This is a genomic window from Qipengyuania marisflavi (genome assembly GCF_005884405.1).
Lineage (GTDB): Bacteria > Pseudomonadota > Alphaproteobacteria > Sphingomonadales > Sphingomonadaceae > Qipengyuania > Qipengyuania marisflavi.
In genome coordinates this window covers 1-56488 of the sequence record NZ_VCAO01000007.1, presented here as the reverse complement: position 1 = coordinate 56488, position 56488 = coordinate 1, and the positions used below count along the sequence as shown (strand labels likewise).

The following is a 56488-nucleotide window of genomic DNA, read 5'->3' as shown; positions in this document are numbered from 1 at the left end:
TGCACGGCATTTGCGGCATAGAGCCCGCAGGCCAGATCGCTGATCGACACGCCCGCCTTCATCGGCGCACCCTCTGGCTCGCCGGTCAGCGCCATCAGCCCGCTCATCCCTTGGATCACAAAGTCATACCCCGGCTCCGCCGCACGCGGTCCATCCTGACCGAAGCCGGTGATTGAGCAATAGACGAGGCCGGGATTGTCCGCACGCAAGCTGGCATAATCGAGCCCGAATCTGGCGAGCGTGCCCAGTTTGAAATTCTCGATCACCACATCAGCATTTGCGGCCAGCGCCTTGACCCGTGCCAGCTGTCCGGCATCGCCGAAATCCGCCACAACGCCGCGTTTGCCGCGATTACAGGCGTGGTAATAGGCCGCCTCCCGGTCGCCATTCGCGCGCTCCACCCACGGCGGCCCCCAGCGCCGCGTGCCATCGCCATCGGGGCTTTCTACCTTGATGACATCGGCACCCAGATCAGCGAGAATTTGCCCGGTCCACGGGCCGGCGAGTACGCGGGCAAGTTCAAGGACCTTGAGCCCGGCAAGCGGGGCATCGGGATTGCGCGGTTGGTTCAGCCACATGCCAGCGCTGCTGCGCGCGGCAGGCGGACGCGTCAAGCTCTCAGGCGGTGTAGGCCGCAGGATCCTCGTCGGGCCAGGTGGTCAGGCGCGGATTGTTGCGGTTGAGAAACACCGCAGGCAGCTTGGCCAGCATCAGCGATTTGTGGATCCAGTAATCGGTCCACTTTTCACGCAGCCGCGGCTTTGGGCGGCGACCATGCGCGCGCAGCCATGCGGCATAGGGCTGCCAATGGCTCGGCTCGTCCTTTTCGACCACTTCGAAGATTTTCTTCAGCGCCTTGTCGGACCGAATATGGCTGTTCTTCAACAGCACATCTACCTGATCCATCCCGCGCTGTTCGGTGATCATGATCACCCGACACAGCTTCTCGAACGCGTCAGGGTCGGTAACGATAGCCTCGGTGTCGAGATCCTCGATCGTGCAGCCGAACACGCTTTCGATGAAATGGTCGATATGTCCGCAGGCGCGATCGACCTTCAACGGCATCACCCCGCGCAATTCGAACCAGCGGCGGAACATCCGGTAATGCTTGTGCTCGTCTGCGCGGTGTTTTTCGACGGCGGTAATAAACTCGTGATCATCGGGACACCGCGCACGCACAGCTTCCAGCACCCGGTCGAGCGAGGTGTAACCGCGATGCTCGTTATAGATATAGATCGAGCCGAGGACATCGAGGAAGCGTTGGCGGAAGGCGGTTTGCAGACCCATGTGCGCCTTATCCCACGCTTTTCGCCGCCCGCCTACAACAAATGTCTGTCGCGAATTGGGTCGGCCTCAGACCTTCCGGTAGTCGGCGGTAATGCGGCCCTTGGCGGCAAGCTCGGCCTCATGGCTCGCCTCGCGCCAGTGTTCGGACAGCGCCTCGGCCTCCCATTGCTGCATGGCCGGGTGGGCAAGGACACTGTCCGCCCATGCCTGACCGGCCCCGACATCAAGGCCATAGGTGCGGATGCGGTAAGCAACCGGCGCAAAGAAGGCGTCGAGGGCGGTGAAATCTGGCCCCGCCAGCCACGGACCGCCAAACGCGGCCAGCCCGTGCTCGAATATCTCGCGGATCCGGTGCACATCGCGGGTCAGCGCGGCGCTGGCAGGGCGCGGCTCGGCCCGGACACCGACATTCATGGTGCAATCTGCACGCAGCGCCGCAAATCCGCCATGCATTTCGGTCACGGCGCATTGGGCAAAGGCGCGGGCGGCCTCGTCCACCGGCCACACGCCTGCGTGGCGTTCGGCCAGATAAAGGACAATGCCCAGCGAGTCCCAGACGGTGCGCGCGCCGTCCATCAGGACGGGCACCTGCCCGGTCGGTGAAAACCAGCGGAATTCGTGGTAATTTGAAGGCTTGGTGAAAGGTTCGATCCGGTCGGCGAAGGCGATGTTCAGCGCCTTCATCAGCACCCACGGGCGCAGTGACCAGCTTGAATAATTGCGGTTGGCGGTGATCAGCGTGTAATCGGTCACCGCCTGTTTCCTCAGCTGGTGTAATGCGCCGTGGTCTTGCTCGCCACTTCCTCTGCCGTCACGCCCGGGGCCAGCTCGACCAGCCGGAACGGGCTGTCATGATCGGTGCGGTGGAACACGGCCAGATTGGTCACCACCATATCGACCACATTGCGGCCTGTCAGCGGCAGCGAGCATTCGGGGATGAACTTGGGACTGCCATCTTTGGCGTTATGGTCCATCACCACGATGATTTTCTTCACACCCGCGACCAGATCCATCGCGCCGCCCATACCCTTGATCATCTTGCCGGGGATCATCCAGTTGGCGATGTCGCCGCCCTCGCTGACCTCCATCGCCCCCAGCACGGTCAGATCGATGTGGCCGCCGCGGATCATGGCAAAGCTGGCGGCGCTGTCGAAATAGGCGCTGTGCGGCAATTCGCTGATGGTCTGCTTGCCGGCATTGATCAGATCGGCATCTTCCTCGCCCGCATAGGGGAAGGGGCCAATGCCCAGCATCCCGTTTTCGCTTTGCAGCGTGACATGCATGCCATCGGGAATATGGTTGGCGACCAGTGTGGGGATGCCGATACCCAGATTGACGTAATAGCCATCCTGCAATTCGCGCGCGGCGCGGGCGGCCATCTGGTTGCGGTCCCAGCCGGTCTTGGTTGCGTTATCGCTCATCTCAATTGCCTTTATCGGTATCGGTGGGGGCCATGATGTCAGGAGCCTGCCGCACAGTGGTGCCGGGCTGCCAGCGAGCGTCGGGCGGGAAGACTTCGTCCACCGTGCCTTTCTGCCAGGCGCCGTAAACGGGATTGGGAAATGCAAACCAGCCTGCGCCCCACAGCGCTGCATATTCGCCGCGCGCGGTTATGGTGCGGCGGGCCTGTATGCCCGTTTCGGCATCGTTGAAGACATCGGCAAAATCGCCAAGATTGTCGCCCGCCAGCGCAATCACGCAATATTTGCTGGCGATCGCGGCGCGGCGGCCATCCTTGCGGCTGCCCATGGCATCGTCACCGCGCAGAAACAGCGTTTCCTTGTGCACTGCCGGCCCCAGACCGGCGGCCGCGATGGCGGCGATGGTTCCGGCGGCGTTTTCGGCATTGCGATTGGTGTTGAAGATGACTGTGATCCCGGCTTCGCGCAGGCGGCGGATGCCGGTTACTGCGCCGGGAACAGGGGCGATTTGCGCAGCGCCGCCCGCTTCCCACTGCGCCCATTCCTCGCGGTCGAAACCCTTGCCAGAATAGGCCTGCCAATATTCATAGCCGCGATTGAGCAGCACCGTCTCATCAACGTCGAACACGGCGGCAAACGGCTTGAGCGTGCCATCTGCGGCCACACAGGACGGCGTGCCGATACCGCCCGCCACATCGGGCAGGCCCATCGGCACCGATTGCGGTATCCGGCGCAGCCGCGAGGTGGTCACTGCATAATCGGCCAGCATCCGCCATGCCTGAATCGATGCCCCGGCAGCCTCGCCAGAAGCATAGAGCCAGCGCATTGTATCTGGCGCGTCAGCCGCGCCGCCGGTCGCCACAGGCACAGCGGGAGCCGCAGCCTGGGGCACAGCACCAGGGGTCGCCGCACAGCCCGCCAGCGCCAGTGCGGCCAGCGCTATCGGTGCGCGCGTCATGCGTCTTCCCGCTCACGCGTGGTGACAAATTCGATCTGCTTGTCATACGGCGCGCCCACGATCATCCGCTGGACATAGACGCCGGGCAGATGGATGCAGTCGGGATCGAGCGAGCCAACCGGCACGATTTCCTCCACCTCTACCACGCAGGCCTTGCCGCAAGTTGCTGCGGGCAGGTTGAAATTGCGTGCGGTCTTGCGGAACACCAGATTGCCGGTTTCATCCGCCTTCCACGCCTTGACGATGGCGAGGTCCGCGAAGATGCCGTGTTCGAGAATATAGTCCTCGGCTGGTCCGTCTCCTGCGGCAAAAGCTTTCACTTCCTTGCCCTCGGCCACCTGCGTGCCGACGCCGGTCTTGGTGTAGAAACCGGGAATACCCGCACCGCCCGCACGCATCCGTTCGGCCAGCGTGCCTTGCGGGCAAAACTCGACCTCCAGCTCGCCCGAAAGGAACTGGCGTTCAAATTCCTTGTTCTCGCCGACGTAGGAACTGATCATCTTTTTAACTTGCTTGGTGCGCAGCAGCATGCCGATGCCTTCGCCATCGATCCCGGCATTGTTGCTGGCAAAGGTGAGGTTTTTCACCCCGCTTTCCCGAATCGCGGTGAGCAATCGTTCAGGAATGCCGCACAGGCCAAAGCCCCCGCTGGCAATCAACATGTCATCGGTCAGCAGCCCGTCAAGGGCGGCAGCGGCATCGGGATAAAGCTTGTTCATCGAACCTCCGTTACGGCATGGCTGTTATAAGCAAAGGGGAATTGTGTCACCCCTTGGTCGGAGAACGCAGCGTGGTCATGTCGCAATGGGCAAAACTGGTGATGCCTTGCCTGGCTGCGTTCGGGCTGGTGTCCTGCGAAGCGAGCATGGAAGGTGCTGAGAGCGAGGATTTACCAAGTGATGCAGCGCCGCATGATGTGCCCGCTGTGCGCGCTATCACCTCTCCCGAAAGAGCCCTGTTCGAAATGCGCGAAGCCAGCTCGGGCGATTATATTATCAATTTCGGCGAACCGTTTGTTGGCTTCGAAAGCCGCGGCGACCTGATCCAGCTGCGGGATTTTACCAGCGGAGAGCAGGTGGTGTCATGGCACCGCGCGGATCGTACCGATCAGCCGGACCGGACCAGCTTGAAGGCATCTGCGCACAGTGCAGATGGTGATGCATGGGCTTACGAAATCGTGATTGAACGAGCGGAGTGTCTCGACGAGTTTTCGGGCGAAACAACAGACTTTGTGGCATGGCTTAACTCTGGCCAGCCAGGCAGCGTTCGCGGATGTGCGCGCCCTGCGGGGGCACCGCAGCGCTGGCCTGAAGTCCTAGACGGATAGCCCTGTGTGTTGCGCACAATGCAACAAACCTTGTTCTTTTCGCACTTGCACAAAAATTGCTGCAACCGCATATGTTGCCCTGCCTTTCAGGCATCCTCTCCCAAGACTTTTTAGCCCGGTTGGTTCTTCCAACCGGGCTTTTTTCTGTCTGGAATCCTTGTAGTCACAGCCTCAACCGGACCTCTTGCGCCGCTTGTTCATTGCATCAGGCAGGGCGCATCCCCAGCTAGGGGCGGGTCGAAACAACGGACTAAGGGAGCAGATGCCAGATGGCCGATGCGGACGCAGCGACTGCGGTTGAAGAAAAAACGGTAAGGCTGCAGGTCGCAGCGGCACGGCAGGAGGAAAGCGGTCAGGGCATCGCCCGGATGCCGCGATCAGTGTTTCAGGCGCTTGGCATTACCGAAGGCGATGTGGTCGAGATTATCGGCAAACGCTCCACCGCCGCCGTAGCGATGCCGGCCTATGACGAGGACCAGACACTCGATGTCGTGCGGCTTGACGGGTTGCAGCGCGGCAATGCCGAGGTTGGCTCTGGCGAGCATGTCAAGATCACTGTCACCGAATCGCGCCCTGCCACCCGCGTGGTGTTCGCCCCGGCGCAGCGTGAAATCCGGCTGCAGGGTCCGCCCCAGGCGCTCAAACGCAATTTCTTCCGCAAGCCGCTGGTCGCGGGTGATCTGGTTGCCACCACCGGGCAACAGCCGGTGCAGGATATGCCGCCTCAGGTGCGCCGGATGTTCAACACCCCCGCCTATGCGCTGACCCAGATCCGCCTGACGGTAGTGTCCACCAGCCCCAAGGGCATCGTCCATATCGACGAGGACACCGAGGTCGAGCTGCGCGCCGAATTCGAAGAACCCCGCGATGCCCGCGCCATCATCAATTATGACGATGTCGGCGGTATGGGCGACACCATTCAGCAATTGCGCGAGATGGTCGAACTGCCGCTGCGCTATCCCGAATTGTTCACCCGGCTGGGCGTCGATCCGCCCAAGGGCGTGCTGCTGCATGGACCGCCCGGGACCGGCAAGACGCGGCTGGCCCAGGCGGTGGCGAATGAAAGCGACGCCAGATTTTTCACCATCAACGGCCCGGAAATCATGGGTTCCGGCTATGGCGAAAGCGAGAAGCGGCTGCGTGAAGTGTTCGAGGAAGCGGCCAAATCCGCGCCTGCAATCATCTTCATCGACGAGATCGATTCCATAGCGCCCAAGCGCGACCGCGTACCGGGTGAGGCCGAGAAGCGGCTGGTCGCCCAATTGCTTACGCTGATGGACGGGCTGGAGGCGCGTTCGAACCTCGTGGTCATTGCCGCCACCAACCGACCCGATGCGATGGACGAGGCGCTGCGGCGTCCGGGCCGTTTCGACCGCGAGATAGTGATCGGCGTGCCCGATGAACGCGGACGGCGCGAGATTCTGGGCATTCACATGCGGGCGATGCCGCTGGGCGACAAGGTGGAGATGAAAGAGTTGGCGCGCACCACGCATGGCTTTGTGGGTGCCGATCTGGCGGCGCTGACGCGCGAAGCGGCGATCGAGGCGGTGCGGCGGATCATGCCGCGGCTCGACCTTGACGAGCGCACCGTGCCGCAGGAAGTGCTCGACGATCTGTATGTCAGCCGCGAGGATTTCCTCGAAGCGCTCAAGCGCGTGCAACCGTCTGCCATGCGCGAAGTGATGGTGCAGGTGCCCAATGTTGGCTGGGACGATATTGGCGGTGTCGGCGATGCTGTCGACAAGTTGAAAGAGGGGATCGAGCTACCGCTCAAGAACCCCGATGCCTTCCACCGGTTGGGCATCCGTCCGGCGAAGGGCTTCTTGCTCTATGGCCCTCCGGGCACCGGCAAGACGCTGCTTGCCAAGGCTGTGGCGAAAGAGGCGGAGGCGAACTTCATCTCGATGAAAAGCTCTGACCTGCTCTCCAAATGGTATGGCGAAAGCGAGCAGCAGATTGCGCGGATGTTCCAGCGCGCCCGCTCGGTCGCGCCCTGCGTGGTCTTCATTGACGAGATCGACAGCCTGGTCCCCGCACGCGGGTCCGGGCAGGGCGAACCGCAGGTGACAGGCCGCGTAGTCAACACCATCCTGGCCGAAATGGACGGGCTGGAGGAATTGCAGTCGGTAATCGTGATCGGCGCGACCAATCGGCCGGCGCTGGTCGATCCGGCGCTGCTGCGTCCGGGCCGTTTTGACGAGCTGGTTTACGTCGGCACGCCGGACAAGGCCGGGCGCGAACAGATCCTGCGCATCCACACTGCGGATATGCCGATGGCCAAGGATGTCGATCTGGCAGAGGTGGCGGAGAAGACCGAACGCTTCACCGGTGCCGATCTGGAAGACGTGGTGCGCCGGGCCGGACTGGGCGCATTGCGCCGGGTTGGCGGCGCGGTGAAGAAGGTCGCTGCCGAGGACTTTACCGCGGCGCTGGAGGATTCACGCGCCACGGTGACTGCGGATATGGAAAAGGAATATAAGAAGATGCGCGGCGAGCTGAAAAAGCGTGCCGCCGAAGTCCATCCGATCGGTTTCCTGTCCGAAGCGCTGTTCGAACCGACCCGCGACAAGAAGCACGGCTGAACGGTCAGACGGCGCCCATCGCCCGTGCATTGGCCGCCTCGACCTCCAGCCGGTGGCGGATCAGTGCGCCGGGCTGGTTGGTGCGCAGCCACGCCACCATATGTTCGCGCACGGCGCAGCGCAGCGCGAACAGATCGCCGATGGCTTCGGAACTCATCGACAGCCGCAGCTCGATGCTTTCGGGATAGGCTTCGGTCATCAGCAGCGCCAGATTGCGCCCGTCCCACAGGGGGTGCTGTTTGACGAAGCTTTCAAACTCTTCGCGAATCGGGGCGACCTCGGCGGCGGGGTCGAGGTGGAGCATGACCGGACCGGTCAGCTTCTCGCTGACGCGTGACCAGTTCTCGAAACTCTCGTCCAGAAAGCGGATCGTCGGCACCACCAGAACGCGTTCGTCCCAGGTACGCACAGTTACAAAGCTCATGCGGATTTCTTCCACACGGCCCGCTTGCCCGTCGACCTTGACCAGATCGCCAATCCGCACCGGCTGGGTGATGGCCATCTGCATCCCGGCGATCAGTGATTTGAGCGCCGGTTGCGCAGCTGCGCCCACTGCCAGAGCGGCGAGGCCCGCCGAAGCCAGCATGGTCACCCCGATCTCGCGGACACCGGGGATGTTGAACAGGATCAGGGCGACCGTGATGATCACCACCGCCACGCGGGCTGTGCGCGAGAGGATCGCCACCCGCGTACGCTGCGCTCGCATGGCAACTACGTCGCCTGCCAATGCGCCTTTTTGTTCGATCCCGGCGGCAAAGCCGCGCACTCCGGCATAGAGCACCCAGCCCATCAGCGCGGGCTTCATAAAGCGCGCCAGGACATCCCAGCCGTCGCCCACCAGCAAATCGTGTTCAGCGGCAATTGCAATTGCAAATCCGATGAAAGCATAGCGCAGGGGCTTATAAACCTTGGTGAAGACGATATCGTCGATCGGGGTGCTGGACAGCCGCGCAATCCGGTGGACGGTGTTGAGCACAACCCAGTGTATCAATGATGCCAGCACGACTGCGCCGCCCAGCACGATAAGGGTGTGGATCAGCGCATCGTAAGAGATCGGCCAGTTGCGGGGGTCAAAGCGTTCGAACATGCCGCGCCCTCTAGGGAAGCGGGCGGGTCAATGGCAAGCGCTGTCGCGGGCAGCGATGTGCCGATTAGTCGCCCGGTGGCAGCTCGATAGTGACCTGCAGCCCGTCGGGCAGGAACTCGCGTTCGATGCTGCCGCCCAGCTGTCGCGCTGCGCTGGTCATCAGCAGGCTGCCAAAGCCCTTGCGCTCCGGCTCCTCGGTGATTGTCACGCCGGTCTCGCGCCACAGCAGGGTCAGCCCGCTATCGCTTTCCTCCCAGGTGACATGAACCGTACCGCCATGCGCCCAAGCACCGTATTTCACCGCATTGGTGGTCAGTTCGTGAAGGACGAGGCCCAACGGCGTGACGTTCTTAGCCGCCAGCAGGTGGTTTTCGCCTGCAATTTCCGCCGGGTGAGCGTCGGAGCGATAGGGGGCCAGCGTGGTTTCGACCAATGCGGAAAGCGACGCGACCGGGCGGTCTAGCTCGCCTTGGGTCACTTCATGTGCGGTCAGCAGCGCGCGGATGCGCTGGGCAATGCTGTCCGTGACCGGCTTGGCCTCAGGCTTGTCGCGGGCGCTCATCTGGACAATCGCCAGGATCACGGCGAACAGGTTCTTGACCCGGTGATTCAATTCACGCGCCAGCAGGTCCGCCCGGTCATGCGCCTCGCTCAATGCTGCTGCCTGCGATGCCTCGGCCTCGGCGCGGGCGGCGCGGCCCACCAGCCGGACGCCCGCGATCATTGCCAGCAGGATCAGTACCAGCAGGCCGCCCAGCATCGGCAGCACACGCGCTTCCGCCCGTGCGGTGTCGACCGCCGCTTCGCTGAGCAGTTGGGATTCGATCTGCTCCATTTCGCGGATGGCGCGGCGCAGGCGCTCCATCGTCTCCTGACCTTCATCGGTCAGGACAGCACGGCGCGCATCAAGCAGCCGCCCGTTCTCCAGCATGGCCACCGAATCAGCCATCTCGTCAAAACGCGCGCGGGCCAGTGCGTCGATCTGGTCGATCAGTTCGGTCTGGCGGGCACTGGCATCATCGCCGAGCATGTCCCGCAGCCGGTCGAGTGTCGGGCTGATCTGTTCGCTACCCGCACGATAGGGTTCGAGATAGCGGCGGTCGAGCGTGACCAGATAGCCGCGCTGGCCGGTCTCGCCATTGAGCACGGCGGTGCCCACATTGCGCAGTTCAACCAGAATTTCGTTGGTCTTGGCCACCTGTAGCCGCTCGTTGCGTTCAGCCTCCACGGTCTTGTAGACCAGAAACAACAGCGCCAGACTGCACGCGGCGATAACGGCCAGAAGCGCGGCGTTCATCCAGCGGCCGCGCCGGTCGGTGATTTTCATCTTCATCAATGTGCTGCTCCCCAACTGACGCCCGTGCCGATATCGATGCCCAGTGGCACGCTCAAGGATACCGAAGGCTGAGCGGCCTCAGCCATCACCCGTTCGATCACCGGCTTGGCAGCGGCGACATCGCCTTCCGGCAATTCGAACACCAATTCGTCGTGAACCTGCAACAGCATCCGCACGTCGTCCAGCCCGGCCTCTTGCAGCGCAGGCACCATGCGGACCATCGCGCGCTTGATGATGTCGGCGCTGGTGCCCTGGATCGGCGCATTGATGGCGGCGCGTTCGGACCCGGTGCGCTCGTTCTGGTTCTTCGAACTGATGCGCGGGAACCATGTCTTGCGACCAAACAGCGTTTCGGAATAGCCGCGCGCCCGCACGCTTTCGAGCGTTTCGTGGATATAACGCTGGATGCCGGGGAAGCGCTGGAAATAGGTGTCGATCATGGCTTGCGCCTCGTCCGGTTCCACCTTGAGACGGCCCGCCAGCCCCCATCGCGAGATGCCATAGAGGATGGCGAAATTGATCGTCTTGGCGCGCGCCCGCGTGTCGCGCGTTACTTCGCCGAACATTTCGGTGGCGGTGCGGCTGTGAATATCCTCGCCCGCGGCAAAGGCTTCGCGCAGCGGATCGACATCGGCCATATGCGCGGCCAGCCGCAGCTCGATCTGCGAATAATCGGCGGCCAGCAGGACATTGCCCGCATCGGCAACAAACGCTTCGCGAATTTGCCGCCCGATTTCGGTGCGGATGGGGATGTTCTGCAAATTGGGGTCGGTCGAAGACAGCCGTCCGGTCTGCGCGCCGACCAGACTGTAGCTGGTGTGGACCCGGCCGGTTTCGGGATTGATCGCCTGTTGCAGCGCGTCGGTATAGGTTGATTTCAGCTTGGTCAGCTGGCGCCATTCCAGCACCTTATCGGCTATTTCCGCGCCTTCGCCAGACAGCCGTTCCAGAATCGCCTGATCGGTTGAATATTGCCCGCTCTTGCCCTTGCGCCCGCCCTTGTACCCCAGCTTGTCGAACAGGATGTCGCCCAGCTGCTTGGGGCTGCCAACGGTAAATTGAATGCCTGCAACCGTATGGATTTCCTTTTCCAACCGGCTGGTCTCGACAGCGAATTCTTCGGACAGCTTGGCCAGCCGCGCCCGGTCAACCTTGATCCCGTGCCGTTCCATCTGCGCGACCACCGGGATCAGCGGGCGGTCGACCCGCTCATAGATTTTGGTGCCGCCTTCGCTGGCCAGGCGCGGTTTGAGATGCGCGTGCAGCCGCCATGTCACATCGGCATCTTCGGCGGCATATTCGGTGGCCTTGTCGAGCGGGACTTCGCCAAACGGGATCTGCTTTTTACCGATCCCGCAGACCTCTTTGAAAGTCAGTGTTGTATGGCCGAGATGGCGTTCGCTCAATTCGTCCATGCCGTGACCGCCGCCGATCCCGTCAAGGCTGCGGCCCGCATCCAGCGCGAAGCTGATAATCATGGTGTCATCAATCGGCGCCACCGCAATGCCATTGCGGGCCAGTATGTTGATATCGTATTTGATGTTCTGCCCGATCTTGAGCACTGCATCGCTTTCAAGCAGCGGCTTGAGCGCCGCCAGCGCCTGGGCAAAATCGACCTGATCGGGCTTTTCTGCGAACATATCGCTGCCGCCGTGGCGCAGCGGGATATAGCAGGCATCATTGGGGCCAAGCGCCAGGCTGATCCCGGTCAGATCGGCCGCCATCGCATCCAGCGCGCTGGTTTCAGTGTCTACCGCCACCAGCCGCGCGGCACGGGCGCGGTCGACCCAATGTTCCAGCCGCTCCATCGTCTGCACGCATTCATACGCGCTGCGGTCCACTGCGGGCATTTCGGGCAGCGGCTGGCGGCTGGCGGCGTGTTCGGCAGCGGTGTTGCCGGCACTCTGCTTGGCGGGATCGAGATCGGTTTTGCGCGAAGGGCTGCCTGACCCGGCCTCCAGCCTTCTGAGCAGGCTGGAGAAGCCATGCTTTTCCAAAAATGCGGCCAGCGGTTCGGGCGGCACGCCATCCAGCTTGAAATCATCGAGCGGCTGGGGAAGGTCGCAATCTTCTTTCAGCTGGACCAGCACGCGGCTGAGTTCGGCCATTTCGCGGCCTTCGAGCATCCGCTCTTTCAGCTTGGACTTCTTCATGTCCGGCGCCGCATCCAGTGCGGCGGTGAGAGAGCCATGTTCGGCGATCAGCTTGGAGGCGGTCTTGGGGCCGATGCCATAGATGCCGGGCACATTGTCTACCGAATCGCCCATCAGCGCCAGCACATCGCCCACCAGTTCAGGCACGACGCCGAACTTCTCTTCGACCTCTGCCGGGCCGATGCGGGCGCTTTTCATGGTGTCGAGCATATCGACGCGCCCGCCGCCTTCGCCAGCGGTGCCGACCAGCTGCATCAAATCCTTGTCGGATGAGACGATGGTGACGTCCCAGCCCTGACGCTGGGCCTCGCGCGCATAAGAAGCGATCAGATCGTCCGCTTCCAGCCCGGCTTCTTCGATACACGGCAGGCTGAAAGCGCGCGTTGCGTCGCGGATCAGCGGGAATTGCGGCACCAGATCTTCTGGCGGGGGCGGGCGGTTGGCTTTGTATTCGGGATAGATATCATTGCGAAAGCTGGTCGAACCCTTGTCCAGAATTACTGCCAGGTGAGTCGGACCGTCCGCCTTGTCCAGGTCATCGGCCAATTTCCACAGCATGGTGGTATAGCCATAGACCGCGCCCACCGGCGTGCCCTCCGGATCGGTCAGCGGCGGCAACCGGTGATAGGCGCGGAAGATATAGGCGGACCCATCGACGAGGTAGAGATGCTGCTTTGCGGCCATGACGCGGGGGCTTAGCAGCGCGATGAGTGCAATGGGAGCGGTTTAACCCATTCGCTTTGGCATGAGCCGGTTATCGGCAATCATGGCGAATTGAGGCAGGAATAAGGCAGAAAAGTGACGAATGCCCTTGCAATGCCACAAAGTCGCCACTATTTAGACATCGTGAGGCCTGATTTGAGGGCTCGCGCGGGAAGGTGGCCCAGGTCGTCCAACCGTTTTTAAAACTCGCTGTTCAAGGAATTTGACTATGCGCAAGATCGCTCTTTTCGCTGCTGCTTCGGCCGCTGCCCTGACCCTCGCCGCTTGCTCGGAAGCAACCGAAGACGCCGCAGAAGCGACCGTCGAAAATGCTGCTGCTGACACCGAAGCAAACATGGAAGCCGCTGGCGACAACATCGAAGGCGCTGCTGAAGCAACTGCCGACGCTGCTGACAATGCCGCTGCTGAAGTTGAAGCTGACGTTCAGGACGAATCGGTTGCCGAAGCTCAGGTTGACTAATCAGCCTGCTTCTGCACGGTTTTCCGTACGGAACAAGAAAGGGCGGTACCTTGCGGTGCCGCCCTTTTCTTATGTGCGAAATCAGTTAACCTTATTCGCCGCCGTAATCGGCTTTGGCGTAATTGCGCTGATCCTGCGCCTTGTAACCATCATGGATGGCGCGGGCGATCGCAGCGATCTTGGCCTCGCGGTTCAGCCGCGTTCCCTGTCCGGTGACATAAATCGCCAGCGCGATGGCGCGGCCATCGGGCATTTCCAGAATACCGATATCGCTGGAGGTGTTGTTGAGCGAGCCGGTCTTGTGGCTTACCCGGACACCAGCGGGCATCATCGCCGGAATGCGGCGCTTGCCCGTGCGAGTACGGCTCATCGCGCCCAGCAGTACGCGGCGGCTGTCAGCGGACAGATATTTGCCCTGATACAGCCCGCCCAGCATCTGGACCATCGCCATCGGCGTGGCGCTGTCGCGCAGATCAATGTGATTGGCAGGATTGAACTCGCCATCATCGCGCACCAGCGTGGCAATATCGCGGTCGATGCTGAATTCACTGAGGCCATTGCGGCGCGCCCAGTCATTGACCCGTTCCGGCCCGCCCACTACGCGCAGCAGCGCATCGGTGGCGTAATTGTTGGACCGCGTGATCATGATCTCGATCAGTTCGCGCGCGGGCATATATTGCCCTTCATAGACCGGCGCGACACGGCTTGAGAATCTGGCAGAACTGCGCGGCATCAGCAGCGGAAATTCGCTCGTCAGGCTCCAGCGGCCCTGCTCGACCCCTTCGAGGAAGGTGGCGGCAATGGCGATCTTGCTGGTGCTGGCCATAGGGAAGCGCTGGTCGCCCAGAACCTTGACCACCTGCCCGGTGGCCAGATCGATTGCGGCAACCCCGATCCGCCCGTTGCTGCCCTCTGCCAGCTCGGCAATGCGCCGGTCCAGCGCGGTATCATACACCGCCTGATAGCTTTGCGGGGTGCGGGTCTCTGTGCCGAGCACAGTATCGAACTGCGATTCAAAATTGACCGATTGGGCCTGTGCAGGCGCTCCCAAAGAGAGCGTCAATGCGGCCAGCGCGCTACCTAATGTTCTCAATCCCATTGTGACCCCTTACACCAAGCATGGTTGTCGTGGGATTAATGGCATTTTGAATCTGCGCGCAAGCGTTACTGCGTCAGAGGGTGGTGCGCAGGCGACGGAGCCATGAAAAGCCCGCCGCCCGCGCCAAGGGTATAGAATTGATCAGGCCGCTGAAATCGCCTGTTCGATCCGCGCAGTGGGTTCGCTGGTCATCGTCTTGTCGATTTCACCGACCAGCCGCTTTTCCAGCTCGGAGTGATAGTGGCGGCGCATTTCGCCCAGCGTCTTGGGGTCGGCAATCACTAGCAGATTATCGATCTGGCCCGCGACGGCCAGAGCATTCAGCCACTCGGCGGCTGCCGCGCCATGCGCCAGTTCGTCCAGATCGGTCCGGCCGCGCTGCTGCCCCATCGCGTCCTGATGGCGCACACCGGCGCTGTAATTGGTCGCAGTAAGATCGGGCTTCTGCGCTTTTTCCAGCTTGGGCTCGAAGGCCTGCCCGCCATTGCGCATCACGGTGAAGTTCTCGCCATCGACGATTGCGACATGGGCGTTGTGTGGCAATTTCATGAACTCGGTCTCCAGTTTTGATGTTCTGTGACCTTAACGGACAGCGGCGGTAATCGGTCCAGTCTCGGCGCTGATCGGAATATAGATTGCTTACCCGCCCCCGGCTGGTAGCCATGGCGGCAACGATATGAGGGGATAGAATTATGATCCGTGCGTTTTCGCTTGCCGCCGTCCTGCTTGCCTCCACTGCGCCGCTGGCTGCGCAAGAGGCGCCGATAGTCCTGCCGGGCGCGCCAGGTGAGGCGTCACGGACAATCGATGCGGCGAGCGCGATTGCGCTGTCCGACACCAGCTATGCGCCTGCTGACGTTGCCTTCATGCAGGGCATGATCGTCCATCACCAACAGGCGGTCGACATGGCGGCGCTGGTGAAAGATCGGACCAATAACGCAGCCATAGTCAAGATCGCGGATCGTATCGACGGCAGCCAGAAGGACGAAATGGCATTCATGCGGACCTGGCTGCAGGACCGCGGTCTGGAACTGGGCATGGCGGGCATGGGACATGCGCATCACATGATGGAGGGCATGGCCACCCCGCAGCAGATGGCGCAGCTTGCCGCAGCCAACGGGACCGCCTTCGACCGTCTGTTCCTGCAACTGATGATCCCGCACCACAAGGGCGCGATTGACATGGTCGATACGCTGCATGAACAGCCCGGCACCGCATACGAGCCGGTCCTGTTCGAATTTACCAATGACGTGGTGAGCGACCAGAAGACCGAGATCGAGCGCATGAATATCGTGCTGGCCGCGCTATCGCAGGATCCCCGCGCCACGCTGGCCGCAGGCTTCCGCGATGCGGGCGAGGCGATCAGCAATCTGCGTCTGGTGACCGCACAGCCCAAGCCTGCCGGGTTCTTTGATCCCAAAAATCCCGCGCAGCTCCAGCCGCTGATCCCGGCCAAGGAAGGCGAGGAGCCGAAAAAGGACAAGGACAAGGACAGGGACGACGAGGACGAGAAGCCCAAGTTTGGCGAGCGCGGTTCGCTGCTGTCTTTTGCCAACACCGATATCGCCTTTTCCGGCGATGTGATGGTGGCAGGCAATTATCACGGCTTCAACGCATACAGGCTGGGCGAGGACGGCGTGCCTGTGCTGATCAGCTCGACCGTGTGCCCCGGCGGGCAGGGCGATGTCTCCATCGTCGGCAAGCTGCTGGTGATGAGCGTTCAGGACAGCCGTGCGCGCAAGGATTGCGGCCTGCAGGGCGTAACCGACAAGATCAGCGATGAACGTTTTCGCGGCATCCGCATCTTCGACATTTCCGACATCAACCGCCCGCGTCAGGTCGGTCAGGTGCAGACCTGCCGGGGCAGCCATACCCATTCGGTGGTCTCCGCGGACAGCAAGCGGATCGTGCTCTACAATTCGGGCACCAGCTATGTGCGCGACGAAAAGGAGCTGGCCGGATGTTTCGATTCCCCCGGTGACAGCCGCACCGCGCTGTTCAGCATCGATGTGATCGAAATTCCCGTGGCCGATCCGGCAAAGGCGCGGATTGTCGACCGGCCCCGTGTGTTCGCCGCTGATGGCGAGATTGCGGGCCTGTGGCGCGGCGGCGATCATGGTGACGGCACTCAGGAAACCTATCGCACCGATATGTGCCACGACATCACTGTCTTCCCGGCCAAGAATCTGGCGGCGGGCGCGTGTTCGGGCAATGGCATTATCCTCGACATATCCAACCCGATGAAGCCCAGGCGGATCGACGATGTGACCGACAAGGGCTTTGCCTATTGGCATTCCGCGACCTTCAACAATGACGGCACCAAGGTGCTGTTCACCGATGAATGGGGCGGCGGCGGGCGACCGCGTTGTCAAGCGGGTGATCCGGCGACCTGGGGTGCCAATGCCTTTTACGAAATCAAGGATGGCAAGTTGGAGCAGCGCGGCACCTACAAGCTGCCCGCACCGCAAACCGACATGGAAAACTGCGTCGCGCACAATGGATCGATCATCCCGGTACCGGGCCGCGATATCTTTGTGCAGGCTTGGTATCAGGGCGGAATCAGCGTGATCGATTTCACCGACGCGTCCAACCCGTTCGAGATCGCCTATTTCGACCGCGGGCCTATCGACAAGGACCAGCTGGTGACCGGTGGTTACTGGTCAGCCTATTGGTATCAGGGCCGCATTTACGCGACCGAGATCAGCCGCGGCCTCGACGTCTTCGCGCTGGAGCCCAGCGAGTTCCTTACCGCCGAGGAAATTGCCGCCGCACAGGGCGCGCAATATCCGGGCGATGTCTTCAACCCGCAAACCCAGACGCAGGTAACATGGCCAGCTGATCTGGTCGCGGCAGCAAAGGCGAGCCGCAAGGGCGGCTAATTCGCCAGACCATTTGGCCAGAACACAAAAAGGCCCGGCAGGATCGCTCCCGCCGGGCCTCTTTTTGTACAGTCTGGAAAGCGGGGCTTAGAAGCCCATACCGCCGCCCATTCCGCCCATTCCGCCCATGTCGGGCATGCCGCCGCCAGCAGCCTTGTCTTCAGGCGCATCGGAGATGGCGGACTCGGTGGTGATCAGCAGGCCAGCAACCGATGCTGCGTCCTGCAGAGCCACGCGCACGACCTTGGTCGGGTCGATAACGCCGGCAGCTACGAGGTTCTCGTAAGTGTCGGTCGCTGCGTTGAAGCCCATGGTTTCGTCATCTTCGCGCAGCAGATTGCCCGAGATAACCGCGCCATCATGGCCAGCATTCTCGGCGATCTGACGAACGGGGCTGACAATAGCCTTGCGCACGATGTCGATACCGCGGGTCTGGTCGTCATTTTCACCCTTGAGGCCTGCGAGAGCCTTTGTGGCGTAAAGCAGCGCCGTACCGCCACCGGGGACAATGCCTTCTTCGACGGCTGCACGGGTAGCGTGGAGCGCATCGTCGACGCGGTCCTTGCGTTCCTTCACTTCGACTTCCGAAGCACCGCCGACCTTGATCACGGCAACACCGCCAGCGAGTTTCGCCAGACGTTCCTGCAGCTTTTCCTTGTCGTATTCGCTGGTGGTCGATTCCATCTGCGCCTTGATTTCACCAACGCGCGCCTTGATGTCATCAGCTTCACCGGCACCGTCGACGATGGTGGTATTGTCCTTGTCGATGGTGACGCGCTTGGCTTCGCCGAGCATGCCCAGCGTGACGTTTTCAAGCTTGATGCCGAGGTCTTCGGAAATCATCTCGCCCTTGGTCAGGATCGCGATGTCCTGCAGCATGGCCTTGCGGCGATCGCCGAAGCCCGGTGCCTTGACCGCTGCGACCTTGAGGCCGCCGCGCAGCTTGTTGACCACGAGGGTTGCCAGCGCTTCGCCTTCGATGTCCTCGGCGATGATCAGCAGCGGACGTCCGCTCTGAACAGCCGCTTCGAGCACCGGCAGCATGGCTTGCAGGTTCGACAGCTTTTTCTCGTGGATCAGGATGTACGGGTTTTCGAGTTCGACCGTCATCTTGTCGGGGTTGGTGATGAAGTAGGGGCTGAGATAACCGCGGTCGAACTGCATGCCTTCAACTACATCGAGTTCGAACTCGAGACCCTTGGCCTCCTCAACGGTGATCACGCCTTCCTTGCCGACCTTTTCCATGGCTTCGGCAATCTTTTCGCCGACTTCCTTGTCGCCATTGGCGGAAATGATGCCGACCTGCGCGATTTCCTGCGAACCGGAAACGTCCTTGGAACGGCTCACCAGATTTTCGACAACCTTCGACACGGCAAGATCGATGCCGCGCTTGAGATCCATCGGGTTCATGCCGGCTGCAACCGACTTCATGCCTTCGCGAACGATGGCCTGGCCCAGAACCGTGGCGGTCGTGGTGCCGTCACCGGCGAGGTCGTTGGTCTTGGACGCAACTTCCTTGAGCATCTGCGCGCCCATATTCTCGAACTTGTCTTTCAGTTCGATTTCCTTGGCGACGGTAACGCCGTCCTTGGTGATGCGGGGCGAGCCGAAGCTCTTGTCAATGACTACGTTGCGGCCCTTGGGGCCCAGCGTGACCTTGACGGCATTGGCGAGGATATCGACGCCGCGCAGAATGCCTTCGCGCGCATCGCGGCCGAACTTTACGTCCTTGGCAGCCATAGTGGTTTCTCCTGGAATATTGTTGGGGTAATGAAAGCGTTAAGGGGTCCCGGCAATCAGCCGATAACGCCCATGATGTCGCTTTCCTTCATGATCAGCAGGTCTTCACCGTCGACCTTAACCTCGGTGCCTGACCATTTGCCGAACAGCACGCGGTCGCCCGCCTTGACGTCGCAAGGGGTAACGGTGCCCGTTTCTGAACGGGTGCCCGTGCCAACAGCGATGACTTCGCCTTCGCTGGGCTTTTCCTGGGCGCTGTCCGGGATGATGATCCCGCCGGCGGTCTTTTCTTCTGCTTCGATGCGGCGAACCAGCACGCGGTCGTGCAGTGGACGAAATGCCATGTCGATGACCTTCCTTTCAAGAGTGGATATAGCGTCTTGGCACTCCCAGACCGAGAGTGCCAGCGGAGCGCATATGTGCATCCGCCACATGGGCGTCAACCACTGGAGAACAAGAATCTTCGCGGCGCGGCGTTGCTGGGGCAGGATGCCCTGCCGCGCGCCATGCTCAGGTGGCGAGCGGCTGCACCAGACCAAGCCGTTCGCGTCTGGCCCAGCGCCACGTCAGCAGGATCGCGGCAAACACCAGTCCGGCGGCCAGACCGATCCATACGCCGGTGCCCTGCAAGGTGGTGTGGAAACCCAGCCACCATGCTGCGCCAAAGCCGGGCACCCAATAGCTGAAGATCGCAATCAGCATCGGCACGCGGGTATCCTGCAGCCCGCGCAGTGCACCTGCGGCCACCGCCTGAACGCCGTCAAACAGCTGGAACGCTGCGGCGACCAGCATGAACTGGATGGCAAAGCCGACCATTGCCGCATTGGCGGGCAGGGCGGGATCGACATAGATGCGCAGCAGCAAATGCGGCACCGTGATCATCGCAGCGGCGGTCAGGCACATGAAGGCCGCGCTCATCGCGATGCCGACCCAGCCCGCCCGCGCAATCGCCGGTTTGTCGCGCGCGCCATAGTGATAGCCGACGCGGATCGTGGCGGCCTGCCCTACGCCGAACGGCACCTGAAAGGCCAATGCGGCGATTTGCAGCGCCACGGTGTGCCCCGCCAGCTCAGACGCGCCGATGCGGCCCATCAGCAATGCTGCGGCGCTGAACAGCCCCGCTTCGGCCAGAATGATCACCATCACTGGCGAGCCGAGCCGGACCAGTTCGCGCAGCCGCTGCCATTCGGGGCGCCACCAATTGCCAAAGATCCGGTACTGCCGCAGCCGCCGGTCGGCCAGGATGGCGATGATATAGCAGGCGAGCACGAACACCGAGGTGATGATGCTCGCCAATGCCGAGCCTTCCAGCCCCAGCGCCGGAGCACCCAGATTGCCGAAGACGAAGGCGTAATTGCCCAGCACACTGGCCACCAGCGCCAGTGCGGTGATCGCAGTGGCGAAAATCGGGCGGCCCAATGCGGACACAAAACTGCGCAGGACATTGGCCGCGATCATCGGGATCATCGCCCACATGATGATCTGCAGGAAATCGCCAGTGCGTGCGGCAATGGATTGCTCTTGCCCGCTGGCCAGCATGATCGCCTCGCCGAACCAGCACACTGCCATGCCGAATGCGCCCGATACCAGCGACAGCCACAGCGCCATGCGTACCGACCGGCGAACCTCGCGCACCGCATGACGGCGGCGTCCCAGCTCCTCAGCGATCAGCGCCGCCACAATGCCGGTCAGTCCTGAAAACGCCCACAGCAGCAAGCCGAACAGCGCGATGCCCAGCGCCGAAGCGGCCAGTTCGCGCTCGCCCAGCCGGGCCACGAAAATGACATCGACCGCATGGACCAGCATCTGCAGCAAATTGGCGAGCGCCAGCGGCCAGGCGAGCCGGTAGGTCGCGCGGATTTCATCGCGCCAGCCATCGCTGCCGATTGGCAGGGGCTTTGGGGCTGGATGGTGGGTCATGCAGCCGGCCCGGATAATCGCGGCTGGCCCGCATCTCAAACGCGCTGTGCTCAGCGCGCGGATTTCATGGCCGGGGTGCAGCGCCGGGGCAACAGGGCGGCCACGGAAAAGGGCGGCACCTTGCGGTACCGCCCTCCCATCTGCGAGCGCTTCAAGACACTCGCAAAACTGTGTTCGAAGCTTATTTGAGCTCGACGGTGCCGCCGGCTGCTTCGATCTTGCCCTTGACCTCTTCGGCCTCGGCCTTGTTCACGCCTTCCTTGACGGCCTTGGGCGCGCCTTCGACGAGAGCTTTGGCTTCGGTCAGACCCAGGCCGGTAATCGCACGGACTTCCTTAATTACCTGGATCTTCTTGCCGCCGTCTCCGGTCAGGATGACGTCGAATTCGGTCTGCTCTTCAGCAGCCGCAGCGTCGCCGCCAGCGGCGGGGCCGGCAACGGCAACAGCAGCAGCGGCGCTAACGCCCCACTCTTCTTCAAGTGCCTTGGCAAGCTCAGCGGCTTCCATGACAGTCAGCTTCGACAGTTCTTCAACAAGCTTGGCGATATCGGCCATGATGTTTTACTCCAAATAGTGGCGGGGTGGCCCTGAACAATTTCAGGTCGGCCTGCCCCAATGAATAAATCGCGGTTGTGCGATTGAACCTGTGGCTTACGCCGCGTCCTTGGCGGCATATGCGCCAAAAACCCGTGCAAGCTTCGATGCGGGTGCGTTGACGAGCTGGACAACCTTGGTTGCCGGCGCGTTGACGAGGCCCACGATCTTGCCGCGAAGTTCGTCGAGGCTGGGCATGGACGCGAGCGACCTTACCCCTGCTTCGTCGAGCTTCAGCGCGCCCATCGAGCCACCGACAATTTCAATCTTGTCGGTGCTCTTGGCGAAGTCCACCACGGCTTTCGCCGCAGCCACCGGATCCTGCGAAAACGCAAGCGCGGTGGGACCGGTCAGATAGTCATCGAGACCGGTGTAATCGGTGTCCTTCAGGGCGAGCCTGGCGAGACGGTTCTTCGCAACCTTGTAGGACGCACCTGCTTCGCGCATCTTCGAGCGCAAGTCAGTGGACTGAGCCACCGACATGCCGAGGTTGCGGGTGACAACCACCACGCCGCTCTCGTTGAAGACTTGCGTGAGCTGGGCGACCGCATCGGCTTTCTGCGAACGATCCATGCCATACTCCTTCACAAATGATCGACCGGGATGGCTCCCTGTCGACCGGCTACGTATGTCCATGTCGCAAATAGCAACATGGGCGAGTCCAGTGATGGGGAAGGAGGTGCGCCGGCCACGATGGGCAGAACGCGCATTGCAGTGCCGGAGCGACTGCGAAAATCTCTGTCCCCGTCTAGGCCGGAAATTAAGAGAGGCATATTCCCCTCACCAGCTGTCTCGGACGGATGAACGGCAGACGCAAAAGAGGCCCACCGATCGCGGCGGGCCTCTAAAGTGTTTGCAGTGCGAGTCAAGCCCGCATGCCGTTAGCGATCAGTCGATCGCGTCACGCTTTTCCTGCTTGGCCTTGGCCGATGCTTCAAGGCGGTCGGCGGCAGCTTCGTCAGTGTCTTCGATGCGGTCGGCCATTTCTTCATCGGCTTCAGCGCTGGTGTCCAGTGCCTTTGCACGCTGTTCGTCGGTCATAGCAGCGCCATCGCCCATCGAACCGTCAGTCATCGTCCCATCGGCGGCCGTGGTGTCGGTTGTCATGGTGTCGGCGGCAGTGGTGTCGGTGGTCATCGTGTCGGCCGTGTCATCGGCAGGTGTGCTGTCACAAGCAGCGAGACCCAGTGCGAACGGCAGGGCAGTGGCGGCTAGAATAATCTTCTTCATGTCGTTTCTCCAAACTGTGTCGCCTTGAAATCGCCACAGTTCGCGATGGTTCCCAATCGACGCGCTTTTGCCGAAACATTACGCTCTGCTCATCAGGTCCGAGGGGTGCACTTGCACCCATTGCGTTTTGCAGGTGCGGGGCCTAGGCCCCCGAAAAATCTGCATGATTGGAGGCGATTTTGGATCATTCGATCTACCAAAGCGGCGAATATCTGGAAAACAATCCCGAATGGCATGCCGAGGATGCGCCCTTGAAGGCGCAATGGGTGACGTCAATCCTCAAGCAGCACGGCGTCGAACCCAAGTCGATCGTCGAGATTGGCTGCGGTGTGGGTGAACTGCTGCGCCGCGTCAGCACAGAATTCCCCGCCGCCAAGGTCGATGGTTACGAAATTTCAGCGCAGGCATATCCGGTGGCAAAAGAACGCGAGCAGGGCGCGTTAGCTTACCATTTCGGCGACTATCTCGAACTTGCCGAAAATGGCAAGGTCGAGCGGCCCGATGTGGCTATGGCTATCGATGTGTTCGAGCATGTTGAGGACTACATCGGGTTCTTGAAGCGGATGCGCCCGTTGGCGGAGTGGAAGCTGTTTCACATACCTCTCGATCTGTCGGTGCAGGCTATGCTGCGGGGCGCAACCCTGAACACGCGCGAGAAGCTGGGTCACCTCCATTACTTCGAGAAGAAGACAGCGCTCGCGACTTTGGAAGATTGTGGTTACGAGGTTGTCGGCTGGAATTATACGCACGGCTCGGAACAGCAGCCGCGGACTAGCTTTAACAAGCGCATCATGAAGTTTCCGCGCCGTATCATGCGCATGATCTCGCCCGACCTGTCGGTGCGAGTACTCGGCGGCTCTTCGCTGATGGTGCTTACAAAGTAGGCTGGCGAGGTTCGCCTGTATAATGGCGACGTAAGACAACAGCGTTTGCTGTCGCTGTACCTCGTCCAATGCAGTTTTTCTGGCGAACTGGTGACACGGCAGTTTTTGCGTAATTCACCACAGGCATGTGCTGGCAGGCATGTTCGCGGTGGATTGCCTCGACAATATAGGTTCATCTGGACTTCGGCGGGCAGGTTGCAGGGATGGCGAAGCTGCCCTTTCTATTGCGATGTTCGCCGGTCAGGTCGGAGCGCTGGCTCCGTTTGACAATCGCGGGGCCAAATCCTACATGGGCCGCAACCGCCCGCTTCGAGCAGGGCCGATTCTTGCGCGGGGATCGGTTACAGGATGGAAGCGGCGTTTCCATAATCGCGACGCTTTGACGAGCTGCAGCAGCACCGCAAAATCGGTGCGTCATTCGCTGCGGCCTTTTTGCGTCCTTATGGAATTCTCACGCGCATGAGACTTGAATTGCAGGGCCGCCGCGGGCGCACACCTGACACACAACAGAAGAGGCAAGACCCCTTTATGGCTACCAAGGCGAAGGCACCACAGGGCCGTTTGAAGTCCAAGGCTTCAGGCACCGCGAAGCGGCGCATCCGCAAGATTTTCGGCGACATCCATGAAGTCGTCGAAATGCCCAATCTTATCGAGGTGCAGCGCGAGAGCTACGAACAGTTCCTGCGCTCGGACAAGGAAACAGGTTACGTTTCCGGCCTTGAAAAGACCCTGCGGTCGGTCTTCCCGGTACGTGATTTCGCGGGCACTGCCGAGCTCGACTTCGTGCATTACGAACTTGAGCCGCCGAAGTACGACACCACCGAATGCCGCCAGCGCGGGATCACTTATGCGGCGCCGATGAAGGTCACGCTGCGCCTGATCGTGTTCGAAGTCGATCAGGAAACCGAAACCCGCTCGGTCCTCGATATCAAGGAGCAGGACGTCTATATGGGCGACATGCCCTTGATGACGGACAATGGCACCTTTATCGTCAATGGCACCGAACGCGTGATCGTCTCGCAGATGCACCGTTCGCCGGGTGTGCTGTTCGATCATGACCGCGGCAAGACGCATTCCTCGGGCAAGCTGCTGTTTGCTGCCCGCATCATTCCGTATCGCGGTTCGTGGCTCGATTTCGAATTCGACGCCAAGGACATCGTTAACGTCCGTATCGACCGCAAGCGCAAGCTGCCGGTCACCGGCCTGCTCTATGCGCTGGGCCTCGACAGCGAAGCGATCCTCGATCACTTCTATGACACGGTCGTGTGGAAGCGCGCCGCCAAGAAGAGCGTCGACGGCTTTGAAATGCCGTTCGTGCCCGAGCACTGGCGTGGCCAGAAGCCGGTGTTCCCGCTGGTCAATGCCAAGACCGGTGAAGAGATTTTCGCCGCCAATCAGAAGATCAGCCCGCGTGCCGCCAACAAGGCGCTGAAGGACGGTCTGGCGACCCTGTTGCTGCCGACCGAGGAAATCATCGGGCGCTATGCCGCGCGTGACATGATCGACGAGAAAACCGGCCGCATCTATATCGAAGCTGGCGAAGAGGTTTCGATCGAGAACCTCGAGCTGCTCGATAATGCGGGCGTGTCGCAGATCGAACTGCTTGATGTCGATCACATCACCACTGGCCCCTGGATCCGCAACACGCTGCAGGTCGACAAGGCCGAGAACCGTGATGAAGGTCTGGAAGCGATCTACAAGGTCATGCGTCCGGGCGAACCGCCGACCAAGGAAACCGCAGAAGCGCTGTTCGAAGGCCTGTTCTTCGATGGCGAACGGTATGATTTGTCGGCTGTTGGCCGTGTGAAACTGAACATGCGTCTCGGCCTCGACGCCGAAGACACCGTGACTACGCTGCGCAAGGAAGACATCCTGGCCGTGGTCAAGGAACTGGTCGACCTGAAGGACGGCAAGGGCGATGTTGATGACATCGACAACCTTGGCAATCGCCGGGTGCGTTCGGTGGGCGAGCTGCTGGAAAACCAGTACCGCGTCGGCCTGCTACGCATGGAGCGTGCGGTCAAGGAACGGATGAGCTCGGTCGATGTGTCGACCGTGATGCCCAACGATCTGATCAATGCGAAGCCGGCGGTTGCTGCGGTTCGCGAATTCTTCGGCTCGTCGCAGCTGTCGCAGTTTATGGATCAGACCAATCCGTTGTCGGAGGTCACCCATAAGCGCCGTGTCTCGGCCCTCGGCCCAGGCGGTCTGACCCGTGAACGCGCAGGCTTTGAAGTCCGCGACGTTCATCCCACGCATTATGGCCGCATCTGCCCGATTGAAACGCCAGAAGGCCCGAACATCGGCCTGATCAACTCGCTCAGCACCTTTGCGCGGGTCAACAAATACGGCTTCATCGAAACCCCGTATCGCCTGATCAAGGACGGCAAGGTCACCAGCGAGGTGGTCTATCTGTCCGCGATGGAAGAGCAGAAGCACACCGTGGCCCAGGCCTCGGCTGACCTCACCGACGATGGCAATTTCGTCGAGGAACTGGTCTCTGCCCGTCAGAACGGCGATTACTTCATGGCGCCGCGTGAGCAGATCACGCTGATGGACGTCAGCCCCAAGCAGCTGGTTTCGGTTGCTGCGTCGCTGATCCCGTTCCTGGAAAACGATGACGCCAACCGCGCATTGATGGGTTCCAACATGCAGCGTCAGGCTGTGCCGCTGGTCAAGGCCGAGGCACCGTTTGTGGGCACCGGCATGGAAGAAACCGTGGCGCGCGATTCGGGCGCAGCGATTACTGCGACCCGCGGCGGCGTGGTCGATCAGGTCGACGCGACGCGTATCGTGATCCGCGCAATCGGTGATGTCGAAGCCGGCCAGTCCGGCGTGGACATCTACACGCTGCAGAAATTCCAGCGCTCGAACCAGAACACCTGCATCAACCAGCGTCCGCTGGTGAAGGTTGGCGAAACGGTCGAGCCGGGCGATGTTATCGCTGACGGTCCCTCGACCGATCTGGGTGAACTGGCGCTGGGGCGTAACAGCCTCGTCGCCTTCATGCCCTGGAATGGCTACAATTATGAGGACAGCATCCTCATTTCCGAGCGTATCGTGAAGGATGACGTCTTCACCTCGATCCATATCGAGGAATTTGAAGTCATGGCGCGCGATACCAAGCTTGGGCCAGAGGACATCACCCGCGACATTCCCAATGTCGGCGAGGAAGCGCTTCGCAACCTCGACGAAGCAGGCATTGTCTACATCGGTGCCGAAGTGCATCCGGGTGACATTCTGGCAGGCAAGATTACGCCCAAGGGTGAAAGCCCGATGACGCCGGAAGAGAAGCTGCTGCGTGCGATCTTTGGCGAAAAGGCCAGTGACGTGCGTGACACTTCGCTTCGCCTGCCGCCCGGTGTGGCCGGCACGGTGGTCGAAGTGCGCGTGTTCAACCGCCACGGTATCGAGATCGACGATCGTACCCGTGCGATCCAGAACGAGGAAATCGAACGCCTGCGCAAGGATAGCGCCGACGAACGCTCCATCCTCAACCGGGCGACGTACAACCGCCTGCGCGATATGCTGCTGGGTCAGACTGCCTCGGCAGTGCCCAAGGGCGCCAAGAAGGGCGTCGTTGTCGACACCGAGCTGCTCGAAGGCATCGAGCGTCACGAATGGTTCAAATTCGCAGTCGCGGATGATGGCCGTCAGGCGCAGATCGAAGCGGTGAAGTCGCAGTATGACGAAGCCGTCAAGATCATCGACGAGAAGTTCGACGACCGTAAGGAAAAGCTGGAGCGCGGCGACGAGCTGGCTCCCGGCGTGCTGAAGATGGTCAAGGTCTTTGTCGCGGTGAAGCGCAAGCTGCAGCCGGGCGACAAGATGGCCGGCCGACACGGTAACAAGGGCGTCATCAGCCGGATCCTTCCGGCCGAAGACATGCCGTTCCTGGAGGATGGTACCCCGGTTGACGTGGTGCTCAACCCGCTGGGTGTGCCATCGCGCATGAACGTCGGGCAGATCTTCGAAACCCACCTTGGCATGGCGGCCCGCGGATTGGGCCAACAGATTGCCGGAGCTCTGGAAGACTGGCGCATTGCCAATCCCGATCCGGCCAAGGCCAAGGCGCCCAGTGCCGTCGTCGACCGCCTCAAGGACGTTTACGGCGAGGCTTACCATGCCGAGATCGAAGCCCGTTCGACCGCTGACGTGGTCGAGCTGGCCGGCAATCTCGTCAATGGTGTGCCGATGGGTACTCCGGTGTTCGATGGCGCACGCGAAGGCGATGTGACCGCGATGCTGGAACAGGCAGGGCTCGACGGATCGGGCCAGGTGACGCTGTTCGACGGGCGCACCGGCGAGGCGTTCGACCGTAAGGTGACAGTGGGCTATATCTACATGCTCAAACTGCACCACTTGGTCGATGACAAGATCCACGCGCGTTCGATTGGTCCCTACAGCCTCGTCACCCAGCAGCCGCTGGGCGGTAAGGCGCAGTTCGGCGGCCAGCGCTTCGGCGAGATGGAGGTCTGGGCGCTCCAGGCTTACGGCGCCGCTTACACGCTGCAGGAAATCCTCACCGTGAAGTCGGACGATGTCATCGGCCGGACCAAGGTTTACGAAGCCATCGTCAAGGGTGACGACACGTTCGAGGCAGGTATTCCGGAGAGCTTCAACGTGCTCGTCAAGGAAATGCGCAGCCTCGGCCTCAATGTCGAACTCAAGTCGCTCGCCGACGAGAACGAGGATGGCTTCGGCCAGATCGCGGCGGAGTAACCGGGATGAAAGCCCCGTTACTCCACCCTGAGAAATTCACCCGTAAAGGGAATAAGTCATGAACGAACTGACCAAATTCACCAACCAGCTGGCCAAGCCGGAAACCTTTGACGAAATCCAGATCGGCATTGCTTCGCCGGAACGGATCCGTTCGTGGTCCTTCGGCGAGATCAAGAAGCCGGAAACCATCAACTACCGCACGTTCAAACCTGAACGCGACGGCCTGTTCTGCGCCCGCATTTTCGGTCCGGTGAAGGATTACGAATGCCTGTGCGGCAAGTACAAGCGCATGAAGTACAAGGGCGTCGTCTGCGAAAAATGCGGCGTTGAAGTGACCGTGACCAAGGTCCGCCGCGAGCGGATGGGTCACATCGAACTGGCCGCGCCGGTTGCGCATATCTGGTTCCTCAAGTCGCTGCCGTCGCGCATCGGCCTGCTCCTCGACATGCAGCTCAAGCAGCTTGAGCGGGTGCTGTATTTCGAAAGCTACATCGTGGTCGAACCCGGCCTGACCCCACTGGAGAAATTCCAGCTGCTGACCGAAGACGAGCTGCTCGAAGCGCAGGACGAGTATGGCGAAGACGCCTTCTCCGCCTCGATCGGTGCCGAAGCGGTCAAGACCATGCTGATGGATCTCGACCTCGAACAGGAACGCGATGACCTGCTCGAAGATCTGGCCACCACCAAGTCGAAGCTGAAGCCGGCCAAGATCATCAAGCGTTTGAAGGTCGTGGAAAGCTTCATCGATTCGGGCAACCGTCCCGAATGGATGATCCTGGAAGTGATCCCCGTGATCCCGCCAGAGCTGCGCCCGCTGGTGCCGCTGGATGGCGGCCGCTTTGCGACGTCGGATCTCAACGATCTGTACCGCCGCGTGATCAACCGTAACAACCGCCTCAAGCGCCTGATCGAACTGCGCGCGCCGGACATCATCGTCCGCAACGAGAAGCGGATGCTGCAGGAAGCTGTCGACGCCTTGTTCGACAATGGCCGCCGTGGCCGCGTGATTACCGGCGCCAACAAGCGCCCGCTGAAATCGCTGTCCGACATGCTCAAGGGCAAACAGGGCCGCTTCCGGCAGAACCTGCTCGGCAAGCGCGTCGACTATTCGGGCCGTTCGGTCATCGTGACCGGGCCGGAATTGAAGCTGCACCAGTGCGGCCTGCCCAAGAAAATGGCGCTCGAACTGTTCAAGCCGTTCATCTACGCGCGTCTCGACGCCAAGGGTCTGTCGATGACTCTGAAACAGGCGAAGAAGTGGGTTGAAAAGGAACGCAAGGAAGTCTGGGACATCCTGGACGAAGTGATCCGTGAACACCCGGTGATGCTAAACCGAGCACCGACGCTTCACCGGCTTGGCATCCAGGCGTTCGAACCCGTTCTGATCGAAGGCAAGGCGATCCAGCTTCACCCGCTGGTCTGCGCCGCGTTCAACGCCGACTTCGACGGCGATCAGATGGCCGTGCACGTCCCGCTGAGCCTTGAGGCGCAGCTGGAAGCGCGCGTGCTGATGATGAGCACGAACAACATCCTGTCGCCTGCCAATGGCAAGCCGATCATCGTGCCGTCACAGGACATGGTGCTGGGCCTCTATTATCTCGCGATGGAACGTCAGGAGAAAACGCCTGAGTTCATCGACGGTGAAAAGAAGGGCGACAAGATCGAGAAGCTGCAGATGTTTTCGGACATGGCCGAGGTCCATCAGGCACTCGAGGTCAAGGCCGTTACGCTGCACACCAAGATCATTGCCCGCGTCCCGCAGGCCAATGAAAAAGGCAAGGTTTCGATGGTCCGTTTCGAGACCACGCCGGGCCGTATGCTGATCGGTGAATGCCTGCCGAAGAACCACAAGGTTCCCTTCGACATCGTCAACCGCCTGCTGACCAAGAAGGACATCGCCGACGTCATCGACGAGGTGTATCGTCACACTGGCCAGAAGGACACGGTGCTGTTCGCCGACGCCATCATGGGTCTTGGCTTCCGCCACGCCTTCATGGCCGGTATCTCGTTCGGCAAGGATGACATGATCATCCCCGAAGAGAAGATCGAAATGGTCGAAACGACCAAGGCGCTGGTTGCCGATTACGAGCAGCAGTATCAGGACGGTCTGATCACGCAGCAGGAAAAGTACAACAAGGTGATCGACGCCTGGAGCCGTTGCGGCGACCAGGTGGCCGAGGCCATGATGGACAAGATCCGCGCCAAGCCCATCGGCAAGGATGGCAAGGAAGCACAGATCAATTCGATCTACATGATGAGCCACTCCGGCGCGCGTGGTAGCCCGGCACAGATGAAGCAGCTGGCCGGCATGCGCGGTCTGATGGCCAAGCCTTCGGGCGAAATCATCGAAACGCCGATCATCTCGAACTTCAAGGAAGGTCTGACCGTCCTTGAATACTTCAACTCCACCCACGGCGCTCGCAAGGGTCTGGCCGATACGGCGCTCAAGACGGCAAACTCGGGTTATCTGACCCGCCGTCTGGTCGATGTGTCGCAGGACTGTGTGATCGTGCAGGAAAACTGCAAGACCAAGAACGTGCTGGTGATGCGTGCCATCGTTCAGGGCGGCTCTGTCATTGCCTCGCTTGGCGAGCGTATTCTGGGCCGCACGGTGGCCGAGGACATCGTCAACGCGGCGACTGGTGAAGTGATCGTCAAGACCGGCACACTGGTCGACGAACCAATGGTCAAGGAAATCGAAGCGGCCGAAGTGCAGCAGGCGAAGATCCGTTCGCCGCTGGTTTGCGAAGCCGATCAGGGCGTCTGTGGCACCTGCTACGGCCGTGATCTGGCCCGCGGTACTCCGGTCAACATCGGCGAAGCGGTGGGCGTTATCGCCGCCCAGTCGATCGGCGAGCCGGGCACCCAGCTGACGATGCGGACGTTCCACATCGGCGGCGCGGCACAGCTCAATGAAACCAGCCATCTGGAATCGATCTCGGACGGTAAGATTGTCTATCGCGACATGCCGACCATTCTGGACAAGAAGGGCCGTATCCTCAGCCTGGCACGCAATGGCGAACTTTCGGTGATCGACGCCGAAGGGCGCGAGCGCGAAATCCATAAGGTGCCTTACGGTACCGTGCTGATGCACAAGGATGGTGCCAAGGTGAAGGAAGGCGATCGTCTGGCTGAATGGGATCCGTTCACCCTGCCGATCATCACCGAACAGTCGGGTATTGTGCGTTATCAGGACCTGATCGACGCCACGACGATGGAAGAGCGCATCGACGATGCGACGGGCATCGCACAGCGTGTGGTCACCGAACTGCGTACGTCCGGCCGGAAGGCGAAGGAAGATCTGCGTCCGCGGCTCACCCTTCTCAATGATGCCGGCGACGAGACCGAGGCTGCACGTTACATGCTGGCCCCGGGCACGACGCTGTCGGTCGAGGACGGCCAGCGGGTCGATGCAGGCGATATTCTCGCCCGTGCCAGCCGCGAAGCCGCCAAGACCCGCGACATCACCGGCGGTCTGCCTCGCGTTGCGGAACTGTTTGAAGCGCGGATGCCCAAGGACGTATCGGTCATTGCCAAGATTTCGGGCAAGATCGAATTCGTCCGCGAGTACAAGGCCAAACGCAAGATCGCGATTATCCCTGAAGAGGGTGATGCAGTCGAATATCTGATCCCCAAGACCAAGGTGATCGACGTGCAGGAGGGCGATTTCGTCAAGAAGGGCGACACGCTCATCTCTGGCTCGCCCAACCCGCACGACATCCTCGAAGTCATGGGGATCGAAGCGCTGGCCGAGTATCTGGTAAACGAAATTCAGGAAGTTTACCGGCTCCAGGGCGTGAAGATCAACGACAAGCACATCGAAGTGATTGTTCGCCAGATGCTTCAGAAGGTCGAAATCACCGATGGCGGCGACACCACGCTGCTGCCGGGTGAGCAGGTCGACAACGAGGAGATGAAGGCGATCAACGCGAAGCTGACGCGCAGCAAATCGCCTGCCGTCGGCAAGCCGATCCTGTTGGGTATCACCAAGGCTTCGCTGCAGACGCGTTCGTTCATCTCGGCGGCTTCCTTCCAGGAAACCACCCGGGTGCTGACGCAGGCCGCAGTCGAGGGCAAGAAGGACACGCTGATCGGTCTCAAGGAGAACGTGATCGTGGGCCGCCTGATCCCCGCCGGTACCGGCGCGGGTATGAACCGGATGCGCGTCACCGCCTCCAGCCGCGATGCCGCTCTGCGCGCTTCGTGGAAGAAGGCACAGGACGCGATCATCGCTGCCAACACCGCCGCGGAAGAGCGTGAGGCCGAACTGGCCCAGGGCCCTGAAGCCGCTATTGGCGACGACCCGCTGGCCGCAGTCGAGGGCGAAACCCACGGCACCGATGCCGATGCGGGCGAATACCTGAACGAGGCGGCCAAGGACGGCGAATAAGCCTTACCTGACCGCATAAAATTTGGCCCCGTCGGTGCGTCCGGCGGGGCCTTTTTCTCGCTTCGTCCAGAGCAGGCCAAAGCCTGGTTGGCGCATAGCCACAAGCCGCCCCGCAGCGAAGCGGCCTGCAAAAGACGTTGCATTTCATTCAGAACAGGCGTCCATTGCAGACAGTGCCGAAGCGCGATCCAGCCGTTTGGAGTCGTGCCGACCGCGCCAAGACACCTGGGCCTGCAACAATTGTGACGGAGCGCAATGGATACAAGTGATCCCATGCTTGATGGACCGTCGCTTGAGACGGAGTTCGAGGACGCCTTGCTGGCGCGGCGGATCTCAGAACTTGCATCAGGAAACCTGTTCGTACTGATTTCCTATCTGCTCTGCATCGCCCTGATGACAGTGACCCTCATAAATCGTGACAACGCCCTGGTGCTGCTGGTCTGGAGCGCAATAACCGCCGCCCTTCTGCTCGCGCGTCTTTATATAACGCGGGGGACTGAACAGCATTCGGTTGATCGCCATTATTTGCGGAAGCATTGGCAAATCCCCCAATTGCTGGGGGTTGCGACCAGCACCTCCTGGGCTGTTATGATCCCGTATTTTGCGGTGCAGGCAGAGGGCCGCGAACTTGCTGTGGTCGCGGTACTGGTGATGGCGGTGTTCATGGGCAGCCTGCTGTACCGCGCGCCGACAGCGGCCAGACGGTTTCACATCATCGCGCTGACGACCAGTGTTGTTTTTGGCGGGTGGTTGGTTGCCGGTCCGGCTTCGGCCGGCACTGCGGCAATGGCGTTGCTGTTGTGCGTCACGATGCTGATTGCCCTGAAAGGGCAGGACCGGGTTTTCGTGGCAAGTGTCGTATCGGAACTTAAACGTCAGGAGGCGGCCGATACAGTCGCCCTACTGCTCAATGATTATGAAGAACAATCATCCGACTGGTTGTGGACGGTAGGTCCACGCGGCAATTTGCGCGGTGTCGCGGCACGGTTTGCGGCTGCGGCGGGACGCGATGTGGATGCTTTGGAAGGCGCGCCGTTGCTGCAATTGTTCATGCCGGGTGATCAGCGCGACCGCTTGGCGCGGCATCTGGTCGAGCGCAGCGCATTTCGCGATCTCCTGGTCAAGCTGCGGGTGGATGGCGAATTGCGCTATTGGCGGCTTTCCGCCCGGCCGCGCGACGACGGGCGGCTCAGCGGGGTGGCGCGCGACGTCACGAATAACCAGCTGATCAAGGACCGCGTCGCCTTCATGGCGCATTATGACAATCTGACGGGCCTCGCCAATCGCTATCTCTTTAACGAGCGGCTGCGCAAAATGCTCGACCACCCGGACAGCGCGGGTTGTGTGGCGCTGTTCTATATCGACCTCGACGATTTCAAGGCCATCAACGATATGCGCGGGCATGGCGTTGGCGACCGGCTGCTGCGCGAGGTCGGCGCGCGGCTGGAGCATGAAATTCGTGAGGATGATCTGGTTGCCCGGCTGGGCGGCGATGAATTTGCCGTGCTGATCGAAACGCGCGCCGGGGCCGGGATGCTGATCGAACGCGCGCACCGTTTCCTTTCGGTCATTCGCGAACCCTATGAGCTGGAAGGGCAGCTCTACCGTATTTCGAGCAGTGTCGGCGTGGCGCGGTGCAGCGAAGGCGATTGCGATGCTGACGAATTGATGCGGCGCGCCGATCTCGCGCTATATTCCGCCAAGGCCAAGGGGCGCGACAATCTGGCGCTGTTCGAACCAGCGCTGGACAAGGCTGCGCGCGAGCGTCGGACTATCGAAACCGATCTTCGAGAGGCGGTCCCGCGCGGCCAATTGCGGATGCATTACCAGCCGGTGATCGACCTCGATACCGGGGCAACCACCAGCTACGAGGCATTGCTGCGCTGGTACCATCCGCAGCGCGGCATTGTGGCGCCGGGCGAATTCCTCAAGATTGCCGAGGAAACCGGACTGATTATGCTGATCGGCGATTGGGTCATTCGCCAGACATTGTCGGAAATATCCACCTGGCCTGGCGATTTTCGCATCGCCATCAATCTCTCGCCGACCCAGGTACTCAGCCCGCATCTGGTGGCGCTGGTTGCGCAGGCCATCGACGCCAATGGCATTGCGCCCGAACGCATCGAATTCGAGATTACCGAACATGTGCTGATGGCCGAAGGCGATGCCAGCTATAACGCGCTGCTACGCTTGCGCGAATTGGGCACCAAGATTGCATTGGATGACTTCGGAACAGGCTATTCCTCGCTCAGCTATCTGCGGCGCTTCCCGTTTGACCGGATCAAGATCGACCGGCATTTTGTCGAACGGATCGAAGACAACACGCATGATCAGGCGATCGTATCTTCGGTTACGCGGCTGGCCGATGCGATGGGGATGCAGACCACCGCCGAGGGTATTGAGCGGCGCGGACAACTCGATCTCTTGCGCAAGCTGGGCTGTAACGAAGCGCAGGGGTTCTTGATCTGTCACCCGCTGCCCGGTGAAGCGGTCTATCCGGGCGACCACAATGATAGCGTTGCAGCCGAGCATAGCGACGATCTGCTGGCCTATCGCAAAGCGCGCGATACAATAAACAATCACCGGGGCGGACAGGTTGCTTAAGGCAGCCATTGCGCTGTTTCTGGCTACCATGCTGGCCAGCGGATGTGATGCTCCGCAGCAGAATTCCTCTCCCGCTGCTGCCCCCGATCCCTTGACCGCTCAAGCCCCCGCAGTCGATCTGACTGGCGAATGGCGTGTGGCCGGGATCGACGGCGCGGAACTGGACGGAGCCTATGGCATCGCACTTTCCGCTGATGACGGACATATCTGGTGGGAACCGGGATGTGCAGGGCAGGGCCGGCTGTTCGCAATCAGCGGGAATGAATTTCACCGGATCGCATCGCCCGATACGGGGCCGCAAATGGTTTGCGATATCGGCTTTCCCGATGAACTCGCCCAAATCTGGCGCGCCATCGACGCTGCCGATACGATTGAGCGGACGGCTCAGAACGGCGTGCTCATCACCGGCGGTGGGCACAGCCTGCTCTTGTTCTCGCAATAGCGGCGCTGCTGGGCTATCGGCCCGCGCATGACTGTAACCCGCTTTGCTCCCTCGCCCACCGGGCGGCTCCACGTTGGCAACATTCGCACCGCGCTGCACAATTGGCTGCTGGCCCGCAAGGCTGGCGGCCGCTTCATGCTGCGGATCGACGATACCGATGCGGCGCGCAGCCGGGAGGAATATGTCACTGCAATCCGCGCGGATCTGGCGTGGCTGGGGATCGACGCCGATGGTGAAGAGCGGCAGTCCGAGCGGCTGACGCTGTATGAAGACGCCTTCGCCGCGCTCAAAACCGCTGGCCGCGTCTATGCCTGTTATGAAACCGCGCAGGAGCTGGAGCTGAAGCGCAAGATCCAGCTCGGTCGCGGCCTGCCGCCGATTTATGATCGCGGCGCACTGGCGCTGAGCGACGCGGAACGGGCGGCGAAGGAGGCAGAAGGCATTGCCCCGCATTGGCGTTTCAAGCTTGACCATGACGAACCCATCACGTGGGAAGACGGCGTGCGGGGCGCACAGAAATTCGATGCTGCAACACTGTCCGATCCCGTGATCCGCCGCGCCGATGGCAGCTGGCTGTACATGTTGCCCAGCACGGTTGACGATCTGGATATGGGCGTCACCGATGTGCTGCGCGGTGAAGACCATGTTTCGAACACTGCTGTGCAAATTCAGATGTTTACCGCACTCAATGCTGCGCGTGGCGGGGTGCAGCATTTGCCGCATTTCGCGCATGAGGCGCTGCTGGTCGGCAGTGAGGGCAAGCTGTCCAAGCGTCTCGGTTCGCTGGGCTGCGACGCGTTTCGCGAGCGTGGGGTAGAGCCATCCGCGATTGTCGCGATGCTGGCCCGGCTGGGCACTTCGCTGCCGGTCGAACCCATTGCCGAGCGCGCCGCTTTGATCGAGACTTTTGACCTGTCGACTTTCGGGCGGGCCCCCGCGCGCTTTGACGATACGGAGCTGGAACGGATCAATGCCGCCATCGTCCACCAGATGGATTTCGTCGCAGTGTCTGACCGCCTGCCTGCGGGAATGGACGAAGCGGGCTGGCACGCGATCCGCCCCAATCTGGCGCATATTGGCGAGGCGGCGGATTGGTGGCGACTGGTCACCGGCCCGGTTCAGAGCGGCGAATTTTCAGACGAGGACCGCGCGTTCCTGTCGCAGGCTGCATCCGCTTTGCAATGGTCCGAAGACCCCTGGCGCGCGCTGACGTCTGCCTTGAAAGAGGCGACGGGCCGCAAGGGCAAGGCGCTGTTCCTGCCGCTCCGCCGTGCGTTGACCGGAATGGATCACGGCCCCGACATGGGCGAACTGCTCCCGCTGATCGGCGAGAGCGAAGCGCGAGCGCGGCTGGAAAATGCTGCGGCTGACTGATATTCGCGGCACAGGAGGAATTTGCAGATGGCTTCCCCGGAAGAGTAGTTGGCCACCATGTTCAGCAATTTGCCGGAAAAGACTGGTAAAACGCTGGCCGAGTGGATTGCGTTGATCGGCAGCGAGGGTCTGGCGAAGCACGGCCAGATCGTGACTTTTCTCAAATCAGAGCACGGCGTCACTCATGGCTTTGCCAATTTGATCGCTAGTCAGGCACTGCAAGGTGACCAGCCCGACGATCCTGTGGCCATGCAATATTCTGGTCCGAAGGCGGGCTTGCGAGCAATTTATGACGAGATATTGCGCTTCTGCGAAGGTCTTGGAAGTGACGTTGAAGTGGCGCCGAAAAAATCCAGCGTCAGTTTGCGCCGCAAGAAGCAGTTTGCGCTGGTGACGCCGGCAACAAAATCACGGATCGACCTGGGGTTGGCATTGAAAGGCGATAACCCGGAAGGGCGGCTGGAAACCTATAACGCCATGTGCAGCCACCGGGTCCGTATCGAAAGCCTGTCGGACTTCGACGACGAGGTAAAAGGCTGGATCGCTGAGGCTTATTCGCGTTCTGGTTGATAGCGAGCCGCTTTCGCCGCTACCCCTCGTGCGCGTCCAGCTCGTTGCCCGTAATTGTCACCACGTGCAGCAAATTGGTGCTGCCCGGTGTTCCGAAGGGCACGCCCGCCAGTGCGATCAGCTTGCTGCCAGCGCGGCCCAGGCCGTGGCGCAGGGCCATGCGTTTGCCCTTGGCAATCATCTCTTCAAAACTGCCGATGTCCTTGGTGGCGACCGCGTGGGCACCCCATAGCAGGCCCAGCCGCCGGGCGGTTTTCATCGAAGGGGTGAGCACCATCATCGGCACCGATGGCCGTTCGCGCGCCACGCGGCGGGCGGTCGATCCCGATCCGGTAAAGACGGTAATAGCCTCCACCGCGACAGTATCGGCCACGGTCATGCAGGCGTGCGCCAGCGCATCGGCAGTGGTCCGATCGGGCGGGGTTTCGAGGAAGCGGACGCGCGCCAGATAGCCTTCGTCGCCTTCCACCTGCTGCGCAATCTTGTGCATGATGGTCACGGCTTCTTCGGGCCAGTCGCCTGCTGCGGTTTCCGCCGACAGCATCACGCAATCGGCGCCGTCATAGACCGCATTGGCGACGTCGGAGACTTCGGCGCGGGTCGGAGCGGGGCTTTCGATCATCGATTCCAGCATCTGCGTGGCGACGATCACCGGCTTGCCCGCCATACGCGTCTTGTTGACGATGCGTTTCTGCAGCGGCGGGACTTCCTGCGGCTCCAGCTCGACACCCAGATCGCCGCGCGCGACCATGATGCCGTCGCTCAGCTCGATAATTTCGTCCAGACGGTGCACCGCCATCGGTTTTTCAATCTTGGCGCACAGGGCGGGGCCGGGGCCGGTACGGCTGGACATCAGCTTGCGCGCTTCGGCCAGATCTTCGGGCCGTTGGACAAAGGACAGGCCGATCCAGTCGACGCCCTGTGCGACGGCAAAGGACAGGTCGCGGCGGTCTTTCTCGGTCAGTGCGGGGATCGGCACTTCGGCATCGGGCACGTTCACGCCCTTGCGATCGGAAATAACGCCGCCAACTTCGGCCGAACACAGGATGGCATCTGTATCCGCGCGGATCACGCGCAGGATGATCTTGCCGTCATTGATCAGCAGCCGCTGACCCTTTTCCAGCAGGCCGAACAGTTCGGGATGCGGCAATTGCACGCGGGTTTCGTCACCGGGTTCGGTATTGCGGTCCAGCGTGAAATGCCCCGAATGGCGGATTACCGCCTGTCCATCCTTGAACTTACCAACGCGCAGCTTGGGGCCTTGCAGATCAGCCAGAATGGCGATGGGGCGGTGGAACTGCTTTTCCAGCGCACGGATGGCAGAGATGGTGGCGGCATGGTCGGAATGTTCGCCATGGCTCATATTGACGCGGAAGGCATCGACTCCGGCCTTGAACAGCCGCGCCAGCATTTCGGGTGAGCTGCTGGCGGGGCCGACGGTGGCAAGGATTTTGACCTTACGGCCCCGCGGGTCGAGGCGGGGGGCGGCGAGCGGCGTGTCATCGGGCTTTTGCATGACCATCGCCTATGGCAGAGCGGCCTCGCAACTCAAGGATGAATGGCCCCATGGATACGAATACAGACCCGCTCGATACGCTGCCCGATGCCGTGGCCGCTGATGCGTTCCGCCGGTTGGTGCGCCATTTGCGCCACCGCCACGACGCGCAGAATATCGAGCTGATGGGGCTGGCGGGTTTCTGCCGCAATTGCCTGGCCGACTGGATCCGCGACGCGGGGTATGACGGTGACAAGGAAGCGGCGCGCGAATTGATCCACAATATGCCGGCGGCAGAGTGGAAAGCCACGCGCCAGACCCCTGCGACCGAGGCGCAGCTGGCCGCGATGCAGGCAAGCATTGCGAAGAATCGCGTGGAATAGCGCTGCACCGCCTTCACCCGCGCAGCCATGCTCGCTATCGAGCGGCCAACTGATTCTAATCTTACTGGAGCGAACCCCATGGCCGAAGCCACCGACGACCGCCTGCGCCTGCTGATCGAGCGTATCGAACGTCTTGAAGAAGAAAAGAAGGGCATCGCCGACGACATCCGCGATGTTTATGCCGAAGCCAAGGCGGTCGGCTATGACAGCAAGATCATGCGCCAGATCGTCCGCCTGCGGAAAATGAAGCCTGATGACCGCGCCGAAATGGAAATGGTGCTGGATACCTACAAGGCGGCGCTCGGACTGGGCTGATCACGCATTATAACGTCGCAAAACTCTTGAATTGAACGGAGAAGATAATGGCAGGCCCTTGGAAAGATGCCCGCGGCATCATCGTCACCACCACCCCCACGATCGAGGGTAAGCCGATCCAGGATTATCTGGGCATCGTAACCGGCGAGGTGATCGTCGGCGCGAATATCTTCCGCGATCTGTTCGCCAATATCCGCGATATCGTGGGTGGCCGCTCAGGCAGTTACGAACGGATCCTGTCCGAAGCGCGCGAGCAGGCAATTCAGGAATTGCAGGCCGAATGCGCCGGTCGCGGCGGCAATGCCGTTGTGGGCGTTGATCTGGATTACGAGGTGATCGGTGATACCGGATCGATGCTGATGGTTTCGGCCAGCGGGACTGCGGTCAAGGTCTGAAGCATGCCTATCCGGCAATCGGCGCTGTTTCGGCGGCGCTGGTGGCCAACAGGACCAGTCCGATGGCAGTGCCATTGTGCAGCATGTGCAGTACGATACTGGCCCACAGCCCATAGGTGACGCGTGCATAGCCAAAGATGGTCCCGGCGATCAGCTGCGGCAGCACCAGCGGCAGCAGGACCGCCAGTGTCCCCTCCTGATAATTGAACAGATGGATCAGTGCGAAGCTGATCGTTGCTGCGGCAAAGAACAGCGGGAAAGCGCGCGCGAACCACGGCATCTGGCCGCGTTTCCGCAGCGCGTAAAGTGTGCCAAGCGCCAGCACCATCGCGCCAAAAAATGACACGGCAAACCACAGCGATCCGCCATCACCAAACACCAGCGGCAGCCCGAACAGCGCAAACGCCAGAAATGCGGCGGCCAGCACATGGCCCGGCCGCCCCGACAGCCAGCTGCGAAAGCCGATTTCCTCGATCAGCGGGGCCAGCAGCACGATCAGGGCCAGCACCCTGGGCGACAGGGTCAGCCCGGCAATCTCGTTCTCGGGAAATTCAAACCCGCTCATCAACACGGCTCCGGCAATCGCCAGCAGCACCGCCATCAGCGCGATATCGAGCAGGTATAGCCGCCACACAGCCGCCAGGCTGGCTCTGCTGATCCCCGCCGCTTTTTCCGGCAGAATCGGGCGGCGCACAAAGGCAATTACCCGTTTGGCTTCCCCGCGCCACGATTTCGCATGCGCGAGGGTTGAGGTTTCTCCGGTCATGCGGCTATGCGGGTCCCTTATCCTAATCACCGGAAACAAGAGATCCCATGGCCGGCCATTCCAAATTCAAAAACATCATGCATCGCAAGGGCGCTCAGGACAAGAAGCGCTCTGGCCTGTTTTCCAAGCTTTCACGCGAAATCACCGTGGCGGCCAAGATGGGGATGCCCGATCCCGACATGAACCCGCGACTGCGGCTGGCGGTCAATGCGGCCAAGGCGCAATCGATGCCCAAAGACAATATCCAGCGGGCAATCGACAAAGCCACCGCCAGCGATGCGGAAAATTACGAGGAAGTTCGCTACGAAGGTTATGGCCCCGGTGGCAGCGCCATCATTGTCGAGGCACTGACCGACAATCGCAACCGCACCGCCACCAATGTCCGCACCGCCTTCTCCAAGAATGGCGGCAATATGGGCAGCGAAGGGTCGGTCCAGCATGGCTTTGAACGGCTGGGCCTGATCGAATATCCGGCCGCTGTGGGCGATGAGGAAAAGGTTCTCGAAGCCGCAATGGATGCTGGCGCGGACGATATCGAAAGCACCGCGGATGGCCACACCATCTGGACGGCGCCCGACGATCTGCACGAAGTCTCCAGCGCGCTGGAAAAATCGCTGGGCGAGGCCGAGACGGTCAAGCTGGCATGGAAGCCCAACATCACTGTCGATATGGACGAGAAAGGTGCCGGTACTCTGCTCAAGCTTATCGACACGCTGGACGATGATGACGACGTCCAGACGATCTGGGGCAATTACGAGATTTCGGACGAGATCATGGAAAAGCTCGGCTGATGCTGGGCTTCGCCGCGAAGGCGCTGCTGGCCGGCGTGATGATCGCGGCGATTGCCGAAATCGGGCGGCGTCTTCCGGCGGGCGGGGCGCTGATCGCCTCGCTCCCGCTGGTGTCGATCCTGGGCATGATCTTCCTGTGGTACGCGCGCCCTGATGCGGAGAATATGGCAGTCCATGCGCAGGCGACCTTCTGGTATGTCCTGCCCAGCCTGCCGATGTTCCTGGTGATCCCGGTGCTGCTGCGTTCGGGAACCGGGTTCTGGGCGGCGCTGGCGGCCGGCTGCGTGCTCACCGTGGTGCTGTATCTGGCGATGATGCAGTTCGGGCCGCGCTTCGGCCTGCGGCTGTGATCATCCTCGGGCTTGATCCCTCGCTATCCTGCACCGGCTGGGGCGTGATCCGCGCCGAGGGTAGCCGTCTGACACATATCGCCAATGGCCAATTGCCCAGCGATGCCAAGGCACCGCTGGCCGCGCGGCTGGCGGCTTTGCAGGCTGGTCTGGCACAGGTGATTGCACAGCACCGGCCTGACCGGGCAGCGGCGGAAGAAGTCTTCGTCAACAAGAACCCGCAATCCACGCTCAAACTGGCGCAGGCGCGCGGCGCGGTGCTGGCGGCGTGCGGCGCGGCGGGCCTGACCGTCAGCGAGCATTCCGCACGGGCCGTGAAGAAAACCCTGGTCGGCACCGGCGCGGCGGACAAGGCCCAGGTGCAGGCGATGATTGGCGTGCTGCTGCCCGGCGTGAAAGTGGCGGGCGCCGATGCCGCCGATGCGCTGGCCGTGGCCATCGCTGCCGCGCACGGCGGCTCCAGATAGTCATTTTCCAAATTGGAAAGTTTTAACTTGCCGAATCGGAAAGTGGCCCCTATCGCTTTCCATATTGGCAAGTGAAGGACTTGAACATGGCTTATGAAAACGATCCCCGCGCGGCACTGGACGCTGTCGCACAGACTGACCGGCGGTTGGCGAAGCGAATGCATTGGTCGCTGCCCCGCCATGCCGCGGCTGGTCTGCTTCAGGCGCTGTGCGTGATCAGCTGGGCCGTCCCGATCCCGCTTGCCATCGTGACGATCCTCCTGGTGGTGGGAGGGGTAGTCTGGATCTCGCATAGCGACAGAAAACGTGACGGGATGTTCGTCAATGGCTGGTCATCCAGGGCAGCGCGCCCTGCGTTCTGGCTCGCCATTGCGGCCACTCTGGCGGGATTTGCGCTGCTCGCCTGGGCAGCGCCCGGCCTCCATATGTGGACGCCGCTGGGGGTGCCGATTGCCCTTGGTGTGTTCGTGGTCGTCACCGCCAGCAGTATCTGGTGGGAACGGCTGTATCACGCCGATCTCGACCGCTCGGCTTCCGGTGCGGGTGCCACATGACCGCGGACATCGACCCTGTACTCCATGCGCCTGCGCGTCTGCAGATTGCCGCCATGCTGGCGCGGGTGGACGATGCCGAGTTTGCCATCATCAAGGATGTGGTCGAAGTCAGCGATTCTGTATTGTCGAAGCATCTCTCGGCCCTGTCCGAAGCGGCCTATATCACCGTGCGCAAGGCAAAGCGCGACGGCCGCCAGCGGACATGGGTTTCGCTCACGCCGAAGGGACGCAAGGCATTTGCCGCGCATATGAAAGCGCTGCATGAGCTGGTGGCAGCGGCCCAGCACGCCGTCGCCGCCGAATGAACGCTCCTGTAAACGGGGCCGCGAATTTTTGACGAAAGCGACATTGCGATGATCATAAATTTCTACGGCATTCCCAATTGTGACACGGTCAAAAAGGCGCGCAAATGGCTGGACGGGCAGGGCCGCGACTATGCGTTTCACGATTACAAGAAGGTCGGTGCCGATCCCGCAAAACTGGGAGAATGGGCCGATGCGGTGGGGTGGGAAGTGCTGCTGAACCGGCGCGGGACGACGTATCGCAAATTGTCAGAGATGCAGAAGGCCGGTATCGACCGTGCCAGCGCGATTGCTTTGATGGTGGAGCATCCCAGCCTGATCAAACGTCCGGTGGCCGAACATTCCGGCGGTGTTCTGGTCGGTTTCGATCCTGAACAGTGGAATGAAGCGCTTCATTGACGTGAATTCTTGCCCCAATTGTCATTCGAACCGCCCGTGAAACTGCGCGCGTTTTCGCTCGACAGGTTAGTAACCTTGCGTTTTATCGAACCGAGATCATTGCCAGAGGCGTAAACCAGACCGATCACAACAACGGCCGCCAGGAGAATCTTCTTGAACATGACAACCACCTTTTCCGCCTTTGGGGTCAAGATTCGGTTAAGCGCAGCGTTGCTTGCGGTTCTGCTGGGACTGGCCGCGCAATCGGTGACGGCTGGGGAACTGCTGGTCATCGCGCATCGCGGCGCGAGTGGGGAGCGGCCCGAGCACACGCTGGCGGCATTCGAACGGGCGATTGACCAGGGGGCCGACTATATCGAGCCTGATCTGGTGGTGACGAGCGACAATATACTGGTTGTTCGCCACGAGAACGAGCTGTCCGATACCACTGACGTGGCTGCGCATGAGGAATTTGCCGACCGGCGGCGCAGCAAGACTGTGGATGGCGAACTGGTGAACGGCTGGTTTGCCGAGGATTTCACGCTGGCCGAATTGCGCACGCTGCGTGCCAGAGAACGGATTCCCGGCCTGCGACCTGCCAATGCCCACTTCGACGGATTGTACCCGGTGCCCACTCTTGCTGAAGTGTTGCAGCTGGTGCGCGCGAAGGAGGCCGAGAGCGGACGGCGGATCGGCATCTATCCCGAACTCAAGCACCCGACATTCCTGCTCGAGCAGGGCTTCGACATTGTCGATCTGCTGGTCACCGCGCTGCGCAAGGCCGACCTCGATGATGCCGATGACCTGGTGTTTGTGCAAAGCTTCGAAGTCGGCCCGTTGCAACGGCTGAACCGGATGGTGGAGGTGCCGCTGGTGCTGCTGGTGAAACCCGGCGCTGGCCCGGCGGACGAGCCAGCGATGCGCTATGAAGAAATGCTCACGCCCAGCGGTCTGGCCGAAATCGCGACCTATGCCGACGCGATTGGCGCGGATCTGCGGTTGCTGCTGACGGGCGATGGCGTGCCCACCGGCACCATCGCCGCCGCGCAGGGCGCAGGGCTGAAAGTCCACGTCTGGACCCTGCGTCACGAAAACGCCTTCCTCCCGCCAATCGTGCAACGCGGCACCGGAGAAAGCGCCCCCGGCGACCTCGCGGGGTTGGTGGGGATTGTGAAGGCGGCTGGCGTGGACGGCGTGTTTACCGACCATCCGGCGGTGGTGGTCAGGGCTGCTGAGCGGTGGGATTACCCCGCGCGCCGCGCCGTAACGATGTAGTTCAGCGCCAGATCACTCGACAGATGCAGACCCTTGGCGGGCGAGAAGGCGATGCCTTGTGGCTCGCCCATTGCCAGCCCCGCAGCCGCCAGCAGCTCGCGCAATTCCTCGGGAGTGGCGAAATCTTCCCAATGATGCGTGCCGCGCGGGACCATGCCGACCGCTTCGGCGGCTCCGACCAGCAGCAGGCGGCTGGCCTGAGTGCGGTTGGGAGTGGACAGCACCATCAGCCCACCCGGTGACAGCCGTGCGGCCAGCTCACCCACAAAGGCGCGTTTGTCAGCGACGTGTTCGAGCACTTCCATCGACGTTACCAGATCGAACTGGCCCAGATCCTGTTCCGCCAACTCGCCTGCGATATAGCGGATGTCGAGCGCGCCCCCCTTGGCGTGCAGCGCCGCCGCCGCGATATTCTCGGGCGCGGCGTCCACGCCCGTGACGGCGCCGCCCATCCGTGACAGCGGTTCGCACAGCAGCCCAGCGCCGCAGCCGACGTCCAGCACGCTTTTTCCCACCAGCGGGCGGCGGTGGCGGATATCGCCGCTCCAGTGCCTATCCACCGCCTCGCGCAGGAAGCCCAGCCGCACCGGATTGAGCTTGTGCAGCATCGCGGAGGAGCCCTTGGGATCCCACCATTCTTTTGCCAGAGCGCCAAAGTGCGCCGCCTCTTCAGGCCGGATCGTTTGACCGCCTGAAGCTTTCCTTGTCACCGTATCGGTTGCATCACTCATTGTGCGTGGCTAGCAGCCGCAGCACTTGCATTCCAGCACGGAGACGCACGCGCTTGGCTCGTATCGTGATGAAATTCGGCGGCACGTCGATGGCCGGGACCGAGCGCATTCGCCGCGTCGCCAATATCGTGCGCAAGCAACAGGCGCGCGGGCACGAGGTTGCAGTGGTGGTTTCGGCCATGGCGGGCGAGACTGACCGGCTGGTCAATTTCTGCCGCGAGGCAAACCCGCTTTATGATCCGGCAGAATATGACGTCGTGGTGGCCAGCGGCGAACAGGTGACCAGCGGCCTGTTGGCGCTGACCCTGCAATCACTGGGCTGTCAGGCGCGCAGCTGGCTGGGCTGGCAGATGCCCGTCCGCACGATCGAGGCGCACGCCAAGGCACGGATTGAGGATATCGAAGCTGAAGCGCTGATTGCCGCGATGGCAGCGGGCGAGATCGCGGTCATCCCCGGTTTCCAGGGTGTCTCTGACGCCGGGCGAATTACCACGCTGGGCCGCGGCGGATCGGACACATCGGCTGTGGCGGTGGCGGCGGCAATCCGCGCCGACCGCTGCGACATCTACACCGATGTCGACGGCGTCTATACCACCGACCCCCGCATTGTCGCCAAGGCGCACAAGCTGAAGGCGGTGACTTATGAGGAAATGCTCGAACTGGCGAGCGTGGGGGCCAAGGTGCTCCAGACCCGCTCGGTCGGGCTGGCGATGAAAGAGGGCGTGCGCGTGCAGGTCCTCTCCAGCTTCGTGGGCGATGACGCGATCCCCGCAGACGATATTCCCGGCACGCTGATCGTGTCGGAAGATGAAATGAACGCATTGGTGGAGAAGGGCGATATGGAACGCCAGCACGTGACCGGCATCGCGCATGACAAGAACGAAGCCAAGATTATCCTGACCCGCGTGCCCGACCGCCCCGGATCGGTCGCGCATATCTTTGAACCGCTGGCCAAGGCGTCGATCAATGTCGACATGATCATTCAGAACGTGGGCCGCGACAAGGGCGAGACCGACGTGACCTTCACCGTCCCGCAATCCGATCTGGCGCGCGCACAGGCACTGTTGGAGGATCGCCGCGAGGACATCGGCTTTAACCGCCTGATCAGCGACAGCAAGATCGCCAAGATCAGCGTTGTTGGTGTCGGCATGAAAAGTCATGCGGGCGTGGCCAGCACAATGTTCCAGTCCCTCGCCGACCGCGGGATCAATATTCAGGCAATCACGACATCCGAAATCAAGGTCAGCGTGCTGATCGACGAGGATGAAACCGAACTGGCCGTGCGCGTGCTGCATACGGCTTACGGGCTGGATGCGAGTGACGAGGTAGCTTGACCCACACCGCCAAAATCCTGCTCCTCGGCTCGGGCGAGTTGGGCCGCGAGTTTGTGATCTCGGCCAAGCGGCTGGGTGCCTATGTGGTGGCTTGCGATGCCTATGAAGGTGCGCCGGCGATGCAGGTGGCGGATGGTTGTGAGGTGTTTTCCATGCTCGACGGCGCGGCATTGCGTGCGGTCGCGGAGCGGCATCGGCCCGACTTTATCGTGCCCGAGATCGAGGCGATTCGCACCGAGGTGCTGGCCGAGCTGGAGGGGGAGGGCTATCACATCGTCCCCTCCGCCCGCGCGGCGCAGCTGACGATGAACCGCGATGCCATTCGCGATCTGGCGGCGGATCAGTTGGGGCTGGTCACTTCGCGCTATCGCTATGCCGAAAGCCTGGGCGATGTGCGCGCGGGCGCGGCGCACACCGGCTTTCCCTGCGTGATCAAGCCGGTGATGTCCTCCAGCGGCAAGGGTCAGTCGACTGTGCAGGACGCAAGCGGGCTTGAGGCGGCATGGGACTATGCCGTGGCCGGAATGCGCGGCGACCGCAGCCGGGTGATTGTCGAGCAATTTGTCCACTTCGATTACGAGATCACGCTGCTGACCGTCCGGCACAAGGACGGCGTGACCTTCTGTCCGCCCATCGGGCACCGGCAGGAGCGCGGCGATTATCAGGAAAGCTGGCAGCCCACCCCTATGACTGACGCCGCAATCACCAGCGCGCAGGACATGGCGCGCAAGGTGGTGGACGAGCTGGGCGGTTACGGCCTGTTCGGCGTGGAGTTCTTTGTGAAGGGCGAGGAAGTGATCTTTTCCGAACTGAGCCCCCGCCCACACGACACAGGCATGGTCACGCTGGTCAGTCAGAACCTCAGCGAATTCGACTTGCATGCGCGCGCCATCATGGGGTTGCCCGTTCCGGCGCAGATCCGCGCGCGGCCTGCTGCCTCGGCGGTGATCCTGGCTGACCGTGACAGCGCGGCGCTATCCTATAGCGGGCTTGCCGATGCGCTGGCGGAGCAGGGCACTGATTTGCGCATCTTTGCCAAGCCGACCAGCCGCCCGTTCCGCCGCATGGGGGTGGCGCTGGCGACCGCCGGAGACACCGATACCGCCCGCCGGATCGCACGGCAGGCGGCGGACCGGGTGACGATCCATTACGGCGAATAAGGCTCAGCCAAGCAGCATCGTGTTCATCAGCCGTCCGGGCAGCATGAAGGCGGCAATGCCGGGAATCATCAACGCGGCCAAGTACATAGCTACCAGGTGTTTCTTATGCCCGGCGATGTCACCCTGGCGTGCAGTGGCCACCGTCTTCCAAGCGGCGTGGAAGGTGATCGGCACAAAGATATGGATCCAGCTGAAGCCGCCGCTGCTCTGGATGAAAATGGCGGAGGTGGCCGTGACAAGCATCAGCACAAGCCACAATTTGCCCAGCCGCTTGTGCCGCGCCGTGCCTTTCGCCGCCAGCAGCAGATAACCGCCCAGCGGCACTGCGGGCAGTACGCTGGCAACATGGATGATTACCGGCAGTTTCTGCAGATAAGGCAAATCAGGGGCCATCCCCAGCAGTGCGCGGCCAATCGCCAGGATGCACACAAAGCACATGGTGAAGCAGGCGAGGCTGACCATGGTGCGGGCAGTAGGGCTGATGTCGAAGCCGGACTTGTTGGTTGGCTTGAGTGCGGTGGCGGTCATGCTGTGTCTCCGGTGTGATCTGTCTGTTCCCCCTTCATGCCGGGTTGCCACTGGCGGGCAATCGCCTGTGCGCGGGCGGGCGGCGTGCTTCGTGAAAAGCGCGTAAATCCGCCGCCTTGCCACTTTACGAAGCGCGAATTGGCACTAGGCTGACGGCACAATGAGTGATCTGGCACCCAGTCCGAAGGCGCGATTTGCGCGCAAGCTGATGATCGATCTGGCGATCATGCTGGGCGTCGGGCTGGTGCTCGCGTTGATCGGCCCGTTTGGCAGCTTTGCGACGCCGTTTGGTTGGCGGATCGTCTATTGGACCGGCTTGGCGGTGGCGGGTTATATGCTGTACCAGCCGATCGGTACGGTCATTCTGCGGCTGGCCCCCAAACTTGATTTGCCCGAATGGTTTTTGTGGATCGTCACTGTGCTGGTGGCGACTGTGCCGATGGCCATTCTTGTGTGGGTTTCCGGGCAACTGCCGGGTCCGATCCGCGCCCCGTCACTGGAAACCGCGCTGCTGCATTATTTCAACGTGTTGATCATCGGCGCGCTGATTACCCTGATGTTCAACAATCTGGGCACGCGGGCAAAACCGGCACCGGATACGGCATCAGAACCGGCTGCGCCTGAAGCTCCGGCCGTAACGCCCGCCGGCCCGGCATTCCTCGACCGGTTGCCGCGGCAGCTCGGCAGCGAACTGATCGCGCTGGAAATGGAAGACCATTATGTCCGCGCGCATACGGCGGTGGGGTCCGAGCTGATCCTGATGCGGATGCGTGATGCTGTGAGCGAGCTGGATGGGCTGGAAGGCGCGCAGGTGCATCGCAGCTGGTGGGTCGCGCGCGGCGCAGTGCAGGGCGTGCGGCGCGCCGGGCGCAATGTCCGGCTGGCGCTGGCTGGCGGGCTGGAAGCGCCGGTATCGCGCAGCGCAGCGCCCGATTTGAAAGCGCAAGGCTGGTGGTAGCGCTTGCCGCTGCGGCGCTGCTCGCATAAGTCGCTCGCCCATGAGCCAATATAGCAAGACGACAAGCCTGATGCGCCGCGGCACGGATTTCCTCGGCACGGATTATGCAATCCTGTGCGGAGCGATGAGCTGGGTGTCGGAACGCACGCTGGTGTCCGCCATTTCCAATGCGGGCGGCTTCGGCGTGATCGCTTGCGGGGCGATGACGCCTGAACTGCTCGATAATGAAATTGCCGAGACGAAGAAGCTGACCGCCAAGCCGTTTGGCGTGAACCTGATCACAATGCACCCGCAGTTGTTCGACCTGATTGAAGTGTGCGCGCGGCACGGTGTCAGCCACGTCGTGCTGGCAGGCGGTATCCCTCCCAAGGGCAGCGTCGATGCGATCAAGGCGTTTGGCGCCAAGGTCATTGTCTTCGCCCCCACACTGGCGCTGGCCAAGAAACTGCTGCGCGGCGGCGGCGACGCGCTGGTGATCGAAGGGATGGAGGCGGGCGGCCATATCGGCCCGGTGTCCACCAGCGTGTTGGCGCAGGAATTCCTGCCCGAACTGGCCGAGGATCACGTGGTCTTTGTGGCGGGCGGGATCGGGCGCGGTCAGGCGATTGCCGGCTATCTGGAAATGGGCGCTGCCGGGGTTCAGCTGGGCACGCGCTTTGCGTGCGCCGCCGAAAGCATTGCGCACGCCAATTTCAAGAAAGCGTTTTTCCGCGCCAATGCCCGCGACGCAGTGTCCAGCGTGCAGGTCGATGCCCGGTTGCCGGTGATCCCCGTGCGCGCCTTGAAGAACAAGGGCACTGAAGAATTCACCGCCAAGCAACGCGAAGTGGCCGCCATTCTCGACAGCGGCGCCATCGAAATGGGCGAAGCGCAGTTGCAGATCGAACATTACTGGGCCGGTGCATTGCGCCGCGCGGTGGTGGACGGCGATGTCGAAAACGGCAGCCTGATGGCGGGCCAGTCAGTGGGAATGCTCAAGGAAGAGGAACCCGTTGCCGACATCATCGCCAAGCTGATGACACAAAGCGAAGCCGCATTGGCGCGGCGATGAGATGTTCCGGCGGCTCGATCTCGATTTCTCTATTTATCGCGACCGGGTGCAGATAGCTGACCGGCGGACCGGCAATTTCGTCGATCAACCTGCCGATTTTCCCTTCTCCAGCGCCGCCGAACTGGTCGCCCATCAGCGCCATTTCGAAGACACCGTGGTGCGCGCCATTCGCAAGATCATGGAGGGCGCAATCGCTCTCCATCGCCCGATTGCGCATATCGTCAGCACGGACGGGCCGCTGTCAGATGCCGAGCGCACGCGTGTGAAAGAGGCATTGGCTGACACCAGCTTTGGCGATGTGATTTTCGAATTGTAAGACGCCAGCCGCCGCGCTTGCCCTGCGCGGGGAAGCGCGTAATCTGTGCGGCTTACCGGATTAGCGGAGACGGATTATGTGCGACGAACAGACCCTTGCCGATTGGGCAAACAGCAATGTGACGCGGCGTGGGTTCGGCGCGCTGGGTGCGGCTGGTGCAGCGGCGGCCTGTGTGCCGATGGAGGCTGACAGCTCGCCCAAGGGGCTGGTCGAAGGCATGGTCAGCTTTGCCACCGTTGATGGCACGATGGACGGGTTTTTCGTCCACCCCGCCAGCGGGAAGCATCCCGCAGTGCTGTTCTGGCCCGACATCGCCGGTATCCGCGAGGCCAAGCGGCAAATGGCGCGCCGTCTGGCGAGCGAAGGTTACGCCGTGTTTGTCGCCAACCCCTATTACCGCGATGTTGCGGGTGAACAGTTTGCCGATTTCGCGGCATTTGCAGGCAGCGGCGGCTTTGGCAAAGTCGGCCCCTGGCGCGGCAAGCTCGATGCAGCGGCGATCATGCGCGATGCGCAAAAGGCGATTGGCTGGCTTGATGCACAACAGCCGGTCGACAGCGCGCGGGGTGTCGGTACGCAAGGCTATTGCATGGGCGGACCCTTTACCGTTTGGAGCGCTGCGGGTGTGAACACACGCGTGCGCGGCGCGGCCAGCTTCCACGGCGGGGGCCTGGTACGCGATGGCAATCCGATGAGCCCGCACAATCTGCTGGTCAATTCGGGTGCCAGCCATCTGATCGCAATTGCGCAGAATGACGATGCCAAGGCACCCGATGACAAGACCGTATTGCGGGCCGCTGCCGATGCAGCCGGGCGAACGGTAGAGATTGAGGTCTATGCCGCCGATCACGGCTGGTGCGTGCCCGACAGCCCCAGCTATGACGAACCCGAAGCAGAACGCGCCTGGGCGCGGCTGTTGGCGCTCTATGCCGGGGCGCTCTGACGCAGCATCATACGATAGAGATCAGATGCCGCAGCCGCGCTATCCCGCGCCGCCACCCCCGCCGCAATCGCTCGCTTGTGCCTGCGCGCAGGTGCGTTAGGATGCAGCACGGCAGATTTCCGGCCGGCTGGTTGTATAGGGGTGTAGGACATTGGGCGTTACCTTGACTTTGGGTCTGTTGCTGCTGCTGCTGGTACTGTTCCTGCTGATGGCGGTGCGCGTGGTCAAGCAAGGCTATGTCTACACCATCGAACGCTTCGGCAAATACACCAAGGCCGCAGAGCCGGGCTTGCACATCATTACCCCCTTCATCGACCGGGTTGGTCAGAAGGTGAATGTGATGGAGCAGGTGCTCGATATTCCCGGACAGGAAATCATCACCGCCGACAACGCGATGGTCGGGGTGGATGCCGTAGTGTTCTTCCAGGTGCTGGACGCGGGCAAAGCCGCTTACGAGGTGTCCAACCTCTATCAGGCGATCATGGCGCTCACGACCACCAATCTGCGCACCGTGATGGGCAGCATGGATCTTGATGAAACTCTGTCCAAGCGGGACGAGATCAACGCACGGCTGTTGTCGGTGGTCGATCATGCGACCTCGCCTTGGGGCGTCAAGATCACCCGGGTCGAGATCAAGGATATCCGCCCGCCGCTGGATATTTCCGAGGCGATGGCGCGGCAGATGAAAGCCGAACGGCTCAAGCGCGCCGAAATCCTCGAAGCCGAGGGCGACCGCGCCTCCAACATCCTGCGCGCCGAGGGCGACAAGCAGTCCGCCATCCTCAAGGCCGAGGGCAAGCGCGAAGCCGCTTACCGCGATGCCGAAGCCCGCGAACGTGCCGCAGAGGCTGAGGCGAAAGCGACCGAAGCCGTCTCCAACGCCATCGCGCAATCGGGCAGCCAGGCAATCAATTATTTCGTGGCGCAGGAATACACCAAGGCGATCGCCAAATTCGCCGACAGCCCGAATGCCAAGACCATCCTGTTCCCGATGGAAGCCACCCAGCTGATCGGATCGCTGGGCGGGATCGGCGAATTGATGCGCGAGACCTTCGGCGATGTGAAGGGGTCGGTTGACACCGGAACTGCGCTGCCAGCTTCGCGCGAGCGTGAGCGCGTGCCCCCCGTCCGTCGCAGCCCAACGGTGCCGCGCACGGGCGAGGGCGGGCCGCAAGGCTGATCTGATGGACGGGATCGAGCCGCACTGGGTCTGGATCATCATTGGCTTGGCGCTGGCCGCGCTGGAACTGGTGGTGCCGGGTGTTTACCTAATCTGGCTGGCCGTGGCAGCGCTGGTCACCGGGCTGCTGGTGTTTATTTCCGACCCGCCACTGGCGATTCAGGTCATCAGCTTCGTCTCGCTGGCGCTGATTGCCGCCTATTCCGCCAAACGGTTCCTGCGCGACCGGCCTATCGTCAGCGCCGATCCCCTGCTTAACAACCGCGCCGGGAGGCTGGTCGGGGAAACCGCACTGGTGACCAAGGCGCTGGATGGCGGCACTGGCCGCGTCCAGGTCGGCGACAGCGAGTGGATGGCGCGCGGCAGTGATGTCGCAGTTGGCACCCGTGTGCGGATTACCGGCATCAGTGGCACCGCGCTGACGGTTGAGCCGCTCACGCTGCTGACCGGCGAGGGCACTGCGCCGCTGCCTGAGGACTAGCTCAGGCGTTCAGTTTGTTGCCAAACCGGCCGTGCTGCCGAAACCGGACCATCCATTTGTCGAGGAACAGCGACAGCGGCTTGGGCGCAATGCCCAGCTGCTTGAACCCCGGTGCCGCGGCCGAAATGATATTGCCAGCCTTTAGCATCCGCCACTGATCGCTGGACATCGGTGTACCCGGAAGCATCGCGAACACACCCGACAGTGCATCGGGCACGGCCAGCAGCGTGCGATCACGCCCCTGTGCCGCGGCAATGGCCTGGTTGATTTGCATCATGGTCAGCACTTCGGGACCGCCCAGCTCGAAGGTCTTGCCGCCATGCTTGTCCGGCTGCTCCAACACCGTCACAATCGCCTCTGCGACATCATCGACATAGGCAGGTTGCAGGACGGCATCGGGACCGAACACGGGCAGCACGGGGAAGGTCGCCACGAGTCCGGCGAACATCTGGATGAAATCGTCGTCGCGTCCGAACAGCACCGAAGGGCGCAGGATGGCGGCGTTGGGGTATGCGGCACGGACCCGCTCCTCGCCCAGCTGCTTGGCCATGCCATAGGCATTGGGCGCATCCTCGTCGCCAGGATCGGCAATCGCGCTGACATGGACGAAACTCTGCGCGCCGGTTTCTTTAGCTGCCGCAGCCATCCAGCCGGGAGCCTCGCCCATCAGTCGGGCCAGATTGCCGTCGAAACTGCCGACCAGATTGACCACCGCATCCGCGCTCGCAATGGCATTGTTCACGCTGGCGCGATCGGTTGCATCGCAGCGTACCAGTTGCAGCTGGCCCAGATTGGCCAGCGTCTTGAGGCGATAGGCCTGTTCAGGATGACGGCTGGCTATCCGCAACCGCGCGCCGCGTTTCAGCAGCGCCTGTGCGACATAATTGCCCAGGAAGCCGCTGCCCCCCATCAGCACCACCATTTTGCCGTTCAAAGCGCCATTCTTCGCCATTGCCATCGCCTGTCGTTGGTATCGGATCAATAGCGTGCCCCTTGCCGCAAGCACGCCGCGCCCGCAAGCATTCGCACGGGCAGAGCTTTGGCGATTGACAAGGCGCCCCCCCCTTCGCTAGTGGCCCGCCCCTACCCGCGGCCCGGCTTTGATGCCCGGACCGCTCCGGTGCCCAGATGGCGGAATTGGTAGACGCACCAGCTTCAGGTGCTGGCGCTCGCAAGGGCGTGGAGGTTCGAGTCCTCTTCTGGGCACCATTTGTTCTTCTCTTGTTCTCGCAGATAATCTATATAAAACCCGCAGAAACCCTAGGGATTTGGCCCTTTGGTAGTTCCGGATCGTCCCGTTTGTTCTCGGGGGTTCCAGACATTTTTGCGGGCCTTTTGCGGGCCTTTGCGAAAACCACATTTGGAAAAGGCCCGCAAATGCCTCTGACCGAAACGCGGCTCCGCGCTCTCAAGACGAAAGACAAACCTTACAAGGTCGCTGACCAGCGAGGCCTTTATATTGAGGTTACCCCAGCCGGTGGCAAACACTGGCGATTTCGATACCGGCTCGGCAAGCTCGAGAAGAAGCTCGTAATCGGGAGCTACCCCGAGGTCAGCCTCAAGGAAGCGCGTGACGCGACCTACGAAGCAAGGCAGACCGTTGCATCAGGCGGGGATCCTGCCTTCGACAAACGGAAGAAAAAGATCCGCGAGGAGTTCCTGTCTGCCCAGACCTTCGAAGCCGTTGCCCGCGAATACATCGAACAGATGATGGTGCAGAATGGCCGTGCCGAAGGAACGATCATCAAGGCAAATTACTTCCTCGATCAGCTTGCACCGGCCATCGGCAACCGGCCAATTCATGAGATTGAGCCGTTTGAGGTTCTTGCTCCGCTCAAGCGTCTGGAAGCCAGTGGGAAGCACGAGACTGCAAAGAAGACTCGTTCCTTTGCAGGCAGGGTCTTTCGGTATGGCGTCGCCACGACCCGGTGCAAATCCGATCCGACGAGCATGCTCAAAGGTGCTTTGATCACGCCGCGGGCTACGCATTACGCAGCGATCCTTGAGACCAGGGAGCTTGGTGGGCTTTTACGTGCGATAGACGACTACACCGGCCATCTGATCACAAGGTTCGCGTTGCAGATCGCTCCTCATGTCTTTGTTCGCCCGGGCGAACTGCGACATGCCGAATGGCGCGAGATCGATCTGGTTGACCGGGTTTGGAAAATCCCGGCAGGCAAGATGAAAGCGCGGCGCACGCACGCGGTTCCGCTTTCGACGCAAGTCATCGTCTATCTAACCGACCTCGCTGAATGTCCGTCGTCAGATAATTTGAGACATTAGGCAGTTTAAAACAGGTGAGTGTTTGGGCTCATCTGGTTGGTTGATATTATGCGGCAAGCTTGCGGTGTTGCAAGCGCCTTTGTTCGATGGTTTTGCGTTTGATCCTTTCGCGCTGTTTGATGGTGGCTTCTGCCCTGCCGAAGTAGGCGTCGGCAGGTGTGACGTTTTTCAGGCTCTCGTGATAGCGCTGGTGGTTGTAATGCTCGACGAACGCCTCGATCTGGGTTTCAAGGTCGCCCGGCAGGAAGTAGTTTTCCAGCAATATCCGG

The 56488-nt window shown here is 61.6% G+C and carries 54 protein-coding genes and 1 tRNA gene (1 of these 55 cut by a window edge); 31 read left to right on the top strand and 24 right to left on the bottom strand.

Annotated features, from left to right (window positions below):
• The 6 genes from FEV51_RS11255 to FEV51_RS11230 all read right to left on the bottom strand — a co-directional run.
• Positions 1-578, bottom strand: partial view of a CaiB/BaiF CoA transferase family protein gene (locus FEV51_RS11255; RefSeq protein WP_138618977.1) — the 5' portion only. It extends 589 nt beyond the left edge of the window; only the first 578 of its 1167 coding nucleotides appear in the window; the start codon lies at positions 576-578; its stop codon lies off the left edge, out of view.
• Positions 579-618: 40 nt separating this feature from the next.
• Positions 619-1287, bottom strand: a complete 669-nt coding sequence (locus FEV51_RS11250) for a ferritin-like domain-containing protein (protein ID WP_138618975.1) — start codon at positions 1285-1287, stop codon at positions 619-621.
• Positions 1288-1353: 66 nt separating this feature from the next.
• Positions 1354-2040, bottom strand: coding sequence for a glutathione S-transferase family protein (locus FEV51_RS11245; RefSeq protein WP_246034540.1), 687 nt, complete (start codon positions 2038-2040; stop codon positions 1354-1356).
• 11 nt (positions 2041-2051) lie between these two features.
• A complete protein-coding gene (locus tag FEV51_RS11240; RefSeq protein WP_138618973.1) occupies positions 2052-2708 on the bottom strand; it encodes a CoA transferase subunit B in 657 nt (218 codons plus the stop codon).
• 1 nt (position 2709) lies between these two features.
• Positions 2710-3666 (bottom strand): HAD family acid phosphatase, encoded by a 957-nt coding sequence (locus FEV51_RS11235; protein WP_138618971.1) that lies wholly within the window; start codon positions 3664-3666, stop codon positions 2710-2712.
• Positions 3663-4385: a CoA transferase subunit A gene (locus FEV51_RS11230; protein WP_138618969.1), complete on the bottom strand. Its 723-nt coding sequence runs from the start codon at positions 4383-4385 to the stop codon at positions 3663-3665. The genes FEV51_RS11235 and FEV51_RS11230 overlap by 4 nt, the downstream gene beginning before the upstream one ends.
• 53 nt (positions 4386-4438) lie before the next feature.
• Here FEV51_RS11230 and FEV51_RS11225 point away from each other — a divergent pair, with 53 nt between their 5' ends.
• Together FEV51_RS11225 and FEV51_RS11220 are read left to right on the top strand one after the other, a co-directional pair.
• Complete coding sequence (locus FEV51_RS11225; protein WP_138618967.1) at positions 4439-4993, top strand: hypothetical protein; 555 nt, start codon at positions 4439-4441, stop codon at positions 4991-4993.
• A gap of 269 nt (positions 4994-5262) precedes the next feature.
• Positions 5263-7575, top strand: coding sequence for a CDC48 family AAA ATPase (locus tag FEV51_RS11220; protein WP_138618965.1), 2313 nt, complete (start codon positions 5263-5265; stop codon positions 7573-7575).
• A gap of 4 nt (positions 7576-7579) precedes the next feature.
• Here FEV51_RS11220 and FEV51_RS11215 read toward each other — a convergent pair whose 3' ends face one another.
• From FEV51_RS11215 to polA, 3 genes are all read right to left on the bottom strand, one after another.
• On the bottom strand, positions 7580-8662 hold the full coding sequence (locus FEV51_RS11215; protein ID WP_138618963.1) for a mechanosensitive ion channel family protein: 1083 nt from the start codon (positions 8660-8662) through the stop codon (positions 7580-7582).
• A 64-nt stretch (positions 8663-8726) separates the two neighbouring features.
• Positions 8727-9995: a sensor histidine kinase gene (locus FEV51_RS11210; RefSeq protein WP_138618961.1), complete on the bottom strand. Its 1269-nt coding sequence runs from the start codon at positions 9993-9995 to the stop codon at positions 8727-8729.
• Positions 9995-12835: a DNA polymerase I gene (polA, locus tag FEV51_RS11205; RefSeq protein WP_138618959.1), complete on the bottom strand. Its 2841-nt coding sequence runs from the start codon at positions 12833-12835 to the stop codon at positions 9995-9997. The genes FEV51_RS11210 and polA overlap by 1 nt, the downstream gene beginning before the upstream one ends.
• 247 nt (positions 12836-13082) lie before the next feature.
• Here polA and FEV51_RS11200 point away from each other — a divergent pair, with 247 nt between their 5' ends.
• Positions 13083-13334: a hypothetical protein gene (locus FEV51_RS11200; RefSeq protein ID WP_138618957.1), complete on the top strand. Its 252-nt coding sequence runs from the start codon at positions 13083-13085 to the stop codon at positions 13332-13334.
• A gap of 91 nt (positions 13335-13425) precedes the next feature.
• On the opposite strand, the gene FEV51_RS11195 is transcribed toward FEV51_RS11200, so the two are convergent.
• Entirely contained in the window at positions 13426-14433 is a 1008-nt protein-coding gene (locus FEV51_RS11195; RefSeq protein WP_138618955.1) for a serine hydrolase, read from the bottom strand.
• Positions 14434-14574: 141 nt separating this feature from the next.
• Positions 14575-14982 (bottom strand): baeRF12 domain-containing protein, encoded by a 408-nt coding sequence (locus tag FEV51_RS11190; protein ID WP_138618953.1) that lies wholly within the window; start codon positions 14980-14982, stop codon positions 14575-14577.
• 143 nt (positions 14983-15125) lie between these two features.
• Here FEV51_RS11190 and FEV51_RS11185 point away from each other — a divergent pair, with 143 nt between their 5' ends.
• Entirely contained in the window at positions 15126-17312 is a 2187-nt protein-coding gene (locus FEV51_RS11185; protein WP_138618951.1) for a DUF305 domain-containing protein, read from the top strand.
• 87 nt (positions 17313-17399) lie between these two features.
• On the opposite strand, the gene groL is transcribed toward FEV51_RS11185, so the two are convergent.
• From groL to FEV51_RS11155, 6 genes are all read right to left on the bottom strand, one after another.
• The gene (gene groL, locus FEV51_RS11180) at positions 17400-19052 is read right to left on the bottom strand and encodes a chaperonin GroEL (RefSeq protein WP_138618949.1); all 1653 of its coding nucleotides are present in this window, start codon (positions 19050-19052) and stop codon (positions 17400-17402) included.
• A 56-nt stretch (positions 19053-19108) separates the two neighbouring features.
• Positions 19109-19396 (bottom strand): co-chaperone GroES, encoded by a 288-nt coding sequence (groES, locus tag FEV51_RS11175; protein WP_138618947.1) that lies wholly within the window; start codon positions 19394-19396, stop codon positions 19109-19111.
• A 166-nt stretch (positions 19397-19562) separates the two neighbouring features.
• Positions 19563-20972, bottom strand: a complete 1410-nt coding sequence (locus FEV51_RS11170; protein WP_138618945.1) for an MATE family efflux transporter — start codon at positions 20970-20972, stop codon at positions 19563-19565.
• A 181-nt stretch (positions 20973-21153) separates the two neighbouring features.
• Complete coding sequence (gene rplL, locus FEV51_RS11165) at positions 21154-21528, bottom strand: 50S ribosomal protein L7/L12 (RefSeq protein ID WP_138618943.1); 375 nt, start codon at positions 21526-21528, stop codon at positions 21154-21156.
• Between the two features lie 96 nt (positions 21529-21624).
• Entirely contained in the window at positions 21625-22140 is a 516-nt protein-coding gene (gene rplJ / locus FEV51_RS11160; protein WP_138618941.1) for a 50S ribosomal protein L10, read from the bottom strand.
• A 315-nt stretch (positions 22141-22455) separates the two neighbouring features.
• A complete protein-coding gene (locus FEV51_RS11155; protein ID WP_138618939.1) occupies positions 22456-22797 on the bottom strand; it encodes a hypothetical protein in 342 nt (113 codons plus the stop codon).
• Between the two features lie 179 nt (positions 22798-22976).
• Between FEV51_RS11155 and FEV51_RS11150 the strand changes: the two genes are divergently transcribed.
• The 7 genes from FEV51_RS11150 (at position 22977) to FEV51_RS11120 (ending at position 37783) form a co-directional block, all read left to right on the top strand.
• Positions 22977-23681, top strand: a complete 705-nt coding sequence (locus FEV51_RS11150) for a class I SAM-dependent methyltransferase (protein WP_138618937.1) — start codon at positions 22977-22979, stop codon at positions 23679-23681.
• 528 nt (positions 23682-24209) lie between these two features.
• Positions 24210-28403: a DNA-directed RNA polymerase subunit beta gene (rpoB, locus tag FEV51_RS11145; protein ID WP_138618935.1), complete on the top strand. Its 4194-nt coding sequence runs from the start codon at positions 24210-24212 to the stop codon at positions 28401-28403.
• Positions 28404-28461: 58 nt separating this feature from the next.
• The gene (gene rpoC / locus FEV51_RS11140) at positions 28462-32793 is read left to right on the top strand and encodes a DNA-directed RNA polymerase subunit beta' (protein WP_138618933.1); all 4332 of its coding nucleotides are present in this window, start codon (positions 28462-28464) and stop codon (positions 32791-32793) included.
• Between the two features lie 273 nt (positions 32794-33066).
• The gene (locus FEV51_RS11135) at positions 33067-35397 is read left to right on the top strand and encodes a putative bifunctional diguanylate cyclase/phosphodiesterase (RefSeq protein ID WP_171033117.1); all 2331 of its coding nucleotides are present in this window, start codon (positions 33067-33069) and stop codon (positions 35395-35397) included.
• A complete protein-coding gene (locus tag FEV51_RS11130; protein WP_138618929.1) occupies positions 35390-35839 on the top strand; it encodes a hypothetical protein in 450 nt (149 codons plus the stop codon). Before FEV51_RS11135 ends, FEV51_RS11130 begins: the two co-directional genes overlap by 8 nt.
• Before the next feature lie 27 nt (positions 35840-35866).
• Positions 35867-37213 carry a glutamate--tRNA ligase gene (gene gltX / locus FEV51_RS11125; protein WP_138618927.1) on the top strand — a complete coding sequence of 449 codons (1347 nt, stop codon included), beginning with the start codon at positions 35867-35869 and terminating at the stop codon, positions 37211-37213.
• 57 nt (positions 37214-37270) lie between these two features.
• Positions 37271-37783, top strand: coding sequence for a DUF4287 domain-containing protein (locus FEV51_RS11120; RefSeq protein ID WP_171033119.1), 513 nt, complete (start codon positions 37271-37273; stop codon positions 37781-37783).
• 19 nt (positions 37784-37802) lie between these two features.
• Here FEV51_RS11120 and pyk read toward each other — a convergent pair whose 3' ends face one another.
• Positions 37803-39299, bottom strand: a complete 1497-nt coding sequence (gene pyk, locus FEV51_RS11115; protein ID WP_138618925.1) for a pyruvate kinase — start codon at positions 39297-39299, stop codon at positions 37803-37805.
• 50 nt (positions 39300-39349) lie between these two features.
• On the opposite strand from pyk, the gene FEV51_RS11110 reads away from it, so the two are divergent.
• From FEV51_RS11110 to FEV51_RS11100, 3 genes are all read left to right on the top strand, one after another.
• Positions 39350-39661, top strand: a complete 312-nt coding sequence (locus FEV51_RS11110) for a DUF1244 domain-containing protein (protein WP_138618923.1) — start codon at positions 39350-39352, stop codon at positions 39659-39661.
• A 78-nt stretch (positions 39662-39739) separates the two neighbouring features.
• Positions 39740-39976 (top strand): DUF2312 domain-containing protein, encoded by a 237-nt coding sequence (locus tag FEV51_RS11105; RefSeq protein ID WP_138618921.1) that lies wholly within the window; start codon positions 39740-39742, stop codon positions 39974-39976.
• Between the two features lie 47 nt (positions 39977-40023).
• On the top strand, positions 40024-40371 hold the full coding sequence (locus tag FEV51_RS11100; RefSeq protein WP_171033116.1) for a heavy metal-binding domain-containing protein: 348 nt from the start codon (positions 40024-40026) through the stop codon (positions 40369-40371).
• Positions 40372-40378: 7 nt separating this feature from the next.
• Here FEV51_RS11100 and FEV51_RS11095 read toward each other — a convergent pair whose 3' ends face one another.
• Positions 40379-41137 (bottom strand): CPBP family glutamic-type intramembrane protease, encoded by a 759-nt coding sequence (locus FEV51_RS11095; RefSeq protein ID WP_138618919.1) that lies wholly within the window; start codon positions 41135-41137, stop codon positions 40379-40381.
• Positions 41138-41184: 47 nt separating this feature from the next.
• Here FEV51_RS11095 and FEV51_RS11090 point away from each other — a divergent pair, with 47 nt between their 5' ends.
• From FEV51_RS11090 to FEV51_RS11065, 6 genes are all read left to right on the top strand, one after another.
• The gene (locus FEV51_RS11090) at positions 41185-41928 is read left to right on the top strand and encodes a YebC/PmpR family DNA-binding transcriptional regulator (protein ID WP_138618917.1); all 744 of its coding nucleotides are present in this window, start codon (positions 41185-41187) and stop codon (positions 41926-41928) included.
• Positions 41928-42278 (top strand): DUF3147 family protein, encoded by a 351-nt coding sequence (locus tag FEV51_RS11085; protein ID WP_138618915.1) that lies wholly within the window; start codon positions 41928-41930, stop codon positions 42276-42278. Before FEV51_RS11090 ends, FEV51_RS11085 begins: the two co-directional genes overlap by 1 nt.
• Entirely contained in the window at positions 42275-42745 is a 471-nt protein-coding gene (gene ruvC / locus FEV51_RS11080) for a crossover junction endodeoxyribonuclease RuvC (protein WP_138618913.1), read from the top strand. The genes FEV51_RS11085 and ruvC overlap by 4 nt, the downstream gene beginning before the upstream one ends.
• 86 nt (positions 42746-42831) lie before the next feature.
• Positions 42832-43299, top strand: a complete 468-nt coding sequence (locus FEV51_RS11075; protein WP_138618911.1) for a hypothetical protein — start codon at positions 42832-42834, stop codon at positions 43297-43299.
• Positions 43296-43604, top strand: a complete 309-nt coding sequence (locus FEV51_RS11070; protein WP_138618909.1) for a winged helix-turn-helix domain-containing protein — start codon at positions 43296-43298, stop codon at positions 43602-43604. The genes FEV51_RS11075 and FEV51_RS11070 overlap by 4 nt, the downstream gene beginning before the upstream one ends.
• Positions 43605-43652: 48 nt before the next feature.
• Positions 43653-44000, top strand: coding sequence for an ArsC family reductase (locus tag FEV51_RS11065; protein ID WP_138618907.1), 348 nt, complete (start codon positions 43653-43655; stop codon positions 43998-44000).
• Here FEV51_RS11065 and FEV51_RS13175 read toward each other — a convergent pair.
• On the bottom strand, positions 43994-44161 hold the full coding sequence (locus tag FEV51_RS13175) for a hypothetical protein (RefSeq protein WP_171033115.1): 168 nt from the start codon (positions 44159-44161) through the stop codon (positions 43994-43996). The genes FEV51_RS11065 and FEV51_RS13175 overlap by 7 nt on opposite strands.
• Here FEV51_RS13175 and FEV51_RS11060 point away from each other — a divergent pair.
• On the top strand, positions 44160-45254 hold the full coding sequence (locus FEV51_RS11060) for a glycerophosphodiester phosphodiesterase family protein (protein WP_138619011.1): 1095 nt from the start codon (positions 44160-44162) through the stop codon (positions 45252-45254). The two genes, FEV51_RS13175 and FEV51_RS11060, sit on opposite strands and share 2 nt — an antisense overlap.
• On the opposite strand, the gene ubiG is transcribed toward FEV51_RS11060, so the two are convergent.
• Positions 45224-45985 (bottom strand): bifunctional 2-polyprenyl-6-hydroxyphenol methylase/3-demethylubiquinol 3-O-methyltransferase UbiG, encoded by a 762-nt coding sequence (ubiG, locus tag FEV51_RS11055; protein ID WP_138618905.1) that lies wholly within the window; start codon positions 45983-45985, stop codon positions 45224-45226. The genes FEV51_RS11060 and ubiG overlap by 31 nt on opposite strands.
• Positions 45986-46038: 53 nt before the next feature.
• Between ubiG and FEV51_RS11050 the strand changes: the two genes are divergently transcribed.
• Together FEV51_RS11050 and purT are read left to right on the top strand one after the other, a co-directional pair.
• The gene (locus FEV51_RS11050) at positions 46039-47319 is read left to right on the top strand and encodes an aspartate kinase (RefSeq protein WP_138618903.1); all 1281 of its coding nucleotides are present in this window, start codon (positions 46039-46041) and stop codon (positions 47317-47319) included.
• On the top strand, positions 47316-48479 hold the full coding sequence (gene purT, locus FEV51_RS11045) for a formate-dependent phosphoribosylglycinamide formyltransferase (protein ID WP_138618901.1): 1164 nt from the start codon (positions 47316-47318) through the stop codon (positions 48477-48479). Before FEV51_RS11050 ends, purT begins: the two co-directional genes overlap by 4 nt.
• Before the next feature lie 3 nt (positions 48480-48482).
• Here purT and FEV51_RS11040 read toward each other — a convergent pair whose 3' ends face one another.
• Positions 48483-49007, bottom strand: a complete 525-nt coding sequence (locus FEV51_RS11040; RefSeq protein WP_138618899.1) for a DUF2306 domain-containing protein — start codon at positions 49005-49007, stop codon at positions 48483-48485.
• A gap of 160 nt (positions 49008-49167) precedes the next feature.
• On the opposite strand from FEV51_RS11040, the gene FEV51_RS11035 reads away from it, so the two are divergent.
• The 6 genes from FEV51_RS11035 (at position 49168) to FEV51_RS11010 (ending at position 53936) form a co-directional block, all read left to right on the top strand.
• Positions 49168-49965, top strand: a complete 798-nt coding sequence (locus FEV51_RS11035; RefSeq protein ID WP_138618897.1) for a LytTR family DNA-binding domain-containing protein — start codon at positions 49168-49170, stop codon at positions 49963-49965.
• Positions 49966-50005: 40 nt separating this feature from the next.
• Positions 50006-51016, top strand: a complete 1011-nt coding sequence (locus FEV51_RS11030; protein WP_138618895.1) for an NAD(P)H-dependent flavin oxidoreductase — start codon at positions 50006-50008, stop codon at positions 51014-51016.
• Between the two features lies 1 nt (position 51017).
• The gene (locus FEV51_RS11025) at positions 51018-51332 is read left to right on the top strand and encodes a Rossmann-fold NAD(P)-binding domain-containing protein (protein ID WP_138618893.1); all 315 of its coding nucleotides are present in this window, start codon (positions 51018-51020) and stop codon (positions 51330-51332) included.
• A gap of 76 nt (positions 51333-51408) precedes the next feature.
• Positions 51409-52275 carry a dienelactone hydrolase family protein gene (locus tag FEV51_RS11020; protein ID WP_138618891.1) on the top strand — a complete coding sequence of 289 codons (867 nt, stop codon included), beginning with the start codon at positions 51409-51411 and terminating at the stop codon, positions 52273-52275.
• 208 nt (positions 52276-52483) lie between these two features.
• Complete coding sequence (locus FEV51_RS11015) at positions 52484-53455, top strand: SPFH domain-containing protein (protein ID WP_138619009.1); 972 nt, start codon at positions 52484-52486, stop codon at positions 53453-53455.
• Positions 53456-53459: 4 nt separating this feature from the next.
• Positions 53460-53936, top strand: a complete 477-nt coding sequence (locus FEV51_RS11010) for an NfeD family protein (RefSeq protein WP_246034539.1) — start codon at positions 53460-53462, stop codon at positions 53934-53936.
• Position 53937: 1 nt separating this feature from the next.
• On the opposite strand, the gene FEV51_RS11005 is transcribed toward FEV51_RS11010, so the two are convergent.
• Positions 53938-54888: a complex I NDUFA9 subunit family protein gene (locus FEV51_RS11005; protein WP_138618889.1), complete on the bottom strand. Its 951-nt coding sequence runs from the start codon at positions 54886-54888 to the stop codon at positions 53938-53940.
• A gap of 170 nt (positions 54889-55058) precedes the next feature.
• Here FEV51_RS11005 and FEV51_RS11000 point away from each other — a divergent pair.
• A tRNA-Leu gene (locus FEV51_RS11000) sits at positions 55059-55145 on the top strand.
• Positions 55146-55313: 168 nt separating this feature from the next.
• A complete protein-coding gene (locus tag FEV51_RS10995; protein ID WP_138618887.1) occupies positions 55314-56219 on the top strand; it encodes a tyrosine-type recombinase/integrase in 906 nt (301 codons plus the stop codon).
• A 46-nt stretch (positions 56220-56265) separates the two neighbouring features.
• Here FEV51_RS10995 and FEV51_RS10990 read toward each other — a convergent pair.
• A partial coding sequence (locus FEV51_RS10990; protein ID WP_138616259.1) for an integrase core domain-containing protein occupies positions 56266-56488 on the bottom strand: 223 nt, incomplete at its 5' end.

Bases quoted from the DNA above. Each gene is read 5' to 3' on its own strand.
- FEV51_RS11020 (WP_138618891.1), top strand. From the start codon at position 51,409: ATGTGCGACGAACAGACCCTTGCCGATTGGGCAAACAGCAATGTGACG.
- FEV51_RS11120 (WP_171033119.1), top strand. From the start codon at position 37,271: ATGTTCAGCAATTTGCCGGAAAAGACTGGTAAAACGCTGGCCGAGTGG.
- FEV51_RS10995 (WP_138618887.1), top strand. From the start codon at position 55,314: ATGCCTCTGACCGAAACGCGGCTCCGCGCTCTCAAGACGAAAGACAAA.
- FEV51_RS11230 (WP_138618969.1), bottom strand. From the start codon at position 4,385: ATGAACAAGCTTTATCCCGATGCCGCTGCCGCCCTTGACGGGCTGCTG.
- rpoB (WP_138618935.1), top strand. From the start codon at position 24,210: ATGGCTACCAAGGCGAAGGCACCACAGGGCCGTTTGAAGTCCAAGGCT.
- FEV51_RS11155 (WP_138618939.1), bottom strand. From the start codon at position 22,797: ATGAAGAAGATTATTCTAGCCGCCACTGCCCTGCCGTTCGCACTGGGT.
- groES (WP_138618947.1), bottom strand. From the start codon at position 19,396: ATGGCATTTCGTCCACTGCACGACCGCGTGCTGGTTCGCCGCATCGAA.
- FEV51_RS11190 (WP_138618953.1), bottom strand. From the start codon at position 14,982: ATGAAATTGCCACACAACGCCCATGTCGCAATCGTCGATGGCGAGAAC.
- FEV51_RS11250 (WP_138618975.1), bottom strand. From the start codon at position 1,287: ATGGGTCTGCAAACCGCCTTCCGCCAACGCTTCCTCGATGTCCTCGGC.
- FEV51_RS11170 (WP_138618945.1), bottom strand. From the start codon at position 20,972: ATGACCCACCATCCAGCCCCAAAGCCCCTGCCAATCGGCAGCGATGGC.
- rplJ (WP_138618941.1), bottom strand. From the start codon at position 22,140: ATGGATCGTTCGCAGAAAGCCGATGCGGTCGCCCAGCTCACGCAAGTC.
- FEV51_RS11110 (WP_138618923.1), top strand. From the start codon at position 39,350: ATGGATACGAATACAGACCCGCTCGATACGCTGCCCGATGCCGTGGCC.
- gltX (WP_138618927.1), top strand. From the start codon at position 35,867: ATGACTGTAACCCGCTTTGCTCCCTCGCCCACCGGGCGGCTCCACGTT.
- pyk (WP_138618925.1), bottom strand. From the start codon at position 39,299: ATGCAAAAGCCCGATGACACGCCGCTCGCCGCCCCCCGCCTCGACCCG.
- FEV51_RS11090 (WP_138618917.1), top strand. From the start codon at position 41,185: ATGGCCGGCCATTCCAAATTCAAAAACATCATGCATCGCAAGGGCGCT.
- FEV51_RS13175 (WP_171033115.1), bottom strand. From the start codon at position 44,161: ATGTTCAAGAAGATTCTCCTGGCGGCCGTTGTTGTGATCGGTCTGGTT.
- FEV51_RS11075 (WP_138618911.1), top strand. From the start codon at position 42,832: ATGGCTTATGAAAACGATCCCCGCGCGGCACTGGACGCTGTCGCACAG.
- FEV51_RS11070 (WP_138618909.1), top strand. From the start codon at position 43,296: ATGACCGCGGACATCGACCCTGTACTCCATGCGCCTGCGCGTCTGCAG.
- FEV51_RS11105 (WP_138618921.1), top strand. From the start codon at position 39,740: ATGGCCGAAGCCACCGACGACCGCCTGCGCCTGCTGATCGAGCGTATC.
- FEV51_RS11035 (WP_138618897.1), top strand. From the start codon at position 49,168: ATGAGTGATCTGGCACCCAGTCCGAAGGCGCGATTTGCGCGCAAGCTG.
- FEV51_RS11005 (WP_138618889.1), bottom strand. From the start codon at position 54,888: ATGGCGAAGAATGGCGCTTTGAACGGCAAAATGGTGGTGCTGATGGGG.
- FEV51_RS11195 (WP_138618955.1), bottom strand. From the start codon at position 14,433: ATGGGATTGAGAACATTAGGTAGCGCGCTGGCCGCATTGACGCTCTCT.
- FEV51_RS11200 (WP_138618957.1), top strand. From the start codon at position 13,083: ATGCGCAAGATCGCTCTTTTCGCTGCTGCTTCGGCCGCTGCCCTGACC.
- FEV51_RS11095 (WP_138618919.1), bottom strand. From the start codon at position 41,137: ATGACCGGAGAAACCTCAACCCTCGCGCATGCGAAATCGTGGCGCGGG.
- FEV51_RS11215 (WP_138618963.1), bottom strand. From the start codon at position 8,662: ATGTTCGAACGCTTTGACCCCCGCAACTGGCCGATCTCTTACGATGCG.
- FEV51_RS11060 (WP_138619011.1), top strand. From the start codon at position 44,160: ATGACAACCACCTTTTCCGCCTTTGGGGTCAAGATTCGGTTAAGCGCA.
- FEV51_RS11235 (WP_138618971.1), bottom strand. From the start codon at position 3,666: ATGACGCGCGCACCGATAGCGCTGGCCGCACTGGCGCTGGCGGGCTGT.
- FEV51_RS11220 (WP_138618965.1), top strand. From the start codon at position 5,263: ATGGCCGATGCGGACGCAGCGACTGCGGTTGAAGAAAAAACGGTAAGG.
- FEV51_RS11015 (WP_138619009.1), top strand. From the start codon at position 52,484: ATGGCGGTGCGCGTGGTCAAGCAAGGCTATGTCTACACCATCGAACGC.
- FEV51_RS11185 (WP_138618951.1), top strand. From the start codon at position 15,126: ATGATCCGTGCGTTTTCGCTTGCCGCCGTCCTGCTTGCCTCCACTGCG.
- FEV51_RS11100 (WP_171033116.1), top strand. From the start codon at position 40,024: ATGGCAGGCCCTTGGAAAGATGCCCGCGGCATCATCGTCACCACCACC.
- FEV51_RS11065 (WP_138618907.1), top strand. From the start codon at position 43,653: ATGATCATAAATTTCTACGGCATTCCCAATTGTGACACGGTCAAAAAG.
- FEV51_RS11040 (WP_138618899.1), bottom strand. From the start codon at position 49,007: ATGACCGCCACCGCACTCAAGCCAACCAACAAGTCCGGCTTCGACATC.
- FEV51_RS11210 (WP_138618961.1), bottom strand. From the start codon at position 9,995: ATGAAGATGAAAATCACCGACCGGCGCGGCCGCTGGATGAACGCCGCG.
- FEV51_RS11085 (WP_138618915.1), top strand. From the start codon at position 41,928: ATGCTGGGCTTCGCCGCGAAGGCGCTGCTGGCCGGCGTGATGATCGCG.
- polA (WP_138618959.1), bottom strand. From the start codon at position 12,835: ATGGCCGCAAAGCAGCATCTCTACCTCGTCGATGGGTCCGCCTATATC.
- rpoC (WP_138618933.1), top strand. From the start codon at position 28,462: ATGAACGAACTGACCAAATTCACCAACCAGCTGGCCAAGCCGGAAACC.
- FEV51_RS11025 (WP_138618893.1), top strand. From the start codon at position 51,018: ATGTTCCGGCGGCTCGATCTCGATTTCTCTATTTATCGCGACCGGGTG.
- groL (WP_138618949.1), bottom strand. From the start codon at position 19,052: ATGGCTGCCAAGGACGTAAAGTTCGGCCGCGATGCGCGCGAAGGCATT.
- rplL (WP_138618943.1), bottom strand. From the start codon at position 21,528: ATGGCCGATATCGCCAAGCTTGTTGAAGAACTGTCGAAGCTGACTGTC.
- FEV51_RS11135 (WP_171033117.1), top strand. From the start codon at position 33,067: ATGCTTGATGGACCGTCGCTTGAGACGGAGTTCGAGGACGCCTTGCTG.
- FEV51_RS11240 (WP_138618973.1), bottom strand. From the start codon at position 2,708: ATGAGCGATAACGCAACCAAGACCGGCTGGGACCGCAACCAGATGGCC.
- FEV51_RS11030 (WP_138618895.1), top strand. From the start codon at position 50,006: ATGAGCCAATATAGCAAGACGACAAGCCTGATGCGCCGCGGCACGGAT.
- FEV51_RS11010 (WP_246034539.1), top strand. From the start codon at position 53,460: ATGGACGGGATCGAGCCGCACTGGGTCTGGATCATCATTGGCTTGGCG.
- ubiG (WP_138618905.1), bottom strand. From the start codon at position 45,985: ATGAGTGATGCAACCGATACGGTGACAAGGAAAGCTTCAGGCGGTCAA.